41 protein-coding genes and 1 pseudogene (1 of these 42 only partly in view) are annotated in these 42,488 nt (G+C 52.2%); 25 read left to right on the top strand and 17 right to left on the bottom strand.

The genetic code is table 11. From position 1 onward, the window contains the following. Both AC6I8T_RS27740 and AC6I8T_RS27735 read right to left on the bottom strand, forming a co-directional pair. Positions 1 to 208 (bottom strand): annotated as a pseudogene (locus AC6I8T_RS27740) (AAA family ATPase); the annotation flags it as partial. A 1,361-nt stretch (positions 209 to 1,569) separates the two neighbouring features. Beyond that, positions 1,570 to 2,589: a RepB family plasmid replication initiator protein gene (locus AC6I8T_RS27735; protein ID WP_208727276.1), complete on the bottom strand. Its 1,020-nt coding sequence runs from the start codon at positions 2,587 to 2,589 to the stop codon at positions 1,570 to 1,572. Positions 2,590 to 3,634: 1,045 nt separating this feature from the next. Between AC6I8T_RS27735 and AC6I8T_RS27730 the strand changes: the two genes are divergently transcribed. The 3 genes from AC6I8T_RS27730 (at position 3,635) to AC6I8T_RS27720 (ending at position 5,603) form a co-directional block, all read left to right on the top strand. Continuing rightward, positions 3,635 to 3,844 (top strand): hypothetical protein, encoded by a 210-nt coding sequence (locus tag AC6I8T_RS27730; protein WP_497834933.1) that lies wholly within the window; start codon positions 3,635 to 3,637, stop codon positions 3,842 to 3,844. An 809-nt stretch (positions 3,845 to 4,653) separates the two neighbouring features. Further along, a complete protein-coding gene (locus AC6I8T_RS27725) occupies positions 4,654 to 5,184 on the top strand; it encodes a GNAT family N-acetyltransferase (protein ID WP_208727278.1) in 531 nt (176 codons plus the stop codon). After that, entirely contained in the window at positions 5,181 to 5,603 is a 423-nt protein-coding gene (locus AC6I8T_RS27720) for an ASCH domain-containing protein (protein WP_208727279.1), read from the top strand. The genes AC6I8T_RS27725 and AC6I8T_RS27720 overlap by 4 nt, the downstream gene beginning before the upstream one ends. Here AC6I8T_RS27720 and AC6I8T_RS27715 read toward each other — a convergent pair. From AC6I8T_RS27715 to AC6I8T_RS27705, 3 genes are all read right to left on the bottom strand, one after another. Then, on the bottom strand, positions 5,595 to 5,912 hold the full coding sequence (locus AC6I8T_RS27715; RefSeq protein WP_497834932.1) for an ASCH domain-containing protein: 318 nt from the start codon (positions 5,910 to 5,912) through the stop codon (positions 5,595 to 5,597). The two genes, AC6I8T_RS27720 and AC6I8T_RS27715, sit on opposite strands and share 9 nt — an antisense overlap. 23 nt (positions 5,913 to 5,935) lie before the next feature. Beyond that, positions 5,936 to 6,424 carry a DinB family protein gene (locus AC6I8T_RS27710; protein WP_497834931.1) on the bottom strand — a complete coding sequence of 163 codons (489 nt, stop codon included), beginning with the start codon at positions 6,422 to 6,424 and terminating at the stop codon, positions 5,936 to 5,938. Between the two features lie 111 nt (positions 6,425 to 6,535). Continuing rightward, on the bottom strand, positions 6,536 to 7,501 hold the full coding sequence (locus tag AC6I8T_RS27705; protein ID WP_208727282.1) for a helix-turn-helix domain-containing protein: 966 nt from the start codon (positions 7,499 to 7,501) through the stop codon (positions 6,536 to 6,538). A gap of 293 nt (positions 7,502 to 7,794) precedes the next feature. Between AC6I8T_RS27705 and oxdA the strand changes: the two genes are divergently transcribed. The 10 genes from oxdA (at position 7,795) to AC6I8T_RS27655 (ending at position 15,469) form a co-directional block, all read left to right on the top strand. Continuing rightward, positions 7,795 to 8,841, top strand: a complete 1,047-nt coding sequence (gene oxdA, locus AC6I8T_RS27700) for an aliphatic aldoxime dehydratase (protein WP_497834930.1) — start codon at positions 7,795 to 7,797, stop codon at positions 8,839 to 8,841. 33 nt (positions 8,842 to 8,874) lie between these two features. Next, positions 8,875 to 9,741 carry a transporter gene (locus AC6I8T_RS27695; RefSeq protein ID WP_208727284.1) on the top strand — a complete coding sequence of 289 codons (867 nt, stop codon included), beginning with the start codon at positions 8,875 to 8,877 and terminating at the stop codon, positions 9,739 to 9,741. Between the two features lie 113 nt (positions 9,742 to 9,854). Continuing rightward, complete coding sequence (locus AC6I8T_RS27690) at positions 9,855 to 11,369, top strand: amidase (RefSeq protein ID WP_208727352.1); 1,515 nt, start codon at positions 9,855 to 9,857, stop codon at positions 11,367 to 11,369. Between the two features lie 33 nt (positions 11,370 to 11,402). After that, positions 11,403 to 12,020, top strand: a complete 618-nt coding sequence (gene nthA, locus AC6I8T_RS27685; protein WP_021186315.1) for a nitrile hydratase subunit alpha — start codon at positions 11,403 to 11,405, stop codon at positions 12,018 to 12,020. A 12-nt stretch (positions 12,021 to 12,032) separates the two neighbouring features. Continuing rightward, positions 12,033 to 12,692 (top strand): nitrile hydratase subunit beta, encoded by a 660-nt coding sequence (nthB, locus tag AC6I8T_RS27680; protein ID WP_208727285.1) that lies wholly within the window; start codon positions 12,033 to 12,035, stop codon positions 12,690 to 12,692. Beyond that, on the top strand, positions 12,689 to 13,126 hold the full coding sequence (locus tag AC6I8T_RS27675; protein WP_208727286.1) for a nitrile hydratase accessory protein: 438 nt from the start codon (positions 12,689 to 12,691) through the stop codon (positions 13,124 to 13,126). The genes nthB and AC6I8T_RS27675 overlap by 4 nt, the downstream gene beginning before the upstream one ends. Before the next feature lie 16 nt (positions 13,127 to 13,142). Beyond that, on the top strand, positions 13,143 to 13,352 hold the full coding sequence (locus tag AC6I8T_RS27670) for a CbtB domain-containing protein (protein ID WP_021186318.1): 210 nt from the start codon (positions 13,143 to 13,145) through the stop codon (positions 13,350 to 13,352). 10 nt (positions 13,353 to 13,362) lie between these two features. Further along, positions 13,363 to 14,130 (top strand): CbtA family protein, encoded by a 768-nt coding sequence (locus AC6I8T_RS27665; protein ID WP_021186319.1) that lies wholly within the window; start codon positions 13,363 to 13,365, stop codon positions 14,128 to 14,130. Positions 14,131 to 14,135: 5 nt separating this feature from the next. Next, on the top strand, positions 14,136 to 14,669 hold the full coding sequence (locus AC6I8T_RS27660) for a histidine phosphatase family protein (protein ID WP_497834929.1): 534 nt from the start codon (positions 14,136 to 14,138) through the stop codon (positions 14,667 to 14,669). A gap of 161 nt (positions 14,670 to 14,830) precedes the next feature. Next, a complete protein-coding gene (locus tag AC6I8T_RS27655; protein WP_021186321.1) occupies positions 14,831 to 15,469 on the top strand; it encodes an NAD(P)H-dependent oxidoreductase in 639 nt (212 codons plus the stop codon). Positions 15,470 to 15,521: 52 nt separating this feature from the next. Here the strand turns inward: AC6I8T_RS27655 and AC6I8T_RS27650 are convergent, their stop codons facing one another. The 5 genes from AC6I8T_RS27650 to cscK all read right to left on the bottom strand — a co-directional run bounded on the left by AC6I8T_RS27650 (position 15,522) and on the right by cscK (position 22,019). Then, entirely contained in the window at positions 15,522 to 16,529 is a 1,008-nt protein-coding gene (locus AC6I8T_RS27650; protein ID WP_497834928.1) for a substrate-binding domain-containing protein, read from the bottom strand. Between the two features lie 29 nt (positions 16,530 to 16,558). Then, positions 16,559 to 17,968, bottom strand: coding sequence for a sucrose-6-phosphate hydrolase (locus tag AC6I8T_RS27645; RefSeq protein WP_497834927.1), 1,410 nt, complete (start codon positions 17,966 to 17,968; stop codon positions 16,559 to 16,561). Continuing rightward, a complete protein-coding gene (locus tag AC6I8T_RS27640; RefSeq protein WP_208727290.1) occupies positions 17,968 to 19,338 on the bottom strand; it encodes a sucrose-specific PTS transporter subunit IIBC in 1,371 nt (456 codons plus the stop codon). Before AC6I8T_RS27640 ends, AC6I8T_RS27645 begins: the two co-directional genes overlap by 1 nt. Before the next feature lie 67 nt (positions 19,339 to 19,405). Next, positions 19,406 to 20,926, bottom strand: coding sequence for a carbohydrate porin (locus tag AC6I8T_RS27635; RefSeq protein ID WP_208727291.1), 1,521 nt, complete (start codon positions 20,924 to 20,926; stop codon positions 19,406 to 19,408). A gap of 166 nt (positions 20,927 to 21,092) precedes the next feature. Further along, complete coding sequence (gene cscK / locus AC6I8T_RS27630) at positions 21,093 to 22,019, bottom strand: fructokinase (protein WP_208727292.1); 927 nt, start codon at positions 22,017 to 22,019, stop codon at positions 21,093 to 21,095. Between the two features lie 169 nt (positions 22,020 to 22,188). Between cscK and AC6I8T_RS27625 the strand changes: the two genes are divergently transcribed. The 5 genes from AC6I8T_RS27625 to AC6I8T_RS27605 all read left to right on the top strand — a co-directional run bounded on the left by AC6I8T_RS27625 (position 22,189) and on the right by AC6I8T_RS27605 (position 26,128). Next, positions 22,189 to 22,998, top strand: coding sequence for a lysozyme inhibitor LprI family protein (locus tag AC6I8T_RS27625; protein ID WP_497834926.1), 810 nt, complete (start codon positions 22,189 to 22,191; stop codon positions 22,996 to 22,998). Between the two features lie 374 nt (positions 22,999 to 23,372). Next, a complete protein-coding gene (locus AC6I8T_RS27620; protein WP_497834925.1) occupies positions 23,373 to 24,347 on the top strand; it encodes a DUF1852 domain-containing protein in 975 nt (324 codons plus the stop codon). A 27-nt stretch (positions 24,348 to 24,374) separates the two neighbouring features. Beyond that, on the top strand, positions 24,375 to 25,403 hold the full coding sequence (locus tag AC6I8T_RS27615) for a methionine synthase (RefSeq protein ID WP_208727295.1): 1,029 nt from the start codon (positions 24,375 to 24,377) through the stop codon (positions 25,401 to 25,403). Positions 25,404 to 25,579: 176 nt separating this feature from the next. Next, complete coding sequence (locus AC6I8T_RS27610; protein WP_208727296.1) at positions 25,580 to 25,789, top strand: DUF1471 domain-containing protein; 210 nt, start codon at positions 25,580 to 25,582, stop codon at positions 25,787 to 25,789. A gap of 123 nt (positions 25,790 to 25,912) precedes the next feature. Then, on the top strand, positions 25,913 to 26,128 hold the full coding sequence (locus AC6I8T_RS27605) for a YdgH/BhsA/McbA-like domain containing protein (RefSeq protein WP_013508022.1): 216 nt from the start codon (positions 25,913 to 25,915) through the stop codon (positions 26,126 to 26,128). A 119-nt stretch (positions 26,129 to 26,247) separates the two neighbouring features. On the opposite strand, the gene AC6I8T_RS27600 is transcribed toward AC6I8T_RS27605, so the two are convergent. Together AC6I8T_RS27600 and AC6I8T_RS27595 are read right to left on the bottom strand one after the other, a co-directional pair. Next, the gene (locus tag AC6I8T_RS27600; protein WP_208727297.1) at positions 26,248 to 28,506 is read right to left on the bottom strand and encodes a TonB-dependent siderophore receptor; all 2,259 of its coding nucleotides are present in this window, start codon (positions 28,504 to 28,506) and stop codon (positions 26,248 to 26,250) included. Positions 28,507 to 28,757: 251 nt separating this feature from the next. Next, the gene (locus AC6I8T_RS27595) at positions 28,758 to 29,195 is read right to left on the bottom strand and encodes a bifunctional diaminohydroxyphosphoribosylaminopyrimidine deaminase/5-amino-6-(5-phosphoribosylamino)uracil reductase RibD (RefSeq protein ID WP_208727298.1); all 438 of its coding nucleotides are present in this window, start codon (positions 29,193 to 29,195) and stop codon (positions 28,758 to 28,760) included. Between the two features lie 310 nt (positions 29,196 to 29,505). Here AC6I8T_RS27595 and AC6I8T_RS27590 point away from each other — a divergent pair, with 310 nt between their 5' ends. The 3 genes from AC6I8T_RS27590 to AC6I8T_RS27580 all read left to right on the top strand — a co-directional run bounded on the left by AC6I8T_RS27590 (position 29,506) and on the right by AC6I8T_RS27580 (position 31,797). Further along, on the top strand, positions 29,506 to 29,775 hold the full coding sequence (locus AC6I8T_RS27590) for a hypothetical protein (RefSeq protein WP_036627298.1): 270 nt from the start codon (positions 29,506 to 29,508) through the stop codon (positions 29,773 to 29,775). Between the two features lie 98 nt (positions 29,776 to 29,873). Next, entirely contained in the window at positions 29,874 to 30,290 is a 417-nt protein-coding gene (locus AC6I8T_RS27585) for an Exc2 family lipoprotein (protein WP_036627295.1), read from the top strand. A gap of 262 nt (positions 30,291 to 30,552) precedes the next feature. Next, positions 30,553 to 31,797: an L-lactate MFS transporter gene (locus AC6I8T_RS27580; RefSeq protein ID WP_208727300.1), complete on the top strand. Its 1,245-nt coding sequence runs from the start codon at positions 30,553 to 30,555 to the stop codon at positions 31,795 to 31,797. Positions 31,798 to 31,820: 23 nt separating this feature from the next. Here AC6I8T_RS27580 and AC6I8T_RS27575 read toward each other — a convergent pair whose 3' ends face one another. Both AC6I8T_RS27575 and AC6I8T_RS27570 read right to left on the bottom strand, forming a co-directional pair. Then, positions 31,821 to 32,168, bottom strand: coding sequence for a cupin domain-containing protein (locus AC6I8T_RS27575; protein ID WP_208727301.1), 348 nt, complete (start codon positions 32,166 to 32,168; stop codon positions 31,821 to 31,823). 26 nt (positions 32,169 to 32,194) lie between these two features. Further along, positions 32,195 to 33,094: a LysR family transcriptional regulator gene (locus AC6I8T_RS27570; protein ID WP_208727302.1), complete on the bottom strand. Its 900-nt coding sequence runs from the start codon at positions 33,092 to 33,094 to the stop codon at positions 32,195 to 32,197. A gap of 252 nt (positions 33,095 to 33,346) precedes the next feature. Between AC6I8T_RS27570 and AC6I8T_RS27565 the strand changes: the two genes are divergently transcribed. From AC6I8T_RS27565 to AC6I8T_RS27550, 4 genes are all read left to right on the top strand, one after another. Beyond that, positions 33,347 to 34,576, top strand: coding sequence for an MFS transporter (locus tag AC6I8T_RS27565; protein WP_036627292.1), 1,230 nt, complete (start codon positions 33,347 to 33,349; stop codon positions 34,574 to 34,576). A 17-nt stretch (positions 34,577 to 34,593) separates the two neighbouring features. Then, positions 34,594 to 35,667, top strand: a complete 1,074-nt coding sequence (locus AC6I8T_RS27560) for a sugar phosphate isomerase/epimerase family protein (protein WP_497834924.1) — start codon at positions 34,594 to 34,596, stop codon at positions 35,665 to 35,667. Then, positions 35,660 to 36,808, top strand: a complete 1,149-nt coding sequence (locus tag AC6I8T_RS27555; protein ID WP_497834923.1) for a Gfo/Idh/MocA family protein — start codon at positions 35,660 to 35,662, stop codon at positions 36,806 to 36,808. The genes AC6I8T_RS27560 and AC6I8T_RS27555 overlap by 8 nt, the downstream gene beginning before the upstream one ends. An 85-nt stretch (positions 36,809 to 36,893) precedes the next feature. Continuing rightward, positions 36,894 to 37,874 carry a LacI family DNA-binding transcriptional regulator gene (locus tag AC6I8T_RS27550; RefSeq protein WP_497834922.1) on the top strand — a complete coding sequence of 327 codons (981 nt, stop codon included), beginning with the start codon at positions 36,894 to 36,896 and terminating at the stop codon, positions 37,872 to 37,874. A 4-nt stretch (positions 37,875 to 37,878) separates the two neighbouring features. On the opposite strand, the gene AC6I8T_RS27545 is transcribed toward AC6I8T_RS27550, so the two are convergent. The 3 genes from AC6I8T_RS27545 to AC6I8T_RS27535 form a co-directional block, all read right to left on the bottom strand. Continuing rightward, a complete protein-coding gene (locus tag AC6I8T_RS27545; RefSeq protein ID WP_208727306.1) occupies positions 37,879 to 38,724 on the bottom strand; it encodes a sugar phosphate isomerase/epimerase family protein in 846 nt (281 codons plus the stop codon). A 146-nt stretch (positions 38,725 to 38,870) separates the two neighbouring features. Then, positions 38,871 to 41,933, bottom strand: a complete 3,063-nt coding sequence (locus AC6I8T_RS27540) for an efflux RND transporter permease subunit (RefSeq protein WP_497834921.1) — start codon at positions 41,931 to 41,933, stop codon at positions 38,871 to 38,873. Further along, positions 41,930 to 42,488 carry the final stretch of an efflux RND transporter periplasmic adaptor subunit gene (locus AC6I8T_RS27535; RefSeq protein WP_208727308.1) on the bottom strand. 593 nt of this gene lie beyond the right edge of the window, so 559 of the gene's 1,152 nt are visible here — the last part of the coding sequence; the start codon falls outside the window, past its right edge — the gene reads right to left on this strand; the stop codon is at positions 41,930 to 41,932. Before AC6I8T_RS27535 ends, AC6I8T_RS27540 begins: the two co-directional genes overlap by 4 nt.

Here is a 42,488-nt window from a genome sequence, read left to right as displayed (position 1 = left end):
GACCGGCGGCTTCCATTTCATCAATGGCCTGCTCAACGGCACGACGGCTGAGTTTCGGCATGTTTGCAACTGAATTTCGGGTAAAGGTTTGATAGTAACGGTCAAGTCCAAATTCATGACGTTTATCGATGATGTCGTCACTCATACTGCGCAGCATAGCGTTCGCCCTGCGGGCAGTTTCGTCCACGCCACCATAGTTACTTTTCATACCATTACTCCATTGGCAAAATTTTTCCTAAGTGTACATGGCATTTTGCTACGTGCAACATTTTTCGTTTTTCAGAAAAAAGTTGTACGCGCCGACAATGCCAGTACATCTCCTGAACAAGAGGTGTGCGTTAAATAGAGGGTTCTGTTCTCAACTATGCCGTGTCACAAGAATCAATTTGTGATCCTGTCACATTGCTGATTAATATTTGCGCATTGGTTTCCAGTTATATGCTCCGTAGAGGTTCAGTGAAACACGGTCAGACGGATTAAAATGAAGAAAATATGAGCTAATCTTTATTGGAAATATATAAAATTCATATGGATACATTAATATTCTACGGCTGGGTCTTCTGGGTATCCCCCAAAAAGGTTATCGGTCATATGCCAAAATGTTCAACGTGACAGGATCACATATCGGATCCAGGCTGCGATCTTTTAAAGCTACACCGCAGTGTTTGCTCAAAGGTTTCCAGTCGTATGCTGAAAATTGGCATTCATACGCTTCTACCCTTTGATAATTCAGCGATCTGGAAAAATGTGACGTGGATCACTCATCAGGATGGAGCGAAAGGTTATCAGTCATATGCAAAATGACTTCTTCTTATTTATCAGTGAACTCACCCACTTTCGATCTTTCAAGGTTTCCAGTCGTATGCAAAAAGTTATCTGTCATATGCCAGAAATCAGCAGTATTGGCGGTCGTATGAAGATCGTTTACGGCCCTTTTCAGATCAATTAGGGTTGGCCGTTATATGCAAAAGGTTTCCCGTCATATGCTCTAAACACGTCGAGGATTCTCTGGCCGTTTGAAGTTTAAACACAATGTACGCAGACAGGGTATTTGCCGGGTTAAAAGGTTATCTGTCGTATGCAAAAAGTTTCCCGTCATATGCCAGTCACTCGGAATGACGCAAATGCATTAACTTCCTGTTTTTTGCCATATGATGCATAAAAGGTTTTCAGTCGTATGCTAAAAGGTTATCTGTCGTATGCTGAAGATACCGCACTTATTGATGCATTGTGGCAACGTGTTATGCTCGTTTTTCCATTAAATATCAGAATATTAGGTTTATTTTTCAGGGTTTCATAACTGGAAGGTTGGCTGTCGTGCGCAGATATTGTATTGATGAAGCATATGGGGGTTTAAAAGTTATCGGTCGTATGCTTATCAGGGTTGATTAAACGGAAAGGTTATCGGTTGTATGCTGTTTTGCGGTTATGTTTGCAGATAACCGCAGTGTGAAAGCGATGGTTTGCACCAGAGGAACGCAATCAGCTCATCCATAACTGGCTGAATGAGCTGATGAAATTAGAAAGGTTAGCCGTGGTATGCTGGCAAAGTTATCACTGAGATGCCACTCACCGGGAATCGAGACTGATCAGGATCTTGGCTATCTCTTCCTCGCTAAAGCCGGAATCTTTCAGCTTACTGATTTTGGCGATCATCGCCTCATCAACGACCTGAGGTTCATCCTCCGTGCTCCTGTCGAGTTTCAACGACTTATCCGGGATAAGATTTGGATTTCGCTTGGTAATGTTGAAATAGACCGACCTGCCCCGCTTGGTTTCGGTGTATTCGAGATAATTGATCTCTTTGAGCTCCTCCAGCGCCTTACGCACAATGTGATTTTGGTAAGCAATGCGCGATTTCAGCCTCAGACGCTCTCTCAGGCGTTTCATTGAGACCGGGGCCGGATTTCTGGGAAGGCTTTCAATAAACGTGTAGAGGGCCTGTGCAGACTCTTTACGGGGCAAATGATCGATAGCCTTGAGACGCAGATAAACTTTGTAATCCATCTGATAGAGGTCAGCCAGCCGATGATCTCCCTCAATTTCGACTTCGTTCTTCACCATGTTGTAATGCGCGCTATTGACCAGGCCGGTAGTCAGAGAACCTGTGTCATTACGGAACTGAATTGTCACACCACGCAGGCGCATCAATGAGTCATCGATACGCTTCTTCATGTCTTTGTTTGAACGTTTTGAGTCGAACCCACAGTTCTGTAAAAACTTGGTGAAAGGGAGTTTTAACTTACCGGCAAAGGTGCCGTTATCGTAGATCGAACGAATGATCCCCAGCCAGACACGGAAATCTGTCGCCATATCAAGGCGTTCAGAGCGGATAGAGATATCTTTATACCCTTCCCGCTTTACGACTTCCAGATGGTAAAGATCCTCGGTAGCATCCACGGTGGACTTAACCGTATTGACGGAGCTCTTAGCCTTCGCGTGATCCGTATTTGGCACGAAAAGCCCCAGCCGCATCAGAGCTACAGGCTGCACCGTTGCAGTTGCCGAAGGATTTAAGTGGACAACTTCGCCCGTTTTCTTATTAACTTCCTCGGTCATGCTATCTAAGTCATTGACTTTCTTAGCCATAAACAGGATCCATTTATCAACAGTTAAATTTGCCACCGCATATGACCGATAACCTTACCAGCATATAAGCGGAAATCAAAGTGCACCTGACAGATAACCCTTTGCATATGACCAGAAACCTTTTGCATACAGGCGGAAACCTTTTGCATATGACTGATAACCCAGACCTTAACGTAACCCAGAGATACCAAGGCCTGTAGCGATCCGGGGATCGTTTTGGCTTTTATAGGATCGATATAAGATCGTATTAAGATCAGATTATTGGATCTACCCTGTGAATAACGTGAATAAGTCGGAATGGATTTCAGCAAGACAGAGGAGGTGGATTCCCGGTAATGCCAAAGGCTATAGCAGGCTTACTGATACCGCGTAACACACTCGACTCATCAATAAACAACCCATAACAATCATATCCCAACATAACTATATAATTAACTATATGATTTAATTCATTAAATTTAAAAAATTTCAATTTGAAATTCCCATTTAATCGGTAAAAAAGAGCTTGAGAGTTGGGGTAACCAATGATGATCTGGCTTTGGTATCCGGTCAGTGACATAAATTGCCGTATCTCAATGAGTAACATTCTGTCATCACCCCTGCTCACTCCCTTTCACCTCTTTGTTATCCTGGAAAGCGCAGCCGTCATGTACATACTAAGTCGCTTTTAAGCAAACAGGAAAATTATGCTGGAGCTGATTGCGAAAACCTTGAAACACGAATTTCAGTAGCGACAGGATGAGAGAAGAACAAAATCGTAAGGTTTTTGGTTCTTTAAAATGACGTCGTTACGTGAAAATTCGGCAGGAAAGACCCCGAAACATTCTCAGAAATGACGTAGCGGCGTCATTAAATTTACATGCATTTGCCATGACTCATTAACTGATTGAATAATCTGCTTTATACAGACGGATAATTCTTTCCCCCTCCCCTCTTCATAGTACGTACCTGGAGCATGGTTGATACATACAACTGAGGCATAACACCTGACGACATAGTCAGCCGCCATTATCCGTTGTCTGCCGCTACTGCCCCGGCAGTTGTCGTGGGCCGCTTCGATCACGACGCGCTGGATCAACTGTGGCAGAAGGACTTCAAGGGGCATTTTGCCTGGAACGGAGGATACAGCCATCTGCTGACCTGCTTGATGACCATTCACGGCCCGGTCATCCGCAGACGCAGGGCAAGCTTGAGCGGCTGCATGAAAGGCTGGGAATATGATGATACAGCTACGTTATGTGGAACATCGATCTGAAAACCAGGTCGATTTGGATGGGTACACAATATTGAAAGGTGTCTGCCATGTCCTCAGTACCTATATTCATCAAACGTTGTCAAATCCGGGAAAAGAGCCAATATTGGCAATTTACGCTATCCTTTCTCATCTGGATGAAATGGAATGACCAGAGTCACTGCGTTGACGCTGTCCTATCCTGGCAGTATCTCCTATGTTCTAATTACTTCTCGGCAAACGTATTGATGTGTCCTTGGACAGGGTAAAATTACCCTACAGAAAATTAAGCATAACTTATTGTTTAATATCGATTATATCGGAAAATTTCAAATTGAAATTCCCTGCATTCGTTCAATGAAACGTGAAGGAAACACCCGACACGGGATGTCCGTGGATGTTTTAAGACTGAATCCGCCGTGCCAATTTTGCGCGTTACCACCCGTCAGATTTTGAGGGCATATCAAATCAACTGATGATGTTAGAATCTATTTTTCTCTTTTCATCACTGCAATTCAGATATGCTACCTCAACTCGCTGTCGCATCCTGTCGCTCAAAGCAATTACCACGCCGCCCTGCTGTCATGCATTGCGTTTACCTGAGGAGAATGGTTCAGACACTTACGGCTGTTCGCAATGTTTGGACCCGATATTAAGGAAACATCTGCGACCTGTCTGGTGACGCGTTATGGTACTAAACCTGGTGGTCAGTAAGTAACCGTCATATCTCTGAGCGTCATGACAAGCGAGCCGGTCAGTTTTATCCACAGGGTTTTGAGTCAGATATGCACCGTGATTGTGGACAACATTTAAAATGTACAGGGATAACAAGGATGCAATGGGAATCAGAAAGGTTGTTATACAGAAGGTCGACTCCTGACGATGTAGGCGATTTGTTCCGTATTTATGGTGACCCCGAAACGCATAGATTTAATCCTCGTGGTCCGTATCCGAATATTGAATATGCGCGCGCTGTGCTGGAGCGTACCCTGCTTGAATATCAGCAATATGGTTTTGGTGACTGGACCATTTTCGCAAAATCGAATCCTGACAGAGTCATTGGATTTGGTGGTGTGTTTGCCAGTCAATTTAATGGAAGTAATACCAACAATCTGGGGTATCGATTTGAGCCTGATGCCTGGGGGAAAGGTTATGCAACGGAGCTTTCCCTGCGCGCCATTCAGTATGGGTTTGAGGAAGTCGGGCTAACGGATATTGTGGGAGTGGTTCGCGAGAATCATCTGGCGTCACGTCGGGTGTTGGAAAAGGTCGGCATGACATTTCTGGAGAAAGTGATGGATCCAGAAGGTTTCGCCCCCAGTCTGATGTTTCGTATTACCAGGGAAGAATGGACGAAATTATGATGGCGTCTGAACAAGTCAAAGCAAAGTATCCGGCGGTCACAGCGTGGTCGTTTGGCGATTCTCCGGAGATGATGGATGAGCTGGCGGCATTGGTGGCGAGTGGAAAAAAAACCGCCACCTGTGGGTCAATGGCTGGATGTGCAGAAGATGAATGCTTTCCGGTAATCGGTGCCTATGCCCTGGTGGAGGATAGTCAGGGGCATGCCGTTTGTGTCATACGCGTTACCGCCGTCCATCTGCTCCGTTTTGAAGATGTCAGCGCAGAACTGGCAGCAAAAGAGGGCGAGGGAGACCTGAGTCTTGCATACTGGCAAACAGAACATCAACGTTTCTTCGAACGCGAAGGGACATTCTCAGCCACGATGGAACTGGTCTTCCAGGAATTCGAGGTTGTTGAGCTGATTACTCATTCAGTCTGATGCGGGGGGAAGATGATGGATGACCGACACTATGGAGTCCATCTCAATCCCCGGATAGTGCTCACGCATACCAGCCAGTAACACATCGTCTGGCCACGCCTGGATTTTGCCAAGATGCTGTGCCACGGAGAAGAGTGGCATGGTCTCCACATGCGTCACCCAGACAATGACCATGTCAGAAACATCCTCGGCATTCACATATAACATCGGGCCAGACGTGATTTCACGTTCCTGCCAGCGGATGGTGTGGCGCTTCTTCCCGGAACGCACTTCAGGGAGCAGTCGGGGAACAATTTTAAGGCTCTGCATTGTTTTGACTCTCCCTTCAGTGATCAGTGGTTATGATCCCGTAGAAATACCGTCATGACATCCTTCGGAGGAACGCCACCGCATTCTGATATCAGCCAGCCCACTGCTCCACGGTGATAGGTACCGTGGAAAAGGACGTGGTTAATCATATCGATGGCCTTCATTTCGCCGTCACCGCCGTCAACAAATCTGAAGTTAATGGTCTCGGCAAAATCTGCGTCGTTCATCGCACTGATATGTTCAATATACCAGTCAGTACAGGCGTTCATATTGGCTGCCAGTTCGTCACATGATGGTGTCTCAGGCGTATTCAGCGCGGTATATCCATGTGACTGGCCGGTGATATTGGCGCGAAAAATCATATCGACCACGTAGATGTGGTTCATCAACCTTAGCATCAGATGGCGCTTCTGGCTGTCAGCAGAAGCGTTGAGAGAGATTATCGACTTCAGGGTGGCCGCATCAGCCCACTTCTTATACTTCAATAACGTGACTACCGTGTTTCTGTCCATGACCTTCCCTTATGGTTTTTATGTATCAGCAGGATACGCGCACGATGACGTTCCTGTTGCGAGAAGAGTTATATATGACAAGTTATTGAAAGGGAACTTATACGGTGGATTTTAACCCTGAATATCCTGACGATGCTGTTTCATCACTGAATGCGGGGTAACGCCGAAGGCTTTGCGAAAAGCATGACTGAAGTGAGAGAAGTCAGAGAAACCGTAATCCATCGCCGCCTGAGACACACTGGCTACTCGCCCCTGTACCAGCGCCTCACGGCTGGCTTCAAGACGTTCCTGCCAGATTATCGCCGCCGGTGTTTTCTGATGCCGGGCAAAGGCGCGAGTCACCGTGCGCACCGAGACATGGTGGGCGAGGGCAATGGTTTCCAGATTCAGAGCTGGATCGGTAAGGTGTCGGCGGATGTAATTTCTGATTTTCGCGTATAAATCACGTTCAACATACTCTTTTTCCGGCGTCTGTAGTTCCAGGCTGAGTACCAGCAGGTCAAGCAGCGTTTGTGAAAAACGCCCGGCCAGATGAGGGTCGCTGAGAATTTCTGGAGATCGCACTGCCTGGTAGATCATCTCACGTAACGGAATGATGCCGGGACGCGCCTCATCCAGCACAGTGGCTGTCATCGCGTCTGCTCCGGGTAGTTTGCCGCACAGTAAATGTCTCGGGATACGAATCAGGTGGTTGTTTTGGCCGCCAATGCTGAAACGAAATGTCTGCGCAGCATCGTAAAGCACCAGGTTAGTTGAGCTGAGGTTAGCCTTTCTTCCCCCCTGTTCCAGTTGACCGTAGCCGTCCTGAAAACAGCCCAGCCATAAGTCATCCTCTGGCCCGGTGCGCAGATGTTTTGCCTTGCGTTCCCAGTAATGCAGGCTGGCACTGAGGGTGCAAATATCAACCAGTCCAACCTCACGTACGCCCAGCTCACCATCAAAGGTTCCCGAGAGGGGTTTACCATCAGAGGGGATGCAGTGGCGCAGAATCACATCATTCCAGTACTCAAAGCGCTGTGGTCCTGCAACCTGTGCGGTGGAATAGCGGACATTATCGGGAGCAAATGTACTGTTCACAATCACACCTCATCGTGGCAATTAATTGTCATAACTCATCATTTCTGACTGAAAGCAATAATTGCGCCATAACTACTCGGTATCTTTTAAATCAGTAGGTTACTGCCAGTTAAAAATGGAGGGTGCGCCAGATTAGGGCAATCCTGCACCATTTCCATCCCACCAGCGAGTGTTTTACCCCCTGTCCAGAACAACCAGGATGTTGTCCACCACAACCAGGTGAGCCGCCGATTTCTCCTTAATATCGATGATGATTTTTCTTAACAACAATAACGCCTCACCAGGGAGTCATTATGGAATCTGCCATCGACACGCATCTTAAATGTCCCCGCACGCTTTCCCGTCGGGTGCACGACGATTATCAACCGCCTTTCCCGATGTTCGCCGGACGAGCCGACGCCAGCCTGACTCAGGTGGTGATGGCCTATCTGGGCGTGCAGTTTCGTGAAGAACAACGTGCAGCAGCCATCAATGCCATGCAGCAGATGGTGCGTAGTTTCAGCCTGCACAACGGGCCCGCTAATCATGACGTGACCTTTCACACCGATAACCAGGGGTTTGGAAACTTTATTGTTGTCGGTTACTGGCGCGATCCGGCGGCATATTGCCGCTGGCTGCATCAGCCAGAGCTAGTCGATTGGTGGTCATCGGATGATCGTCTGCACGAAGGCCTGGGATATTTTCGCGAGATTATTGCCCCGCGCGCGGAGCAATTCGAAACGCTTTACGCGTTTAAAGAGGATCTACCCGGTGTTGGTGCAGTGATGGATAACCTCAGTGGCGAAATCCAGGAACATGGTTATTGGGGTTCCGTACGCGACCGCATTCCGGCGTCCCAGACGGACTGGCTGCAACCGGATGGCGAACTCCGCATTCTTTCCGGCAACCCGGCGGTGGGGGGGAGGGTAGTGGTGCAGGGGCATGACAATATCACCCTTATTCGATCAGGCCAGGACTGGATGGAGGCAGATGAACAGGAGCGAGCGCTGTATTTCACCGAAATGTTGCCACCTCTTCAGGCTGGGATGGATTTTCTGCGTGATGAAGGGCAGGCGCTCGGCTGCTACAGCAATCGTTTTGTGCGCAACGTAGACATCGACGGTAACTTGCTGGATGTTGCCTACGATATTGGTTTCTGGCGCTCACTGGATCGACTTGAGCGCTGGGCGGAATCTCATCCCACCCATCTGCGCATCTTCACCACCTTCTTTCGCGTAGTGACCGGACTGCAAAAACTCCGGCTCTATCACGAAGTATCGGTTTCAGATGCGCGCTTTCAGACGTTTGAGTACATCAACTGCCATCCCTGTACCGGGATGCTGCGTGATGCCGTGCGCTGACCCCCTTTGTACGCCATTTTCCGAGGAATGATTATGCCAGGTTTACGCTTTTGCCTGCTGGGTATGCTGTTGTCTGCGACATCGGCGTTTGCTGTTGAAGTCGCGCCAGGCGATTACAGCCAGTTCCCCGACGGTACCACGGTTGGTCTGTTGTATTATCAACACGCCACCACCGGCTCGGCCCGCTCTCACGGTGACAAAATCAGTTCTGATTACAATGTCACGTCCGATATCGGCATGTTGAGGTTATTGCATACCGTGCAAATCACCGAGACGGCAACGCTTGATCCACAGTTTCTGCTGCCGTTCGGTCGGGTTTTTGGCAGCGGGGATGCCGCTTCACTGGGTTCAGCCAATGGCACCGGTGACCTGATCCTGACGGTTCCGCTCAAAATTCGGCTGAATAGCGGGGGAGACATCTTCGGTTTTGCCCCCTATCTCTATGTCCCAACCGGGAACTATGACCATGACAACGCGCTAAATCTGGGTGAGAACCGCTGGAAGGTGGATTTACAGGCCGCCTGGGTGAAGTTCTTCAGCGAAAAATGGGCGCTGGATATGGTCGGGGACGCCATCTGGTATGGCGACAACAACGATTACGGCGCGGCGTCATCCCGTCTGAAGCAGGACAACTCGTGGGCTGCGCAGATTATGGGGCGCTATATCCCTGATCCGACGCTTTCGCTGGGCCTTGGTTTCGGGCAGACCTGGGGTGGTGAAACCCGTATCGACGGCGTAGAGCAGGACAACCAGAGCCAGACCACCAACGTCCGACTGACGGCCACCAAGTTTGTCACGCCACGCGATCAGTTCCAGATCCAGTTGGGCAGGGATCTGCGCGTCGAAAATGGCGCGGCAGAGGATTTCCGCCTGAATCTGCGCTACGCCCGTGTGTTCTGAGGTTGTCCTTCCTGACCAGGAGTTTGTCCGTCTCAACCATGTGAACAAACAACAACCACGTTATGTTCGGGTCAGGGTTAACACCGTTAATGATTTAAATCAGGGAAAAAATGATGGCTATTGAACGTCCGGATGCAGCGCAGCTGCATCACCTTGCCAGCCAGCTCCATCTGCAACTCAGTGATGAAGAAGCGGCTGAATATCTGGCGCTTATGCAACCCAATCTGGATGCCTATGACCTTATCGATGAGCTGTCAGATGAGATGCCGCCCGTTAATTATCCGCGGCAGCAGGGCTACCGTCCGGCCGGAGAGGAAAATGCACTGAATGCCTGGTATTACAAAAGTGAAGTCAAAGGGGCAACTGAAGGGCGACTGATCGGCAAAACCGTGGCCCTCAAGGACAACATTGCCCTCGCCGGAGTACCGATGATGAACGGTGCGACGTCGCTGGAAGGGCATGTCCCCCTGTTTGATGCCACAGTGGTGACCCGTCTGCTGGATGCCGGCGCCACCATCCTGGGCAAAGCCACCTGTGAACATTTTTGTCTGTCGGGTGGCAGCCATACCTCCGATCCTGCTCCGGTGCAGAATCCCTGGCGACAGGGCTACAGCGCGGGAGGCTCCTCGTCAGGCAGTGCAGCGCTGGTCGCGGCTGGCGAGGTGGATATGGCAATTGGTTGCGATCAGGGGGGATCGATCCGCATTCCCTCCGCATTTTGCGGCACCTATGGCATGAAACCCACCCACGGGCTGGTGCCTTATACCGGCATCATGCCGATTGAAGCCACCATTGATCATGCTGGTCCTATCACCGCGACGGTGGCGGATAACGCTCTGATGCTGGAAGTGATGGCCGGTCCGGATGGCCTCGATCCCCGACAATATATGTCACGCGGTGGCAACTATAGCGCGGCACTCGGCAAGGGGGTCAAAGGGTTGAAAATTGGCATCCTCACCGAAGGATTCCAGTTGCCCAATCTACAGCCTGATGTGGCCCTTAAGGTGCGTAATGCCGTGGCCAAACTGGAAAACCTGGGTGCCGTGGTTGGCGAAATCTCGGTGCCGGGTCATCGGCTTGCCGCCGCCTTATGGTCACCAATTGGCTGCGAAGGGCTGACTATGCAGATGATGCACGGCAATGGCATGGGTTTTAACTGGGAAGGGCAGTATGACGTTGCTCTGCTCGACAAACATGCCGCCTGGCGCGACCACGCTGACTCGCTCTCTCCTTCACTCAAAATTTGCATGCTGATAGGCCAGTACGGACTGTCGCGTTACCACGGCCGGTTTTATGCCAAAGCACAGAACATCGCCCGGCGTGCGCGTGCTGATTATGACCGTGCCCTGGGTGATTTTGATCTGCTGGTGATGCCGACGGTACCGATCACCGCACAACCCCTGCCCGAACCTGATTGCTCCATCACTGAATACATTTCTCGCGCCTTCGAGATGATTGGCAATACCGCTGCGCTGGATGTCACCGGCCATCCGGCGATGTCGGTTCCCTGTGGAATAGTGGACGGACTGCCAGTTGGCATGATGTTGGTAGGTCGCCACTACGCGGAAAGCACGATTTATCAGGCCGCTGCTGCATTTGAAGCCAGCGGGGACTGGAAACAGCTGTAAGCAATTAACCCACTGTCATTACGGAGAAACACGATGGCACACGACCATGATCATGAACATACCGAACCCCCGGCAGAGATCGCTTTACGGGTGAAAGCGCTGGAGTCGCTGCTGGTTGAGAAAGGGTTGGTGGACCCGGCGGCAATGGATGCGCTGATTGACACCTATGAACACCGCATCGGTCCACGCAATGGTGCCAGGGTGGTGGCAAAAGCCTGGAGTGATCCTGATTACAAAGCACGTCTGTTGGCTGACGGGACTCAGGCCATTGCTGAGCTGGGATTTTCTGGCGTGCAGGGCGAAGACATGATGGTGGTTGAGAATACCCCGGAGGTCCACAACGTGACGGTCTGCACGCTCTGTTCCTGCTATCCGTGGCCGACACTGGGTTTGCCTCCGGCATGGTACAAATCCGCGCCTTACCGCGCACGCATTGTTATCGACCCGCGCAGTGTACTGGCTGAGTTCGGGGTGACAATTGGTGCAGATCGCGAAATCCGCGTGTGGGACAGCAGTGCTGAACTGCGTTATCTGGTGCTGCCGGAAAGGCCAGCCGGAACCGAGGGCTGGAGCGAAGATCAACTGGCCGATCTGGTGACGCGAGACGCGATGATTGGCACCGGCGTGGCATTACAACCTGGCAGTAATTAACGGGAGACACCGATGAACGGGATACACGATCTGGGCGGCATGCACGGTATGGGTGCTGTCATTACCGAACCTAACGAACCGCCTTTCCACCACGAATGGGAGCGCCGGGCTTTCTCGCTATTTGCTTCGTTGTTTGTTGGCGGTCACTTCAACGTCGACATGTTCAGACATGCGATTGAGCGCATGAACCCGGCGCATTACCTGGAAGAAAGCTACTACGAACACTGGATGCATGCCTTTGAGACTCTGTTGCTGGAGAAAGGGGTGATTACCCGCGAGGAGCTTGCAGGCAAAGTCGCAGCCGTGCCCGCCAGCGCGGAAACACCGGTGCTGCGTTCAGATATGGTGCAGGCCGTGGTCAACACCGGCGCTTCAGCTCGGGTGAATGAAGAGGTGAGCGCCAGATTTCGTGTTGGTGATCAGGTCAGAGCGAAGAACCTTAACCCTGTCGGTCATACCCGACTGCCACGTTATGCACGCGGGAAAATCGGCACCATTGAGATTGATCACGGCGTGTTTGTCACACCAGACACGGTAGCGCATGGGCTGGGTGAACATCCGCAACATGTTTACAGCGTCAGGTTTGCCGCCACCGAACTGTGGGGAGCTGATGCGCCACCGAAAGATACGGTACGTATTGATTTGTGGGACGACTATCTGGAGGCCTTATGAGCAAAGATGTCGCGATCGTTATCCCTGGTCAAGATGCCGACAGCGCGCCTTTTGAACATCCGTGGCAGGCACAGGTGTTCTCGCTGATTGTTCACCTGCATCAGGCGGGAAAATTCAGCTGGAATACATGGGTGGAGGTCTTCAGCCGAGAAATCAAAGCCGCACCGGCACGGGCGGATGAAAGCATCAACGATGCTTATTACCGCCAGTGGGTGTCTGCGGCTGAGAAGTTGATTTTGTCGCTCGCAATGACCGAAGAAGCAGACATTGCACAACGTGCTACGGAATGGCGTCAGGCGTATTTGCATACGCCGCACGGCATGCCGGTAATACTGAGTAACGCCAGTTGCCCGCCCGCGCACAGCCATCAACACCCAACATTGCGGGTGCCGGTGGCGGTTAGCCCGGCCGCCCGTACCGCTGAACTTTCATAATTTAAGAGGAATTTGTATGAGTCACGTCGCGACATCGAGCCAGATCCAGAACACACCCATCCCGCTGGTATCTTTGCTGCCCTGGGCGGCATTCATCACCTTGATGGTGTTGCTGGCTGTCTATTTTGTTGGTGCCGAACAGGGGGCTACCGCCGTCTTTTCTGGTAACCAGGTCCATGAGTATTTTCATGATGCCCGCCATTTGCTGGGTTTCCCCTGCCACTGAGGATAAGTCTATGACCGGAAAACTCCTGTTGCAGGGCATGATGGCCGGGATTCTGGCGGGCATCATCACCTTTGGTTTTGCACATATTTTTGGCGAGCCGCAGGTCGATCGGGCAATTTCTATCGAAGAACAACTTTCTCATCCGCATCTGCCTGCCAGCGCTGAGAAGGGTCATCACCATGATGAGGCTGATGGGGAAGTCTTCAGTCGCCAGACCCAGTCCGGTGCCGGATTGTTGAGCGGGATGATCCTGTTCAGCGCTGCAATGGGGGGCGCGCTGGCGCTGATCTGGTCTTTTTGCTGGCAACGCACTGGCCCGGCGCATCCTCGCGCCCTGGCACTGAGTCTGGCGATGGCCGGGTTTCTGGTGATGAGCCTGATGCCGGGCCTGAAATATCCACCGAACCCTCCGGCGGTGGGGGATCCATCCACCATTGGTTACCGGACCAGTCTCTACTTTGCCATGCTGCTGATCTCCGCCGTCATCATCGTGGCGGCGGCGTGGAGTGCGCATCAGATGAAACGTCGGCTGGGGGCATGGAATGCCGCGCTGTGGGGCGCGATGTCAGGCTGCGTGATGATGATTGCCGCCTGTATGCTGATGCCCGCGATCAATGAGATCCCGGCCAGCTTTTCTGCGGATGTGTTGTGGCGCTTTCGCCTGAGTGCCTTCGGTACCCAACTGACGATGTGGTGCGTGATGGGAGTGCTGTTTGGGGCTTTCGCCGAGAAGATTGTGCAAAAACCCGCCCTGCGCCAGTGGGCGGATGTGCACTGATCCCGATGGCAATTACCCTGCAACTGATTTGCCAGGGGGAAACCCTGGCAAACCGGCAATCACGGTTTCCCGCTGATGACCCTTTGTGCGAACAGGCTTTACCACAACGGTTCGGGCCTTACAGTCAAATCTGGATTGCGGCGAGTGTGGCGAGCATCCAGACGGCCCAGGCTTTGGGGCTAAGCGGAGAGCAGGTGACCGCGCTGGTGGAACCTGGTTATGGTCGCTGGTCGGGTTTAGCCATCAGGGACGTGATGACACAGGAGCCAGACGTTTTTATGCGCTGGCTCAAAGGCGAGGCACCACCTGATGGGGAATCTCTCCAGCAGTTGATGGCCCGCTGTGAGGGATGGTTGACGCAGTGCGTCGCGCTACGGGGACTGCACTGCGCCATCGTGTCTTCAGCCGTGATCCGCGCGATGGTGGTCACTGTCCTGGGCGCGCCACCGCACGCGTTTAACGCCATCGATATTCATCCCTTGAGCGTGACGCAACTGCGCAGCGACGGTAAACGCTGGCATTTGTGCCCTGGCAAGTGACAGGTTGCGCGTCAATATTCTCGCTCTTCTTCGCTGTGCATAGCTCGTTCTGCTTCAGATGAAATGAAGGCGTGCTGTTAACATCAACGCGTTTTGCAGGTGAGTGCTGCCGGAGCGTGGCTGCTGTTATCTGCTTTCTTCCACATCTAAAGGAAAATATTGTGTCGATCGTTAATGAAAAACTTGCCTGGCGCTATGCGACCAAAAAATTTGATGCCAGCAAAGTGGTGCCTGAGGATAAGCTGGAACGCATTATTGAAGCGGTACGCTTAACCGCCACCTCCAGTGGCTTGCAGCCGTTTGAGCTGTTGGTTGTTACCAATACTGAAATCCGCGAAAAAATTCGTGCGGTTGCCTGGGATCAGGCGCAGGTGACGGATTGTTCTCATGTGTTGGTGTTTGCTGCCTGGGATGACATCACGCCAGAACGCGTCCATATGATGTTTGATCTGACCAATGAAGTCCGTGGCTTCCGTAATGAAGGCTGGGAAAACTATCGTCAGATGTTGCTGGGTATTGTGGGTGAGCGTGGTACTGAAGCAAACTATCAGGCGGCAGCACGTCAGGCGTATATCGCACTGGGTAGCGCCCTGATTGCGGCGGCGTTTGAAGAAGTTGATGCTACACCGATGGAAGGTTTCGACCCGCAAGCCGTGGATGAAATCCTCGGTCTGAAGGAGAAAGGATTACGCAGCGTGATCATTCTGCCGTTGGGCTATCGTGCGGCTGAAGGTGACTGGCTGGTCAACCTGCAAAAAGTTCGTCGCAGCCGCGAAAACTTCGTCACTGAAATCAAGTAAACGAAACCGTAGCGGCAAGACAATTCGCGCCGTTACGGCTTAGGTTCCGCCATTATGCCGAACGTAAACGCAGGGTGGCGGGAAGTATGACCTGGTTTTCTGCCGGGTCTTGTCCCTGAATCATCTGTGTCAGCATGGTGAAACACTCCTGCGCCAGGCGTGGTACGTTCTGTTCGACAGTGTCAATCGGCACCGACAGCGAATCGTACAGGTAGTGATCATCAAAGCTGGCGATACGGATATCACTGGTCAGTAAATGATGCTGACTCATATAACGCAACACCCCTTCCAGCAGACCACAGGCGGCGGTAAATAACGCTTTTGGCGGTCGTCCCAGACGAGCACACAATGCCGCAAACATCTCGTAACCACTGCTCGGGTGATAGTTGCCGTGAATGATCCACTCCTGACGCGGCGTGACCCCTGCGCGTTCCAGTCCCTGCATAAAACCCGCCAGGCGGTCTTTGGTGGGGGACAGACGCGGCTGCCCGCCGAGAAAATAGATTTCGTCAGGGTTGGCGCGCGCCAGGCGCTCGACTAAATCGGCGGTAGGAGTGATGGAGTCGGTAATCACCAGCGGTAACCGGGTGTCATTCATATGACGGTCAAACAGCACCACCGGCAATTGTTCGCTCAGCTTCACATAGTCGCTGTCGCTTAGCATACTGGATGCGACGATCAGGCCATCCACCTGACGCGCCACCAGATTGTTCACCACCACCATTTCCTGACCGGCATTCTCGTCAGTGCAGGAGATGAGCAATTGCAGACCCGCTTCGCGGCAGAGATTTTCCAGTTCGTGAGAAAACACCGCGAAACCGTGGTTGGTGATTTCCGGCACCACCAGCCCCAGCGTATGGCTGCGATCATCGCGCAACAGACGCGCATGGATGCTTGGCTGGTAGTGGTGTTGTTGGGCGAGGGTGAGCACTCGCTCGCGTGTCTCCTTCGCGACCCGCAACTCTTTACCACGGCCGTTCAGCACCAGGCTGGCAGTGGCTTTGGACACCCCTGCCAGCGCGGCGATATCACTGATGGTAACGCGTTTGGTTTTTCTCACGACAATGCATCGGTTAATGAAACAATAACTTATTCTACCATGCAGTGTCGTAACGACCAGTAGCGGGCCTGCACTTCTGCGCGACCGATCAGGGTTAATTGTGCCGGATGTGGCGGGAAGTAGCGGCTGCTCATTACCCCTTCACCGTCGTTGATAAAGATCTCCACGCTGGAATGATCACACAGGATTTGTAAACGGTTTGCCGCACCGACCCAGTAGCGATAAAGCCACTCCCCGGTTTTCAGGCTGCGACGAGCCAGGCGCAGTTCATGCTGATGCCATTGCAGGATCACATTGTCGGCAAAGTTCAGCGTGATATCACCCTGACATTCCAGCAACAGCTCCAGACGCTGTGCCTCCAGCACCGGTGCGTTATCAGCGCTGCCGTGATAAACCTGTTCCTCTGCGCGTAATGTCTGCAATTCGGCAACCGGCTGTTGATACAGTTTGCCATCGCGGGCGCTGAGTTCGCGCAGGCAGGTCATCTGATGGATCCACCCGTTGCTGACCGTTGGCTGGCACATCTCTTCACCATCCGGCACCCCCATCCAGCCCACCAGCAGACGACGACCATCAGCTGTCAGGGTGGTTTGCGGGGCGTAAAACTCGAATCCTGCGTCCAGTTCATGAAACGCACCGTGGCGGAAGCTGGCTGTCTCATAATCGAGTTCGCCGCTGATCCATGCACTTGCGTGGGTATTCAGGAAACGCTTTTCCTCGCGCTCGATGCCCTGTGGACAACAGATAAGCCAGTTGCGATCGCCAAGGGAAAATATATCCGGGCATTCCCACATATAACCCGCCTGACCAAGGCCGCCAAGGCCACTTCCGGCGATTTCGCCGAGGTTTTGCCAGTCGTGCAGATTCTCTGAACGCAACAACAGCACTTTACCCTGAAATTGTTGGTCCTGTGCCCCCAGCACCATGTACCAATGCTCTCCGTGTCGCCACACTTTGGGGTCACGAACATGGCCGGTATAGCCTGCCGGCAGTGCCAGCGCCGGTCCGAGTTTATCGAAGCCACCTGTGCTGTTTTGTACCGCCAGGCACTGCCAGGCTGTGCGGCTGCCATCCTCGAATTTGACGTTACCGGTGTAGATCAGGGTCAGAACTCCCGCGTTATCCACGGCGCTACCCGAGTAGCAGCCGCTGCGGTCATAGTCGTCATCGGGCATCAGCGCGATGGGTTCGTGTTGCCAGTGCAGCAGATCTTCTGAACTCCAGTGCCCCCAGCACTTGTGCTGATGCTGGCAGCCCAGCGCATTCCACTGGTAAAACAGATGGTAACGACCGGCGAAGTGGATAAATCCGTTGGGATCGTTAAGCAGTCCGGTGACCGGCGCCAGGTGCCAGCTAGGGTAGTGGCTGTCATTAAGGGCGTTGGGCTGACCGTGCATCACCGCTTTTAAAATGGCGGCCAGGCGTGTTGATGATGCCATTATTCAGAGTCCGTTTTGTATTTAAGCAGGTAGGAGAGAATAAACGCCGTACTGAAGGCGATAACCATACCCATCGCATAATTGAGCAGCGAACTGGCTTGTACGATGGCCATACCCGGCAAACCGGTCAACCCGACAGCCGTCATATAAACATGCACCGACACTACCCATGCGCCACCGACAGCCCCGCCGATCAGCGCCGCGATAAACGGCTTCATAAAGCGCAGGTTGATACCAAAGATCGCCGCTTCGGTAATCCCCAGCAGGGCCGAGAATGCAGAGGGCAGGGTGATGGCTTTTATTTTCGCATCTTTAGTTTTAAACCAGACCGCCAGGCAAGCACCGCCCTGCGCGACGTTTGCCATCGCCCAGATGGGTAGCAGGAAGTTGACGCCAATCGAAGGATTACCCAGCAGCCCGGCTTCAATGGCATGGAAGCTGTGATGAACACCGGTAATCACAATCACCGAATACAACCCGCCAAACAGCAATCCGGCCAACCATCCTGCATGGGCGATCAGCGTGCTGAGTACAAAGGAGATGCCGTCGCCCAGCATACGCCCGGCCGGGCCGATCACCAGCAACGCGATAAAGCCGGAGATGATCACCGTCAGGAAGGGGGTCAGGATCAGGTCCAGCGCATCCGGGATCACCCGGCGCAACTGCTTCTCCAGTATGCTCATAAACCACACCGCCAGCAGCACCGGAAACACGGTGCCCTGGTAGCCAATCATCGCGACTTCAATGCCAAAGAAGTTCATGGTGTGGAAACCTGCCGCCACGCCCCAGGCGTTGGTGAGTGCCGGGTGGGTGAGGATGCCGCCAAGCGTTGCCCCAAGGAATGGGTTACCGCCAAATTCCCGCGCGGCGGTAAAACCAATCAGGATGGGCAGAATGATAAAGGCGGCGGAGCTACACATATCGAGCATAATGTAGAGCGCGTTATCCGGGTTGACCCAGCCATACGTTTTCACCATCCCGAGCAGGCCCATTAACAGGCCGGAAGCGACAATGGCCGGGATAATCGGCACAAAAATATTCGACAGCAGACGCGCAATGCGCTGGAATGGGTTCAGCTTACGGGCGGCAATGTCGGCAGCTTCCGACTTGCTCGCTTCGCTAATCCCGGCTTCGGCGATAAAGGCGGCGTAAACTTTGTTAACGACTCCAGTGCCAAAAATCACCTGAAGTTGCCCGGCATTACGGAAACAGCCTTTCACTCCCTCGAGTTTACCAATGGCATCGGTATCCGCCTGGGCGTCATCCACCAGCACCAGACGCAGGCGAGTGGCGCAGTGGGCGGCGCTGGCAATATTGTCCCTGCCTCCCAGCAGTGGCAGTAGCGACCGGGAAATGTTTGCAAAATCCATACTTACCTCTGTTTTTCGTTTTTATGCTATCAACCCGTCTGAAATGGCCCCCACAGGGGCCAGGCGGTCAGAACCAGGTTTCCATTTGTACCCCGAAGTTCCATTCCCCACCGGCTTTGAAGCCATTGCTGCCGAAGGCATCATCGCTGGCGTAGTTATCCAGCCGATGATCCCAGTCCATCCAACTGGCGAAGAGGCGTATTTCCGGGCGTTTCAGGAACTCACCCACATCACTGGCTTTCAGCGTGGGGGCGACGGTGAGTTTGTAGAAGCTGCCGCTGACGGCATTGCGGTTGTTGTAACCTTTCGGACGCAGATCCATGTATTGGTAAGATCCTTCGTACTGCATCTCGAAATTCTGCGTAAGCTCCTGAATCAGGCGCAGGTTGGCGGTTGCCCATTGGTAGCTGTCGCCTTTGACGTAACGATCCTTGCTGCTTTGTGCCAGTACCGCCGGGGCGATATGCCAGCCTCCACCAAGCGGTGTGATGCCATAACTGGCGAGACGCCAGGTGTTGGCTTCTGGCAGCAGTGCGCCGTCGGAGCCGATTGATTTGACCTCAGCCCCCAGGCCGTGGCCGTAGAGCAGGGCGGTTTTGGCCGAACCTTCACGCAGGCCGTAGAAGCTGTCGTTATGCAGTCCAACCAGGGCATGCAGGCCGGTATTCGCCGCATCGCCTTTGACTTTGTTGCCTTCGGTATCAACACGATCATCGTTATCTTTGGCGCGCATTCCGCTTACCATCAGCTGTAACGGGCCATAGAAGTTATTCAGCGACAGGATGTAGTTCTGCGAAGTGTTGTCGTTGTTTTCGATATCGCCAAAGGTGCGCCCATACAACGAGAAGTTACTGCGTGCGTCATCGCTCCACTTCATGTCGTAGATACCGGCACCAGTACCCGCAAGAAACACCACATCAGAGTCGATCCAGTGGATATCGAAGTTATCGCGGTCAAAGCGCTTCCCGGCCCAGACGGTGCTGTCCTGGAACGCGCCGGTAAAGGTGGGGAGATGGCCGATTTCCGTAAAGGCCTGACGCAGGTTGAGATCGCTGCTGGAAGCGGTCCAGTCGTTGTAGGTACGCTGGCCGTCGGCGAGCATCACTTTAAAACGCGTAGTCGCGCCATTCGACAGCGTTTGTTTATGCTCCAGATTCAGTTCGACGTAAGTGTCGGGTTCGTTGCCCAGACGACCGATATTGCCACCGGTTTCACCGGCGGGTGTCACTGTCGGGCCTCCCTGAGTTTTTGACGCGGAGTTGTTCATCAGCAGCCCGGAACGGGCATAGCCGTGGAACTCAAAACCACTGTCATCATGGGGGGCTTGCTGCTCCAGTTTGGCTGTGCGTTGCTCAACCTGCGCGGTAGTGGTTTGATTTTGTTGTTGTGCGGCGGCAAGTTGTTGCGCCTGCTTTTCCGCGACCTGAGCACGGTTTTCGGCGGCATTGGCGCGTTGCTCAGCTGCCTGCAAACGTTGTTCTAATGCCGCCAGACGTGCCTCGATACTGCTCATGCTGGGGTCTGCCGCCCAGGTGTAACCGGAACCCAGTAACACTCCAAGGGTTATAGCGAGAGTACTTTTTTTCATTGTTTTGCGTCCCTGAGGAAAGGCTATCATCACAAAGTTATTTTTTGCTAAACCGGTTTAGGCGTTGAATCATAGCCACGGGTAATTTCTCCGCGCAATGAAAATTGCTAAACCGATTTAGTGATTGTGAGATAGCTCGCAAAACGCAGCGGCAAATGGTCCTGAATCAGCTGAGCTGTTGTTCCAGTTGCTGAAGTCGGGGTAGCGCTGTCATCGCACCTTTAGCGGTGGTCGCCAACGCGCCGCAAATTTGGGCACAGGTGAGACGTGCTGCCAGTTGGGGTTCATCATGCGGCAGGCCATGCTGCGCCAATCCCCACAGCAAGCCAGCAACAAAAGCGTCACCCGCACCGGTGGTATCCACGCTTATCACCGGCAGGGTGGGGTAGTGGTAGATCCGGTTATGATGCCAGGCCAGCACGCCTGCTTTTCCCTGCGTTACCAGCAGCAACTGAATATCAAAAGTGTCGGCCAGTTTTTGCATGGCGACATCGGTCTGATCCGATCCGGCAATAAATGTCAGTTCCTCTTCTGACAACTTCACCACATCGGCTTGCTGTAAGGCCTGACTCAGACAGGTTTGTAACAGATGCGCGTCTGACCACAGGTCGTGGCGAATATTCGGGTCGAAACTGACCCGGCCCCCTGCGGCTTTTACACGCGCCATGGCGGTGACGGTGGTGGAGCGTGAAGGTTCTGCGGCCAGCGCTATCGAACAGCAGTGCAGCCATTCACCCGGCTGAAAGGGGGGCAAATCAGCAGGCTCAATAAAAAGGTCTGCCCCCGGTCGTACCATAAAGGTAAACGAGCGCTCACCCTCTTCATCCAGCGAGACCACCACGGTTGAGGTGCGATAGGTCGGGTCGGCGGTCATAAAATGGATATCCACCTGCTCATCAGCCAGCGTTTGACGCAGAAAATGACCAAAGGGATCGTCACCGACCCGACCAATAAATCCACTGTTACCCTGCAATCGCGCAATACCAACGGCAACATTTGCCGGTGCGCCACCCGGACACTTCATCAGTCGTCCATCCGCCTCCGGCAACAGATCGACCACGGCGTCTCCCAGACACCAGACTCGTGCTGACATGAAATTTCCTCCATAGAATGAGTCTGTGAAAACTAACTAAACCGGTTTAGCAAGGCAACAGAAATTTTATCTGAAGTCGGATGCTATAAGGAATTCTGAGGTTCTGCCGATACTCAGATTTAGTCAGAATGGTCGAAATAGATCTATTCGTTTCAGCAGGAAGCCGGTAATGATGAAAAAGAGAAACGTAATATTTATTGCAGTAGGCATTTTATGGCACATGCCGGGATACGCAGCTTCGTTTGATTGCAAAAAAGCCAGCAGTTACGCCGAATTGACTATCTGTTCCACACCGTCTTTATCTTCCCTCGACGATAAACTGAATGCGCTGTACCGCAAAGCATTAACAGAAAAAGCGGATCAAGCGACGATGATAAAAAAATCACAGCTGTTGTGGCTGAAGAGTATCAGAAACAAAGCGACAACAGTTTCGCAACTTGATTCGGCTTATAAGGGGCGAATCAATGACTTAGTGGCTGTGCTGGGCGTGCTTTCGGAACAAAAAACCGCTGAATCTGCTGCACCTTCCGTCCGTCAGGTAAACCCGGCATCACCACCAGCACCAACTAATCTTCAGCAAGCGGTACAAGATGATGGTGGTGTCCCGCCGAGTTTTCCTTCTCACATGGATCCGGTGACAAAGGTATGTAAGGTATCCATGCAGTATGGTCGTGGATTTAAGGACAAATATCTCAGTGGCAAGAAAAATGATCCTTACACCATTAAAGTGACGGATTCTGGAGACAGCTTTGTTATTCATTTCGACCAAAATTACGGGCTTGGCGATATGGACAGCGGAGAGATAAGTGCTCTGGGCCAGGAATACTTAAATATTAAGAAAGAAAGTGACGGCAGTACCTCCTACTATACGCGCCCTGCCAATGCTAAATTTTCCAGCTATAGACTCAAATCAACCAGCAATAACGAAACTCAGCTACAGGTGATACTGTATGCTTGTAACGTTGCTGCGGCATCTTGAATCGAGATACAGTCTATTCGTCTTGTCATTTTCTGACACAGGGCTGCTGTTGCAGCCCTGAACTCACCTTCACAGAATACGAGCGCAGTAACCCCGTTTCCGCATAACTGTATGATTTAAAAGTAAAGTTATGTAGGGTGGGACATTTTTCAACCCTGCCAGCCCTGACCGTGATTCTGATCATGAACATGACTCATGCTGTATTGAAATTAAATCACTTTTCTCCATCCAAAAGCTCTGGCATAAAATATGCATTATCAATGTTAAATCAGATAAAAAATACTGAATGAGAAAACCCCAAAAAAATTGGGTGACTTTCAACCAACCAAACGTCTTTTCAGTATTTATCTCAGATATCAGGGTGCCGGATTGCGATGAATAAAGATCTTACATTTTCTATTAAGCGTATTTCTTTCGACGAAAATTATAACCCTTCCAAAAATACGCGCATCACGACTAACTTTGCGAACTTAGCACGAGGCGAGAAACGTCATGAGAACTTGCGTAACGCCTTAGTGATGATTGACAATCGTTTCAATTCGCTGGCGCACTGGGATAACCCTAATAGCGATCGTTATTCAGTTGAACTGGAAATAATTTCTGCTGAGTTGAACATTGGTGCTGAAGTTACCTTTCCGGCGATTGAAATATTAAAAACAAATATCGTTGATAAGAAAACCCATGAGCGTATTGACGGTATTTTAGGCAATAATTTCTCTTCTTATGTACGGGACTATGATTTTAGTGTGGTTCTTCCTGAACATAATAAAAAACAATCTGGCTTTAGCACGCCCGATAACTTTGGTGATCTGCATGGAAACCTATTCAAGTCCTTCGTGAATTCCGATGCGTATAAAGAGAATTTTAAAAAATCACCGGTTATCTGCCTGAGTGTTTCCAGTAAGAACGTCTATCATCAGACGGGAAATCAGCATCCGGTACTTGGCATCGAATACCAGCAAGATGAGCTATCCCTGACTGACCTTTATTTCAATAAAATGGGGTTACAGGCACGTTATTTTATGCCGGCGAACAGTGTTGCGCCTTTGGCCTTCTATTTTACTGGCGACTTACTCAGTGATTACACCAACCTTGAGCTGATCAGCACCATCAGCACAATGGAGACGTTCCAGAAGATTTATCGCCCTGAGATTTACAATGCTAACTCTGCGGCAGGAAAATGCTACCAGCCAAGTCTGAAGCATCAGGATTATTCCTTAACTCAAATTGTTTATGATCGCGAAGAACGTAGCCAGTTGGCTATTGAACAAGGAAAGTTTACTGAGCAGCACTTCATCAAACCTTATCAAACTGTTCTTGAGCAATGGTCTGCTGCGTCCGTTCTTTGATTAACCGAAAGTACAAGGTCACCTGTGATGAAAAAATTATTACCTACTTCAACTGCTGGCAGTTTACCTAAGCCTTCCTGGCTGGCACAACCTGAGACACTTTGGTCACCCTGGAAATTGCAGGATGCGGAATTAATTGAGGGCAAACATGATGCGCTGCGTTTGTGCCTGGAAGATCAATTAAAAGCCGGTATTGATATCGTCAGTGATGGTGAGCAAACACGCCAACATTTTGTCACGACCTTTATTGAGCATCTCAGCGGCGTTGATTTTGAGAAACGCGAGATCGTTAAAATTCGTAATCGCTATGAAGCGAGTGTACCGTCCGTTGTGGGTGAAGTTGCTCGTCAAAAGCCCGTATTTGTCGAAGATGCTAAATTTTTACGTCAACTAACCAGTCAACCGATCAAATGGGCCTTACCAGGTCCGATGACGATGATTGATACACTTTATGATGGACACTATAAAAGCCGTGAAAAACTTGCCTGGGAATTCGCCAAAATTCTTAACCAGGAAGCCAAAGAGTTAGAGGCGGCAGGTGTTGATATTATCCAGTTTGATGAACCTGCATTTAATGTCTTTTTTGATGAGGTGAATGACTGGGGGATTGCTGCTTTAGAAAGAGCCATCGAAGGGCTTAAATGTGAGACGGCTGTGCATATTTGCTATGGCTATGGCATCAAAGCCAATACCGATTGGAAAAAGACTCTGGGGAACGAGTGGCGCCAATATGAAGAGGTGTTCCCTAAACTGCAAACATCCAACATTGATATCATTTCCCTGGAATGTCACAACTCGCATGTTCCAATGGATCTGATTGAACTGATTCGCGGTAAAAAGGTGATGGTGGGGGCGATCGATGTGGCAACCAATACCATCGAGACCCCGGAAGAAGTCGCCGCTACGCTGCGCAACGTGCTTAAGTTTGTCGATGCTGACAAACTCTATCCGTCTACCAACTGTGGCATGACGCCGCTATCGCGCCGGGTCGCCAGAGGCAAGCTGGAGGCGTTAAGCGCGGGTGCAGAAATCGTTCGAAAAGAGCTGCTGGGCTGACGCTAACAAACTGTGATTGATGGCAGGGCGCGATTTATCGCGCCTTTTTTTATATTCAATTTTTTTGAATTATTTCAGCAAATCCCTCAGCTTTTACTCCCCCGCCGTCAGGTCTATTCTCTCTCACATCGAGGCACAACGCCTCACCGATTAAACAAACTTCTGAGGAAATGACCATGAAATCTATCAAAACTTTCGTTGCAGTTGCCGCCCTGTCACTGGTTTCTTTCGGTAGCTTTGCGCAGAGCATCACCGCTTCCGCTTCCACCCTGGATGGCGCAGAAGCCAAAATCGCTGCTCAGGCCGCTCAGCAGGGTGCGCAGTACAAAATCACCGGCGCACGCGTGGACAACGGTGCTTACCTGTCAGCTGAACTGACTAAATAAGGTAATAATTAGCACGATCACAGTTATCGCACTAATTATCAATCATGAAACGATAACTATGGTTATTATTACTTTCATCGAAGGCACACAGCCTTCCAAACAAACTAATTAAGGATTAAGACCATGAAAACTATCAAAGCACTGTCAATCGCCGCTGTAGCCGCTCTTTCCCTGATGTCAGCAGCCAGCTTCGCGCAAAGCATCTCTGTCACCTCTTCAACCCTGGACGGTGCAGAAGCGAAAATTGCTGCACAGGCCGCACAGCAGGGTGCACAGTACAAAATCACCGAAGCGAACACTAATAACCGTGTTCACATGACCGCAGAACTGTACAAATAACGGATGGTCGTACAGGGAAGTGCCGGAAGAGGTCGCCGCAAGGCGGCCTTTTCCGTTTTAAATGCAAGTCAGTGCACATCATAGCTGCCGGGCTAAAGATGGCAGCAGGCGGCTTTCTGTCAGAAATGCATCCCGAGCTCCATATAATAAGTCCGTCCCGACTCGTTATAGGTGCGCGCTCCTGCACCATAAGCGTAAGTGCCGTTGGCGCCCGAGGTCAGCGCGTTGCCTGCGCGGAAGTGGCGTTTATCTAACAAATTATCGATACCCGCTGTGATATCGATATTTTTATTGATGTTATAAACTGCGCTCGCACCAAAAATGGCATAGGGGGAAACCTGCCATTTTTCACTGCCGGACGTGTCCTCACCCTGGGAGTTATATTTAGGCGGCTTTTGGCGGCCATACCATGTCATGGTTCCCTGGACAGAAAGGGCGTTGGTTGCCTGCCAGTCCAGCGTCGAGTTAATGGTATATTTCGGGATAATCGACAGGTAATCGCCAGAGGTTTCGTTTTTATTGTCGATGATGTAAGTGAAATTGTTGTTCATGGTCAAATTTTCGCTGATCGGAAAATTCAACGTGCCTTCCAGCCCCTGAACGACAGATTTTGGCACGTTCTGCCATTTATAGATGTTTGATGTACCGTTGCTGTACGCCGGGGAATAGCCTGCCTCGATTTTGTTGTGATAGTCGTTACGATACCAGGTCAAACCGGCCTGCACCCCTTCATGATGGTACTCGATACCGATCTCTTTATTGACGCTGGTTTCGGCTTTGAGATCCTTATTACCCTGTAAATAACAGCTGGTGGAACTGGCGTAGCATCCGTTGCCGCTGCTGTAGAGCAGATAATTGGGGTTGGTCTGGTACAGGTTAGGTGCCTTCCAGGCACGGGCAATGCCCAATTTCAGGGTAAAATCTTCCCCCAAATCCTGCGACAGGTTCAGCGAGGGGCTGATATTGCTGCCGGTGTAGGTTTGATGATTGAAACGTAATCCCGGAGTCAGTCGGGTTGAGTCGGTCAGATCAATATTATCTTCAGTGTAGACGCCATAGATATTGGCTGAGCTATAGATGCTCCGACCGGAACTGGAGACGCCGTCGACCTCCGAAGTATTGGTCAGAGTATTGGAGGTGGGATCTTTCATCGTTTGATGATTCATCTCCGCACCAAAGGTCATTGTCTGGCTAACCCATCCGTCAAAGGGAATGTTTACCTCGGAATGCAGGTTGGTATCATTCAGAACAATGGTAGAAAAACCTTCATCTGTCGTGCTGAATAATCCCTCCAGTCCACCGGACAGACCTTCGTTAAGTCTTTTATTACGGGTTTTTTCGAACTGAATGTAATTGTTGGTGGTCACGCCGTTATCCCAGGCACCGGTATATTTCAGGGAGAGTGTTTGCCGGTAAATCACGTTGGTTTCTTTACCGTAATTTTCCTTAACCAGGGTGCTGCTGTTGGTGTTCTGCGTGTCACCGGCGTAAAGGTTGCCCTGGCGGCTATAACCCGCATTCAATTCCAGCGCCTGCATGGGCATAAACTCCCAGCGCAATACGCTATTAATGTTTTTATTGATCACCCCTTCACGGCCTGCCGGCACCATACCTGCGTATTTACCGCTACGCTCAGCTTCATGCCCGCTGTTAATATTCTGCGCGTCTGCCTGTGTTTTACTCCAGTTGCTATACAGGCGCAGGGTCAGATTATCCGTTAAAGCGCCGCTCAGGCTGGCGTTATAACGTTTGGTGGCCCCTTCAGATTTGTGTTCTGGCACGTTGTAATAAGTGTTGAAATTACCATGCCACTCTTTTTCTGCCGGTTTGGTGATGATGTTGACCACGCCTCCCATCGCGCCATTGCCATACAGCGCGGCCGCCGGGCCGCGAATAACCTCAATACGATCGATCATTTCGGGCGGCACCCAGTTGCTGTCGCCACGGGTATCACGCTCACCACGCCAGCCATAGCGCACCGAGTTGCGGCTGCTGACCGGCATCCCGTCAACCAGAATCAGGGTGTTTTCGGGACCCATACCGCGAATATCAATCTGGCGGTTATTACCACGCTGGCCGCTATTGGAATTACCGGTTAGATTCACGCCGGGCATGGTGCGGATCAGTTCAGAAACATCACGCTGGATAGGGTATTTTTTGATGGCTTCACTGTCGATGATGGAGACGCCAGGCGCTTGCAGGGTTTGCTCGCGGGCGGTGACGACCAGAGTATTGTCGCTACTGCTTTTTTTATCGCTAATCGCCAGTTGTTGCACTGGCGTTTCACTTATTATTTCGTTTGCAAATGCAGGGGAGTTTCCAAGGCTGTACGCAATAAGACAAGCCAGTAGAGAATAGCGGGATATTGTTTTCATCATGAGATTTGTCATCTGTCCTTTGCCAACAAAAATGAAAACGCGAACTATAATGAGAATTATTATTAATTACAATAATGGTTTTTTATTGATCAATAAATGGCGGGAATAGATGCCGTTTCGTTATTATTTCGTCGGTTGACTTTTTGGCAGCGGTGGCAAGAAGGGAATGCGTCGCACCAGGTTGTGTGAAAGACCCATTAACCTTATATATCGACCTGGCATCTATTTTATTTTATCGGCCAGAGATTCAATCAGAGGTCTGATGATATCAGGTATTCAGAAAGGAATTCGGAAACCTCATTCTGGCAAATCCCCAAAGTGAAACTGATGCCTGCATGCTGCAATATTTCAATGCCCGCACCCTGATTCTTTGGATGAGGATCGAGTAATGCAATGTAGATATGATTTGGTTTCAGTGAGGCCAGCGTCTTTGCACACGAGGGGGTTCTTCCCTGAAACGAACATGGCTCCAGCGTGACGTAGATATCGCAATCATTCACCGACATTTCAAGCTTCGACAGGGCAGCAATCTCTGCATGGTGCAAGCCCGGTGATTGGGTAAAACCGGAAGAGACCACCTCGCCATTTCTCACGATCACACAACCCACGGGCGGGTTTGGCCGACAGTCCGGCAGCGCATTTCTGGAACACTCCAGTGCTAACAACATATACGTTTCCGGCTTATTCATTTGATCTGCCTCAGTGCCAATCCAGGTAAATAAAGCAACTACCAAATTTAGTAGTGACGATAATCACGGGTAGTTTTACAGTGCATACCGGGCCTCGCGGCCATTTTCTGCTAGTAGTAACGGTTGTCGGACACATAATCCAGTCTTAATTTGCCTTACGTAATATTTACAATTTATTTTCGATATTCTTATTATGTGTCGTACCCCAGTGATTTCATAAAAAGCGTTGGACTGCAATGGTCCGAAAGCGCGAGGCCGTTCGTTCAGCAGTTATTCATAACTATTGATCTTATCCAGGGGAAGGGAAGGCATGGGAATTTCACAGGCAAAACTGATTACTTTACGTCGTATGCAAAGTGGCACTAAGCACCGGCTACGTGGTGATAAAGCCATAGGGCTGGAAATGAAATGTGATTTTGAAATTGAAATGTGCAAACGAAGGGATATTACCTGCCGAAGTTTGGCGTCATTGATGCGGTCGGGGCTGATTGAATTCATTGCCTCGCCCACGGATATGTCACGCTATTACGAGGTAAGACTAACGGAAGAGGGTGAAAGGGTGGTGAATGACAATCGATGAATTCACCTGACTGATCCCGGCCAGCACCCCGAGGTGCTGGTTTCAGCCCGACAGGGCTGATGATAAATCAATCGTTTTATGCAAAAGGAAGCTTTTTAATGAATGGAAACCTCCGCATTGTGAGTGTTGTCGCTTTATCTCTCCTGTTACTGAATGGTTGTGCGCAAACGGATACCAGCGCCAAACGGCATGCGACTAAATTCGTCTATAAAGTCGAAGATTCGGATCCCAATTTTGTGATGAACAAGGCTGACTCCATCCGCATGGCGACGCCTTTTTTTGCCCAGTTCTGGCAACTGGGCAAAAAAGATCGTGCACAAGGTGTCTCCAGCGCCGATGCGCAGAAAAGAGTCAGCTATTTCCACAGCGATGAGTTCATAAAATCAATCAGTGGAACGTCGCACTTTGCCGGTAAAGAATATAAAGATGACGCCACGTTATCACCGCGCTGGCGCAACAATATGTCGGAGGCGATTGCACAAACCTATATGGACGGTTATCTCGGCATAGAATAACTGTCCGTATCTGACGGTGTCCGGTTATGCCGGGCACCCGCCATCCTGCTGAATATCCTTGGTAAATATCAAACATCAAAAAAACATGATTTTTTTATTATATATTAGAGTGTTATGCGTATCGCCTCTCGTTTGGTCATGAGTTTTTCAGGTTGTTTTTGTTTATATATGAAATGTATTTAAATAAGAAATTCATCCTTTTCATAAGGAAGTGGAACATATATAGAATTTGGATGGATTACTATTTGATAAAGGGATTTTTATGAATTGTCGTTGGGTTATCGCAGCCGGAGCGGTGGGTATCCATATTTCTTTAGGTTCAGTTTATGCCTGGAGTGTATTTAAAAAGCCTTTTATGGATGCCTTTGGCTGGAATGAGTTTGAAGCAGGGTTGCCATTTGGTCTGGCTATTTTTGTACTGGGGATGTCTGCTGCGGTCATGGGGCATGTTGTTGAACGACGTGGGCCGCGATTTTCGGGGTTTCTCGCCACGGGTTTATGGGGTGTCGGTCTGATGGGGGCCGGTGTAGCCACCTCTGGCATGATATCGAACGATACGTTGCGCTTAGGTTTGTTACTGTTTTTTTGCCTGGTCGGTGGCTTTGGGCTGGGGACGGGGTATGTCACCCCGGTATCGATGTTGATGAAATGGTTTCCTGACCGGCGCGGTCTGGCAACGGGCCTCGCCATTATGGGCTTCGGCTTTGGGGCTTTTTTAGGCGGGCCGATTCTGAGTTTACTTATTGGCTCGGTAGGTATTGCTCAGACCTTTTTCCTACAGGCAATCAGTTACACGGCAATTATGTTGTTATCATCAGCCTGTCTGAAATTACCGCCACCAGACTGGCAACCCGCGCGGGAAAAGGTGAAGCCCGGCAAAATACCGGCTCAGGGCGTGATGCCAATGACAGCCAATCAAGCGGTCCGTACTCGCTGTTTTTTAGGGTTGTGGCTGATGATGTTTATAAATATCACCTGCGGTATTGCGTTAATTTCCGTCGCTTCTCCACTGGCTCAGGAAGCAACGGGTATATCAGCACTGGCAGCGGGGTCGCTGGTTGGGATGATCGGGTTATTTAATGGGCTGGGGCGAATTGCGTGGGCATCTTTCTCCGATATTATTGGTCGTCCCAATACCTACATCCTCTTTTTCGCTCTGCAAATTGTCGCGTTCTGGCTACTGCCCTCATTGCAGCACGTCTTACTGTTTGAAGCGGTTTTGCTGTTGATCATGACTTGCTATGGCGGTGGTTTTTCCACGTTGCCTGCCTATATTGGCGATATTTTTGGCTCCCGCCAGGTCAGTGCTATCCACGGATATGTGCTGACCGCCTGGGCGCTCGCAGGGCTGGTCGGATCGTCCGTATCCTCTCTGCTGCGACAAAGTACCGGCAGTTACGAGGCAATGATGCAGGTGTTTGTCTGGGGATTAGCGCTGGCGTTGCTGGTGTCGGTGGCAACGAAAATGTACCTTGTACGCCAATTGCGTCCCGACGCTCGTAGGTAATCAGCGGATACCTGCCTGCCCGTTTATGCTAAATCGGGCAGGTCAGTGCGGTCGCCTCGCGTGGTAGGGTGGGAAATAACAATAAACTCTACCGCGTCATCGCTGTCGTTTCTGGCCTGGTGTTTTGCCTCGGGAGGAATTTCGATGCCCTGCAACGCAGCGATTTCCTGCTTTTCACCTTCCAGCTCCATGGTCAGCACGCCCTTCACGACAAAGAAAAATTGTCGGGATACGGCGTGGTAATGCCGCTTTTCCTCGGTATGCGGTGGCATTTTTTCGTGAATAACCAGCATGTCCTGGCGTTTGACCAGATACCATCCATCGCATCTTTCACCCCAGATGTAGTGCTCGGCATTATCTTTAGAAATCATCTGATCCTCTGGCCTGATTTAACGGTTCATAACGCGGTGGAAAACAACAATTCTCGCAACCAGCGATGTCCCGGATCGCGATGGGTGCGCTCATGCCAGGCGACGGATTTGGTAAAACCTGGGATATCCAATGGCGGTGCCACGATTTTCAACCCGGCGGTGTTCAATGCCAGCCTGCGCGGTACCACGCTGATTAAATCACTCACGCGCAGGATTTCCGGCAGAACCAGAAAACTGCACACCGAGAGCGTTACCCGGCGAGAACGCCCCAGTGTCGCCAGTGCTTCATCGGTGACACCATAAAAACTGCCTCCAACATACGACACCAACGCATGATCCTGGGAGCAGAACTCATCTAATGACAGGACGCCGGATTGTGCCAGTGGATGATCGGCGCGCAGCAGGCACACATAATCTTCCGCATATAGCGTTTTTGCGTGTAACTCGGGTGGGGTGGTTTCTGGGGTAATCAGCGCGACATCCACCGCGCCACGTTCAAACTGCATCGGCAATAGGTCGTTATTGACCGGGAGTACCGCCACACGGATGCCCGGTGCCTGCTGACGTAAGGCGGCCATAAACGGCACCACGACAGCGCGCAACGCATAATCTGTCGCGGCGACGTTGAGGGTCATCTCAGCGGTTGCCGGATCAAATTCACGCGGCTTCAGCAGCTCCCCAACTTCGGCAAGGATGTTTTTTACCGGCGTTGCCAGTTCAAGCGCACGCAAGGTGGGCACAATGCCACGCTGCGCGCGGGTGAATAACGGATCGTCAAAGCATTCACGTAACCGGGTAAGCATACCGCTGACGGCGGGCTGCGTCAGTGATAGTCGCTCCGCAGCGCGCGTGACGCTGCGTTCATCCAACAGCGCGTCGAGTGCTTTCAGCAGGTTGAGATCCAGATTTCTGATATCGGTTTTCATGTTATTCACCTGGTGGGTGAGAAAAGATATTGCGAAAAACTATATCACGGGAAACAAACTTCGGTTCTCGTTATTTCACCGTTGGATCTTCAACGTTCCACCGGCGGCATTGATGCCGACCGGGTCAGGTGCTGAAGCCGTCACTTTCCAATGTTTAAAAATGTGATCAACCTGCGATATATTTATTTTGTAATCGATTACTTTTCATTTCGTCGTGAATTGTAATCGATTACTTTTCTCTGTGAGGCTTATATGCTGTCTACAACACAAGATTCTGAAAACACAGCAGTCGCCCAGCGCATGCTGGTGCCACGCCTGTCATTGATGATGTTTCTGCAATTTTTTATCTGGGGAAGTTGGTCGGTCACCCTCGGATTGGTGATGACACAACACAATATGGCGTTACTGATTGGCGATGCGTTTTCCGCCGGACCGATTGCGTCGATTCTCTCCCCTTTCGTATTAGGGATGCTGGTGGACCGCTTTTTTCCGTCGCAGCGCGTGCTGGCGGTGATGCATCTGGCAGGGGCGGTGATTCTGTGGTTTGTCCCCCAGGCGATGATCGCCGAAAACGGCGCGCAGCTGATCGCGTTGTTGTTTGGTTACACGCTGTGCTACATGCCAACCCTGGCATTAACTAACAACATTGCTTTCCACAGCCTGGCGAGCAGTGAGAAGAGTTTTCCGGTGGTGCGCGTGTTTGGCACTATTGGTTGGATCGTCGCGGGTATTTTTATCGGTGTCACAGGCATTGCCGCCAGCACCACAATTTTCTCCGTGGCGGCGATTTGTTCGGTGATGCTGGCGGTTTATAGCCTGACGCTGCCGCACACCCCTGCGCCCGCTAAAGGTCTGCCGTTCAAAGTGCGGGATTTGTTCTGCGCTGACGCCTTTGCGCTGCTGAAAATTCGGCACTTCTTTATCTTTGCGTTGTGCGCCACGTTGATCTCGATTCCGCTCGGTACCTACTACGCCTATACCGCTTCCTGGTTATCTGACGCCGGGGTTGAGAATGTCAGCACCATCATGTCCTTCGGCCAAATGTCAGAAATCTTTTTCATGCTGGTGATCCCGTTGCTGTTCCGCCGGCTGGGTGTGAAATACATGCTGCTGGTGGGGATGTGTGCCTGGTTCGTACGTTATGCGTTGTTTGCCTTGGGGATGGGGGAAGAGGGACGTGCCTTGATCTGGCTTGGCATTCTGCTGCACGGCGTCTGTTACGACTTCTTCTTTGTGGTGGGTTTTATCTACACCGACCGCGTTGCTGGCGAAAAAGTGAAAGGCCAGGCGCAAAGCATGGTGGTGATGTTTACCTACGGTATCGGCATGCTGCTCGGCTCGCAAATATCGGGTGCGCTGTATAACCACCTGGTCGCGGGTCAGGTATCGGCGCAGAGCTGGGCCCTGTTCTGGTGGATACCGGCGGTTGCCGCTGCCGTTATCGCTGTCATTTTCCTGTTTTCATTTAAATATCGCGATTGATGGTTTTGGAGGTGGTTGTGCAGACGTTAAAAGGTCCGGGTATTTTTCTGTCACAGTTTATTGGTGCCGGGGCACCTTACAACTCGCTGGAGGGATTGGCGCAGTGGGCTGCCGCGTTGGGGTACAAGGCGTTGCAGATCCCCTGTAATCATCCACACATTTTTGATCTCGCAAAGGCCGCGACCAGCCAGACCTATTGTGACGAGGTGATGGGTTCGCTGGCGCAATATGGTCTGGCGATCAGTGAATTATCTACCCACCTGGAGGGGCAGTTGATTGCCGTACATCCGGCACATGATGCGGCATTTGATGGTTTCGCCCCGCCGTCAGTACGTGGGAATGCGACCCAACGCACCGCATGGGCGACGGAGCAGGTGAAACGGGCCGCCGCTGCATCGGCCAGGCTGGGATTAACGGCACATGCCACGTTTTCGGGGGCGCTGGCGTGGCCCTATCTTTATCCCTGGCCGCCACATAACCCGTTGTTGCTGGAGGAGGCGTTTGCTGAACTGGCACGTCGCTGGCGACCCGTGCTGGATGTCTTTGATCAGCACGGCGTGGATGTGTGCTATGAACTGCATCCTGGGGAAGATCTGCATGATGGCATCACGTTCGAGCGTTTTCTGGCGGCGGTGAATAACCACCCCCGTTGCAATATTCTGTTCGATCCCAGCCATCTTCATCTGCAACATATTGATTATTTGCAATTTATCGATATCTACCATGCGCGCATCAAAGCCTTTCATGTGAAGGATGCTGAGTACTTACCCAACGGACGCAGCGGCGTATATGGCGGCTATCAACGCTGGATCGATCGCGCCGGACGTTTCCGCTCACCCGGCGATGGACAAATCAATTTCAAAAGCATTTTCAGCAAGCTGGCGCAGTACGACTACGACGGTTGGGCCGTGCTGGAGTGGGAATGCTGCCTGAAAGATGCCGATACCGGCGCGCGCGAGGGGGCAGAATTTATTCGTCAGCACATTATTCCGGTGGCGGATCGCGTGTTTGATGACTTTGCCGCAGGCAGTGACTCACGCGCCAGCGTTCGCGCTCAGCTTGGCCTGACGGGAGGTGTCGGAGATGATTAATGTTGGCATTATCGGTACCGGCTTTATCGGTCCGGCGCACATTGAAGCGCTGCGCCGACTCGGCAATGTTCAGGTGGTGGCGATTTGCGATAGCGACCAGGCGAGCGCTGAAGCGCGGGCGTCGCAGCTCAATGTTCCGAGTGCGTATAGCGATGTCGCGGCGTTTTTACGCCATCCCGGTTTGCAGGCGGTCCATAACTGCACGCCGAATCATCTGCATGCGGCGATCAATCGCCAGATTATTCAGGCGGGTAAACATGTGTTTTCAGAGAAGCCGTTGTGCATGACGCTGGAAGAGGCGGCTGAACTGGTGCGACTGGCGGATGAAGCGGGCGTGGTACACGGCGTCAGTTTTGTTTACCGTCAGTTTGCCCTGGTGCAACAGGCGGCCAGCATGTTGCGCCAGGGGGAGTTGGGCCGATTATTCGCGGCGCAGGGAAGTTATTTGCAGGATTGGATGCTGGAAGAAACCGATTATAACTGGCGTGTTGAGGCCGGGAAGGGAGGAGTGTCGCGCACGGTAGCTGACATTGGTTCACACTGGTGCGACACCATTCAGTTCATTACCGGACGTAAAATTGTCGCGGTGCTGGCCGACCTGGCAATCGTCTGGCCGACACGCAAAGCCAATCTTAACGCGGTATCCACTTTCAGCGCCCGGCAGCAGCAAGTCTGCTATGAAGACCGCCCGGTGACTACCGAAGATATGGGATTCGTGCTGTTTCGCTTTGACGATGGCAGCAAGGGGTGTTTCAGCGTGTCGCAGGTTTCTGCCGGACGCAAAAATCGTCTCAACCTTGAGGTGAGCGGCAGTGCCGCCTCGCTGGCATGGGATCAGGAAACGCCGCAACAGTTGTGGCTGGGTTACCGGCACCAGGCTAACCGGGTGCTTTCAGACGATCCATCCCTGATGAATGCCGACGTTGCCGGACGGGCGCGCTTTCCGGGCGGCCATATTGAGGGCTGGCCGGACGCATTCCGCGCCATGATGCAACAGTTCTATGCGGCGGTGCAGCAGGGAGGGATGCCTGCGGGCGGTACGGCAACGTTTGCCACTTTTGCTGACGGCGCGCAGGTGATGGCGATTGTTGATGCCATTGTGCAAAGCCATCAGCAACAGCGCTGGATGACGGTTGCGTGATGACGCGTAAGCCCGGTCGATGCCGGGCTTACGTATTTATGGTAGCCTGCATGCCATCAGTTTCTCAGCAGGAAATATTGCCAACATGTCCATCCAAAAAATCGCCAGGCTGGCGGGCGTTTCCGTTGCCACGGTTTCGCGTGTGCTGAACAACAGTGACACCGTAAAGGAAAAAAATCGGGTAAAAGTCCTGGAGGCAATCAAAGCGAGCAACTATCAACCGAACCTGTTGGCGCGTCAGTTGCGTACATCACGCAGTTCCATGGTGCTGGTTCTGGTTTCTGATATTTCCAATCCCTTTTGCGCTGAGTTGGTCAAAGGGATCGAGGAGCAGGCCGAGCAGAACGGCTACCGAATTTTACTGTGCAACTCAGGTTCAGATATCAATCGCTCACGCTCCAGCCTGCAACTGCTCTCCGGCAAAATTGTGGATGGGGTCATCACCATGGATGCCATCACCACCCTGCCTGAATTAACCGAATTGATTGGCACCACTCCCTGGGTGCAGTGCGCCGAATATGCCGACGCCGGGAATGTTTCCTGTGTCGGCATCAGTGACATTGATGCTTCACGTCAACTGGTATGCTATCTGGCCGGGAAGGGCCGCCAGCGCATTGCACTGATTAATCACGATCTCAGCTACAAGTATGCCCAATTGCGTCAGCAGGGTTATCAGCAGGAACTGGCCTCGCTTCAACAGGATTGGCAGGCGATCACTTACGCCAGTGAACTGAGTTTTCATGCCGGTAAGCAGGCAATGGAAATGTTGTTGAAGCGCGAAACGCGACCGGATGCGGTGTTCGCCGTTTCCGATACGCTGGCTGCGGGGGCGATGTCAGCGATTGAGCAGGCAGGCCTGCGGGTGCCGCAGGATATCGCGGTGGCCGGTTTTGATGGCACGGAACTGGCGGAAATGGTTTCGCCGCCGCTAACCACCATCGTACAACCCTCACGCGATATTGGCCGTAAAGCTTTTACCCTGCTGCTGGCGAAGATCGAAAACCCAGACTCCCCGCCGGAGAGAGTCATCATGGACTGGCACCTGGAAGTACGTGCCAGCGCCTGACAACTCACTGCGGCAGTTTTTCCAACGCCGCACGCAGATTCTGATGTGAAGTGGTGATGATCTGCCACGGATCTTTTGGCAGGTCGTGTTCAACGATAAACCACTTCACGCCGCTGGCTTTGGCGGCGGGTAAAATGGTTTTCCAGTCGAGAAGACCGTCACCCAGCGGTGCAAAATTCATTTCATCATCACGCACCCCGATACCGGCGTTGTCTTTGGCGTGAAGGGCATAAATCCGCCCCGGATAGGCTTTCAGCAGGCGGGCAGGGTCCTGACCCCCGCGTGATACCCAGGCCGCATCCATTTCCAGCTTGAGGTTATCGCGTTTTGTGTGGTTGAGGATGATTTCAAGCGCGGTGATACCACCGTATTTCTTCATCTCAAAATTATGGTTGTGGTAGCCCAACTGGATGCCATCCTTGCGTAATTTTGCTCCCAGCTTATCCAGCTTTTGTGCGTAATCGATCCAACCTTGTTGGCTGTCCGGGCGATCCTGTGGCTCAATCCACGGCACAATAAGGGTGTGGTTACCGATCGCCTTATTAAACGCCACGGTGGGTTGATAATCCTGCTCCAGCGCCGACAATTGTACATGCGCTGAGGTGACGGTGAGTTGATTGTCTTGCAACAGCGATTTCATTTGCGCTGCACCCAGCCCGTGCGTCCCCACCAGTTCCACATGCCTGAAGCCCGCTTTATGCGCCATCGCAAACTGCTCAGCCGGGGTGCCTACATTGCGCAGGGTGTACATTTGCAGTGCGATTTCATTTTCCACATCGGCCGCGCTGGCCTGGGTAATGGGGAGAGCCAGTGACGTGACTAAACCAGCCAGTACCATTAGTTTTCTCATAATTTTTCATAGCCTTATTTTTAAGTAATCGATTACAATTTGTATTGGCCTGAATGTATATCGTCAATGGCAAGAACATGAACTTGTTCGCAAAACGGTAAAAAAAGCGGTTCTTTGCCGTATCCTGTGTTTGGGAATTGCGGGAATCAGTGGCATGTCACCTTGTGCATCACCAGGCTCATCGCCGCAGGCAGAACCGTCAGGGTCACCACGGTGGCAACACCTAGCCCGCCGATAATGGCATAGGCCATCGGTCCCCAGAATACCTGTTCTGCAATCGGCAGCATGCCGAGTATCGCCGCACAGGCGGTCAGCAGGATCGGCCTGGCCCGGTGTTGCGCTGCTGTGATGATCGCCGCCTCACAGGACATCCCGTGACGGAGATTGCGGTCCGCTTCACTAATAAGAATGACCGCGTTGCGGATGATCATTCCCGCCAGGGCGATAACGCCCAGCAGCGCGACAAATCCCATTGGCGTCGCGGTTGGCAGCATGGCCAGCACCACGCCAATCAGCCCAAAGGGTGCCATCAACAGGGCCAGTAACATCCGTGAGAAACGCTGTAGCTGGATCATCAACAATACCAGCATCACGACAAGCGTGAGTGGCAGCATGGCATACACTGAGCCGTTGCCTTTATCCGACTCGGCAACCGCACCTCCTTCTTCTATCTGATAGCCGGGTGGCAGCTTGGCACGCAGGCGATTTACTGCCGGTCGCAACTGTTGTGAGACGGTCTCAGCACGCATCCCCGGTGCCAGGTCGGTTTGAACTGAGATATAAGGCAGGCGCTGGCGTCGCCAGATAACCGGATCATCCACTCCCCATGCAGGTGTAGCCACCTGGCTGAGGGGAATTTTTTCCCCCTGGTCATTCGTCAACAGCAAAGCGGACAACGTGGTCAAATCCTGGCGCTCCGTGTCATCGGCACGTAGCACCACGTCGATAAGACGATTGTGGTCGCGCAGGGTGGTGACGGTCGTACCGGACCAGATGGTATTGAGCATCTGCGCGATACTTTGCGAAGAAACTCCCGCCGCCCTGGCGGCCGTTTGGTTAATTTTCAGGGTGATGGTTCGCTCCGGTTCCCCGGCTGTGAGGTTGACCTCGCGCGTGTATGGGCTCTGGCCGAGCGTTGACGCCAGCGTCTGTGCGATCGCCTGCACCCGACCATAATCCGGGCCGGTGATGCGGTATTTCACCGGCCAGCCGACCGGTGGGCCGAGTTCCAACGGGGAGACGCGGGTGGTGATGTCGCTGAACTGTTGGGCCAGTAGGTTTTTCAGCTGTTTTTTCAGCCGGTTACGTGCGGGGAGGTCTTTCGCCACGATAACCAGCTGGGCGATGTTTTCATTTTCCAGCAGAACATCCATTGGCAGGTAGAAGCGTATGGCCCCAGAACCCACGTAGCTGGAAAAGTGGTCTATGTCCGGATTGTGAATCAGCGCCTTTTCCAGCCGCGACGTCTGCCGCCCGGTTTCTCTCTGAGAGGCGTTAGCCGGTAGCGTCAGGCTCACCAGTAACTCAGGCCGATCGGAAGCGGGGAAAAACTCGCCCTGCATCAAGGTTGCACCGTATGCCGCCAGGCCGAGCAGGCCCACGGCAACTCCGATCGTCAGCGCCCGGTGGTGCAGAACGGTAAGCAGCAGACGTTGATAGCCACGCCTGAGTCTGCCCGGAGGGCTGCTGTGATCCAGCGCGTTCAACTTAACCGGTAACATCCACACACCGATCAGCGGCGAAAACAGGATGGCGACCACCCAGGAACAGAGCAGAGCAATCAACATTACGGCAAACAACGTAAAGCAGTATTCCCCGGCGCTTGAGGCGGCGAAACCCACCGGAATAAATCCGGCAATCATTACCAGCGTACCGGTTAACATCGGGAATGCCGTCGTCTTAAAGGCATGCGTGGCAGCGTCCCGAGCGGAGTCTCCAGCCTCCAGCCGAGAAATCATGGTTTCCACCGTTATCATGGCATCGTCCACCAGCAACCCGAGTGCGATAATCAGCGCGCCAAGCGAGATACGTTGCAGACCAATACCGGCAAACATCATGCCGGTGAAGGTTAGCGCCAGCACCAGAGGGATCGCCGCCGCCACCACCAGGCCAGCACGCAGGCCAAGTGATACAAACGACACGGCAAGCACGATAACCACCGCCTCAGCCAGCACCCTGATAAACCCACTAATGGCGCTGGCAACCACGGCTGACTGGTCGGCAACCTTCGCCATCTCAATACCGTGCGGCAGTTGCTGGCTGAGCGTAAGCATGCGTGCGTTCAGAGCCTGGCCAAAATTCGTCATGTTGCCGGTGGCGGCCATAGAAATGGCCAGACCGATGGCGGGCTGGCCGTTCACCCGAAAAACCGGTGCGGGTGGTTCAGCCGTTTCTCTTCGGATGGTGGCAATGGCGCTCAAGGGGATATACCGATCATTGATGTGCAGCGTGACGTCACGCAAGCTCTCTGCCGAGGTCAACGCGCCGCTGACGCGCAGGGCCACTTTCTCGTGGTCTGTGCGCAACGTACCGGCAGGCTCGACGATGTTCTGCGCCTTTAGCGCGTCACTGATCTGTTGCAGGTCAAGCCCCATGCCAGCCATCTGCCGGGGAGAGAAGGTGATCACCAGCTGTTCTTCCTGCTCCCCGATAAGACGGATTTTGCCCACGTCCGGCAGCGACATCAGGTCGCGACGGATCGCTTCCACCCGGTCACGCAGTTCTCGCGGGGTAAATCCCTCGGCGGTAAATCCGTACAGGGTGCCAAAGGTGTCATCGAACTCGTCATCAACCGACGGCCCCTGCACGCCTGACGGCAGCGACGCGACAATATCCTGCATCTTATTGCGCACCTGATACCAGATGCCTGCCACCTGTCCGGGCGGGGTATCATCCCGCAGGTTGACAAATATCACCGCCTGACCGGCGTGAGTGTCACTTTCCACATAATCCAGATACGGAATCTCCTGTAGTTTTTTCTCCAGCGTGTCGGTGACCAGATTCACCGTATCCTGCACGTTGGCTCCAGGCCATGAGGCTGTTACCACGGCGGTTTTGATGGTAAAAGCCGGGTCTTCGTTACGCGGCAGCTGTTGGTAGCTGATGATGCCTGCTGCCATAACCAGCAGCATCAAGAAGGCGATGAGCTGCTGATGATTCAGCGCCCAGGCAGACAGGTTAAAGGTGAAGGGTGAGGATGGCTGGCTCATTGAACGTTATCCCCGAAGGCGACAGTCTCTCCCGGTCGTAGTTTGCTGACGCCAGCGATCACCACAGCCTCTCCCGGCACGACACCCGCCGACACCAGGATATCACTGGCGGTATAGCCACCAGGCGTGATGTGCCTCAGTTCCAGTTGGTGGGAGGCTGTGTCAACCACGAAGACTGCCGGTTTCCCCGCCGTCCAGGTCAGTGCCTCAGCGGGCAGCACAATCATGGCTGGCCCGGAGCCAGGCTGCATAACCTGTATACTTGCCCCCAGCGCCATGTTGGGCGGTGGGTTGTTGAGACTGATGCGCACGCGCCAGGTGCGCGTCTGCGGGTCCGCCTGCGGACTGATATCCCGCAGGGTGCCACTGACGATGACGGACGGGTCGTTCACCAGTGAGATGCTGAATACGCCGGTGTGGTGAGAAAAACTCTGTGGATCCGCCACATCAATGACGGCGTCACGACCACTGCTGACCGCGAGGGTCAACACCGGTTGTCCGGCACTGAGCACCTGTCCTGGCTGCGCGTTGACCTGTGTAACCACGCCCGCAGCA

Source organism: Pantoea sp. X-Soil-OKNW-556 (genome assembly GCF_059730695.1).
Note: the sequence above shows the minus strand (reverse complement) of the source record. Positions and strands in the feature narration are given on the sequence as shown.

What these genes read in the sequence shown, in the direction of transcription:
- AC6I8T_RS27615 (WP_208727295.1), top strand. Translation starts at nt 24,375, where the DNA reads ATGAAAAAATTATTACCTACTTCAACTGCTGGCAGTTTACCTAAGCCT.
- nthB (WP_208727285.1), top strand. Translation starts at nt 12,033, where the DNA reads ATGAACGGGATACACGATCTGGGCGGCATGCACGGTATGGGTGCTGTC.
- AC6I8T_RS27545 (WP_208727306.1), bottom strand. Translation starts at nt 38,724, where the DNA reads ATGAGAAAACTAATGGTACTGGCTGGTTTAGTCACGTCACTGGCTCTC.
- AC6I8T_RS27675 (WP_208727286.1), top strand. Translation starts at nt 12,689, where the DNA reads ATGAGCAAAGATGTCGCGATCGTTATCCCTGGTCAAGATGCCGACAGC.
- nthA (WP_021186315.1), top strand. Translation starts at nt 11,403, where the DNA reads ATGGCACACGACCATGATCATGAACATACCGAACCCCCGGCAGAGATC.
- AC6I8T_RS27575 (WP_208727301.1), bottom strand. Translation starts at nt 32,168, where the DNA reads ATGATTTCTAAAGATAATGCCGAGCACTACATCTGGGGTGAAAGATGC.
- AC6I8T_RS27570 (WP_208727302.1), bottom strand. Translation starts at nt 33,094, where the DNA reads ATGAAAACCGATATCAGAAATCTGGATCTCAACCTGCTGAAAGCACTC.
- AC6I8T_RS27565 (WP_036627292.1), top strand. Translation starts at nt 33,347, where the DNA reads ATGCTGTCTACAACACAAGATTCTGAAAACACAGCAGTCGCCCAGCGC.
- AC6I8T_RS27640 (WP_208727290.1), bottom strand. Translation starts at nt 19,338, where the DNA reads ATGGATTTTGCAAACATTTCCCGGTCGCTACTGCCACTGCTGGGAGGC.
- AC6I8T_RS27720 (WP_208727279.1), top strand. Translation starts at nt 5,181, where the DNA reads ATGATGGCGTCTGAACAAGTCAAAGCAAAGTATCCGGCGGTCACAGCG.
- AC6I8T_RS27605 (WP_013508022.1), top strand. Translation starts at nt 25,913, where the DNA reads ATGAAAACTATCAAAGCACTGTCAATCGCCGCTGTAGCCGCTCTTTCC.
- oxdA (WP_497834930.1), top strand. Translation starts at nt 7,795, where the DNA reads ATGGAATCTGCCATCGACACGCATCTTAAATGTCCCCGCACGCTTTCC.
- AC6I8T_RS27735 (WP_208727276.1), bottom strand. Translation starts at nt 2,589, where the DNA reads ATGGCTAAGAAAGTCAATGACTTAGATAGCATGACCGAGGAAGTTAAT.
- AC6I8T_RS27595 (WP_208727298.1), bottom strand. Translation starts at nt 29,195, where the DNA reads ATGAATAAGCCGGAAACGTATATGTTGTTAGCACTGGAGTGTTCCAGA.
- AC6I8T_RS27645 (WP_497834927.1), bottom strand. Translation starts at nt 17,968, where the DNA reads ATGGCATCATCAACACGCCTGGCCGCCATTTTAAAAGCGGTGATGCAC.
- AC6I8T_RS27710 (WP_497834931.1), bottom strand. Translation starts at nt 6,424, where the DNA reads ATGGACAGAAACACGGTAGTCACGTTATTGAAGTATAAGAAGTGGGCT.
- AC6I8T_RS27695 (WP_208727284.1), top strand. Translation starts at nt 8,875, where the DNA reads ATGCCAGGTTTACGCTTTTGCCTGCTGGGTATGCTGTTGTCTGCGACA.
- AC6I8T_RS27550 (WP_497834922.1), top strand. Translation starts at nt 36,894, where the DNA reads ATGTCCATCCAAAAAATCGCCAGGCTGGCGGGCGTTTCCGTTGCCACG.
- AC6I8T_RS27670 (WP_021186318.1), top strand. Translation starts at nt 13,143, where the DNA reads ATGAGTCACGTCGCGACATCGAGCCAGATCCAGAACACACCCATCCCG.
- AC6I8T_RS27625 (WP_497834926.1), top strand. Translation starts at nt 22,189, where the DNA reads ATGATGAAAAAGAGAAACGTAATATTTATTGCAGTAGGCATTTTATGG.
- cscK (WP_208727292.1), bottom strand. Translation starts at nt 22,019, where the DNA reads ATGTCAGCACGAGTCTGGTGTCTGGGAGACGCCGTGGTCGATCTGTTG.
- AC6I8T_RS27590 (WP_036627298.1), top strand. Translation starts at nt 29,506, where the DNA reads ATGGGAATTTCACAGGCAAAACTGATTACTTTACGTCGTATGCAAAGT.
- AC6I8T_RS27715 (WP_497834932.1), bottom strand. Translation starts at nt 5,912, where the DNA reads ATGCAGAGCCTTAAAATTGTTCCCCGACTGCTCCCTGAAGTGCGTTCC.
- AC6I8T_RS27725 (WP_208727278.1), top strand. Translation starts at nt 4,654, where the DNA reads ATGCAATGGGAATCAGAAAGGTTGTTATACAGAAGGTCGACTCCTGAC.
- AC6I8T_RS27610 (WP_208727296.1), top strand. Translation starts at nt 25,580, where the DNA reads ATGAAATCTATCAAAACTTTCGTTGCAGTTGCCGCCCTGTCACTGGTT.
- AC6I8T_RS27620 (WP_497834925.1), top strand. Translation starts at nt 23,373, where the DNA reads ATGAATAAAGATCTTACATTTTCTATTAAGCGTATTTCTTTCGACGAA.
- AC6I8T_RS27665 (WP_021186319.1), top strand. Translation starts at nt 13,363, where the DNA reads ATGACCGGAAAACTCCTGTTGCAGGGCATGATGGCCGGGATTCTGGCG.
- AC6I8T_RS27585 (WP_036627295.1), top strand. Translation starts at nt 29,874, where the DNA reads ATGAATGGAAACCTCCGCATTGTGAGTGTTGTCGCTTTATCTCTCCTG.
- AC6I8T_RS27690 (WP_208727352.1), top strand. Translation starts at nt 9,855, where the DNA reads ATGGCTATTGAACGTCCGGATGCAGCGCAGCTGCATCACCTTGCCAGC.
- AC6I8T_RS27555 (WP_497834923.1), top strand. Translation starts at nt 35,660, where the DNA reads ATGATTAATGTTGGCATTATCGGTACCGGCTTTATCGGTCCGGCGCAC.
- AC6I8T_RS27580 (WP_208727300.1), top strand. Translation starts at nt 30,553, where the DNA reads ATGAATTGTCGTTGGGTTATCGCAGCCGGAGCGGTGGGTATCCATATT.
- AC6I8T_RS27635 (WP_208727291.1), bottom strand. Translation starts at nt 20,926, where the DNA reads ATGAAAAAAAGTACTCTCGCTATAACCCTTGGAGTGTTACTGGGTTCC.
- AC6I8T_RS27600 (WP_208727297.1), bottom strand. Translation starts at nt 28,506, where the DNA reads ATGATGAAAACAATATCCCGCTATTCTCTACTGGCTTGTCTTATTGCG.
- AC6I8T_RS27540 (WP_497834921.1), bottom strand. Translation starts at nt 41,933, where the DNA reads ATGAGCCAGCCATCCTCACCCTTCACCTTTAACCTGTCTGCCTGGGCG.
- AC6I8T_RS27660 (WP_497834929.1), top strand. Translation starts at nt 14,136, where the DNA reads ATGGCAATTACCCTGCAACTGATTTGCCAGGGGGAAACCCTGGCAAAC.